57 protein-coding genes and 1 pseudogene (1 of these 58 running past the window's edge) are annotated in these 55,979 nt (G+C 67.5%); 24 read left to right on the top strand and 34 right to left on the bottom strand.

All coding sequences use genetic code 11. The features are described from left to right. Positions 1–595 carry the 3' portion of an acyl-CoA dehydrogenase family protein gene (locus BST28_RS09050; RefSeq protein ID WP_019736388.1) on the top strand. 218 nt of this gene lie to the left of the window's left edge, so the window shows 595 of its 813 coding nt (coding positions 219–813); its start codon lies off the left edge, out of view; it ends in the stop codon at positions 593–595. A 3-nt stretch (positions 596–598) separates the two neighbouring features. On the opposite strand, the gene BST28_RS09045 is transcribed toward BST28_RS09050, so the two are convergent. Beyond that, on the bottom strand, positions 599–1,771 hold the full coding sequence (locus BST28_RS09045; RefSeq protein ID WP_029249071.1) for an acyl-CoA dehydrogenase family protein: 1,173 nt from the start codon (positions 1,769–1,771) through the stop codon (positions 599–601). Between the two features lie 222 nt (positions 1,772–1,993). Here BST28_RS09045 and BST28_RS09040 point away from each other — a divergent pair, with 222 nt between their 5' ends. The 3 genes from BST28_RS09040 to BST28_RS09030 all read left to right on the top strand — a co-directional run bounded on the left by BST28_RS09040 (position 1,994) and on the right by BST28_RS09030 (position 5,435). Next, positions 1,994–2,647 carry a TetR/AcrR family transcriptional regulator gene (locus BST28_RS09040; protein ID WP_019736390.1) on the top strand — a complete coding sequence of 218 codons (654 nt, stop codon included), beginning with the start codon at positions 1,994–1,996 and terminating at the stop codon, positions 2,645–2,647. Between the two features lie 232 nt (positions 2,648–2,879). Then, positions 2,880–4,337: an aldehyde dehydrogenase family protein gene (locus BST28_RS09035; RefSeq protein ID WP_083080736.1), complete on the top strand. Its 1,458-nt coding sequence runs from the start codon at positions 2,880–2,882 to the stop codon at positions 4,335–4,337. A gap of 27 nt (positions 4,338–4,364) precedes the next feature. Continuing rightward, positions 4,365–5,435 carry an NAD(P)H-dependent amine dehydrogenase family protein gene (locus tag BST28_RS09030; protein WP_083080775.1) on the top strand — a complete coding sequence of 357 codons (1,071 nt, stop codon included), beginning with the start codon at positions 4,365–4,367 and terminating at the stop codon, positions 5,433–5,435. Between the two features lie 4 nt (positions 5,436–5,439). Here BST28_RS09030 and meaB read toward each other — a convergent pair whose 3' ends face one another. The 5 genes and pseudogenes from meaB to BST28_RS09005 all read right to left on the bottom strand — a co-directional run bounded on the left by meaB (position 5,440) and on the right by BST28_RS09005 (position 10,568). Then, positions 5,440–6,318: a methylmalonyl Co-A mutase-associated GTPase MeaB gene (meaB, locus tag BST28_RS09025; protein ID WP_065288551.1), complete on the bottom strand. Its 879-nt coding sequence runs from the start codon at positions 6,316–6,318 to the stop codon at positions 5,440–5,442. A 6-nt stretch (positions 6,319–6,324) separates the two neighbouring features. Continuing rightward, complete coding sequence (locus BST28_RS09020) at positions 6,325–7,092, bottom strand: enoyl-CoA hydratase/isomerase family protein (RefSeq protein WP_019736394.1); 768 nt, start codon at positions 7,090–7,092, stop codon at positions 6,325–6,327. Positions 7,093–7,151: 59 nt separating this feature from the next. After that, positions 7,152–8,249: an acyl-CoA dehydrogenase family protein gene (locus BST28_RS09015; RefSeq protein ID WP_019736395.1), complete on the bottom strand. Its 1,098-nt coding sequence runs from the start codon at positions 8,247–8,249 to the stop codon at positions 7,152–7,154. Then, positions 8,236–9,141, bottom strand: a complete 906-nt coding sequence (locus BST28_RS09010) for an acyl-CoA dehydrogenase family protein (protein ID WP_083080734.1) — start codon at positions 9,139–9,141, stop codon at positions 8,236–8,238. Before BST28_RS09010 ends, BST28_RS09015 begins: the two co-directional genes overlap by 14 nt. After that, positions 9,119–10,568 (bottom strand): annotated as a pseudogene (locus BST28_RS09005) (class I adenylate-forming enzyme family protein). Before BST28_RS09005 ends, BST28_RS09010 begins: the two are co-directional and overlap by 23 nt. A 72-nt stretch (positions 10,569–10,640) precedes the next feature. On the opposite strand from BST28_RS09005, the gene BST28_RS09000 reads away from it, so the two are divergent. After that, the gene (locus BST28_RS09000; protein WP_065288555.1) at positions 10,641–11,651 is read left to right on the top strand and encodes a ferredoxin--NADP reductase; all 1,011 of its coding nucleotides are present in this window, start codon (positions 10,641–10,643) and stop codon (positions 11,649–11,651) included. A gap of 10 nt (positions 11,652–11,661) precedes the next feature. Here the strand turns inward: BST28_RS09000 and BST28_RS08995 are convergent, their stop codons facing one another. Genes BST28_RS08995 through BST28_RS08970 form a run of 6 tightly spaced genes read right to left on the bottom strand, consistent with a single transcriptional unit; the run spans position 11,662 to position 18,991 of the window. Continuing rightward, positions 11,662–13,092, bottom strand: a complete 1,431-nt coding sequence (locus BST28_RS08995) for an aldehyde dehydrogenase family protein (RefSeq protein WP_029249553.1) — start codon at positions 13,090–13,092, stop codon at positions 11,662–11,664. Between the two features lie 17 nt (positions 13,093–13,109). After that, on the bottom strand, positions 13,110–14,024 hold the full coding sequence (locus tag BST28_RS08990; RefSeq protein ID WP_043337938.1) for an SDR family NAD(P)-dependent oxidoreductase: 915 nt from the start codon (positions 14,022–14,024) through the stop codon (positions 13,110–13,112). A 32-nt stretch (positions 14,025–14,056) separates the two neighbouring features. Then, positions 14,057–14,893, bottom strand: coding sequence for a TauD/TfdA dioxygenase family protein (locus BST28_RS08985; protein ID WP_019738775.1), 837 nt, complete (start codon positions 14,891–14,893; stop codon positions 14,057–14,059). Beyond that, the gene (locus tag BST28_RS08980; protein WP_019738776.1) at positions 14,890–16,734 is read right to left on the bottom strand and encodes a flavin-containing monooxygenase; all 1,845 of its coding nucleotides are present in this window, start codon (positions 16,732–16,734) and stop codon (positions 14,890–14,892) included. The genes BST28_RS08985 and BST28_RS08980 overlap by 4 nt, the downstream gene beginning before the upstream one ends. After that, positions 16,731–18,119, bottom strand: coding sequence for an aromatic ring-hydroxylating oxygenase subunit alpha (locus BST28_RS08975; RefSeq protein ID WP_083080731.1), 1,389 nt, complete (start codon positions 18,117–18,119; stop codon positions 16,731–16,733). The genes BST28_RS08980 and BST28_RS08975 overlap by 4 nt, the downstream gene beginning before the upstream one ends. Beyond that, on the bottom strand, positions 18,119–18,991 hold the full coding sequence (locus BST28_RS08970) for an SDR family NAD(P)-dependent oxidoreductase (protein WP_065288560.1): 873 nt from the start codon (positions 18,989–18,991) through the stop codon (positions 18,119–18,121). Before BST28_RS08970 ends, BST28_RS08975 begins: the two co-directional genes overlap by 1 nt. 335 nt (positions 18,992–19,326) lie before the next feature. Here BST28_RS08970 and BST28_RS08965 point away from each other — a divergent pair, with 335 nt between their 5' ends. The 5 genes from BST28_RS08965 to phoU all read left to right on the top strand — a co-directional run bounded on the left by BST28_RS08965 (position 19,327) and on the right by phoU (position 25,277). Further along, positions 19,327–19,917: a TetR/AcrR family transcriptional regulator gene (locus BST28_RS08965; protein WP_065288561.1), complete on the top strand. Its 591-nt coding sequence runs from the start codon at positions 19,327–19,329 to the stop codon at positions 19,915–19,917. 86 nt (positions 19,918–20,003) lie between these two features. Continuing rightward, entirely contained in the window at positions 20,004–21,005 is a 1,002-nt protein-coding gene (locus BST28_RS08960) for an acyl-ACP desaturase (protein ID WP_019738825.1), read from the top strand. Positions 21,006–21,022: 17 nt separating this feature from the next. Further along, complete coding sequence (gene dusB, locus BST28_RS08955; RefSeq protein ID WP_109510931.1) at positions 21,023–22,186, top strand: tRNA dihydrouridine synthase DusB; 1,164 nt, start codon at positions 21,023–21,025, stop codon at positions 22,184–22,186. A 182-nt stretch (positions 22,187–22,368) separates the two neighbouring features. After that, positions 22,369–24,546, top strand: a complete 2,178-nt coding sequence (locus BST28_RS08950; protein WP_020425477.1) for an LCP family protein — start codon at positions 22,369–22,371, stop codon at positions 24,544–24,546. A 62-nt stretch (positions 24,547–24,608) separates the two neighbouring features. Then, positions 24,609–25,277 carry a phosphate signaling complex protein PhoU gene (gene phoU / locus BST28_RS08945; RefSeq protein WP_083080729.1) on the top strand — a complete coding sequence of 223 codons (669 nt, stop codon included), beginning with the start codon at positions 24,609–24,611 and terminating at the stop codon, positions 25,275–25,277. Positions 25,278–25,291: 14 nt separating this feature from the next. On the opposite strand, the gene pstB is transcribed toward phoU, so the two are convergent. The 3 genes from pstB to pstC all read right to left on the bottom strand — a co-directional run bounded on the left by pstB (position 25,292) and on the right by pstC (position 28,003). Beyond that, positions 25,292–26,068 (bottom strand): phosphate ABC transporter ATP-binding protein PstB, encoded by a 777-nt coding sequence (pstB, locus tag BST28_RS08940; protein WP_019736536.1) that lies wholly within the window; start codon positions 26,066–26,068, stop codon positions 25,292–25,294. A gap of 67 nt (positions 26,069–26,135) precedes the next feature. After that, positions 26,136–27,050, bottom strand: a complete 915-nt coding sequence (pstA, locus tag BST28_RS08935) for a phosphate ABC transporter permease PstA (RefSeq protein WP_019736535.1) — start codon at positions 27,048–27,050, stop codon at positions 26,136–26,138. After that, positions 27,050–28,003: a phosphate ABC transporter permease subunit PstC gene (pstC, locus tag BST28_RS08930; protein WP_211662823.1), complete on the bottom strand. Its 954-nt coding sequence runs from the start codon at positions 28,001–28,003 to the stop codon at positions 27,050–27,052. The genes pstA and pstC overlap by 1 nt, the downstream gene beginning before the upstream one ends. On the opposite strand from pstC, the gene BST28_RS24695 reads away from it, so the two are divergent. After that, positions 27,963–28,106 (top strand): hypothetical protein, encoded by a 144-nt coding sequence (locus tag BST28_RS24695; RefSeq protein ID WP_019736533.1) that lies wholly within the window; start codon positions 27,963–27,965, stop codon positions 28,104–28,106. The two genes, pstC and BST28_RS24695, sit on opposite strands and share 41 nt — an antisense overlap. Here the strand turns inward: BST28_RS24695 and pstS are convergent. From pstS to BST28_RS08915, 3 genes are all read right to left on the bottom strand, one after another. Continuing rightward, positions 28,100–29,212, bottom strand: coding sequence for a phosphate ABC transporter substrate-binding protein PstS (pstS, locus tag BST28_RS08925; RefSeq protein ID WP_019736532.1), 1,113 nt, complete (start codon positions 29,210–29,212; stop codon positions 28,100–28,102). The genes BST28_RS24695 and pstS overlap by 7 nt on opposite strands. Before the next feature lie 112 nt (positions 29,213–29,324). After that, the gene (gene mshD / locus BST28_RS08920) at positions 29,325–30,233 is read right to left on the bottom strand and encodes a mycothiol synthase (RefSeq protein ID WP_019736531.1); all 909 of its coding nucleotides are present in this window, start codon (positions 30,231–30,233) and stop codon (positions 29,325–29,327) included. Next, a complete protein-coding gene (locus BST28_RS08915; protein WP_019736530.1) occupies positions 30,230–31,003 on the bottom strand; it encodes a winged helix-turn-helix transcriptional regulator in 774 nt (257 codons plus the stop codon). The genes mshD and BST28_RS08915 overlap by 4 nt, the downstream gene beginning before the upstream one ends. Before the next feature lie 60 nt (positions 31,004–31,063). Between BST28_RS08915 and lmeA the strand changes: the two genes are divergently transcribed. From lmeA to BST28_RS08885, 7 genes are all read left to right on the top strand, one after another. Beyond that, complete coding sequence (gene lmeA, locus BST28_RS08910) at positions 31,064–31,855, top strand: mannan chain length control protein LmeA (protein ID WP_083080726.1); 792 nt, start codon at positions 31,064–31,066, stop codon at positions 31,853–31,855. Further along, positions 31,852–32,277: a thioredoxin family protein gene (locus BST28_RS08905; protein WP_083080724.1), complete on the top strand. Its 426-nt coding sequence runs from the start codon at positions 31,852–31,854 to the stop codon at positions 32,275–32,277. Before lmeA ends, BST28_RS08905 begins: the two co-directional genes overlap by 4 nt. 29 nt (positions 32,278–32,306) lie before the next feature. After that, positions 32,307–32,396: a putative leader peptide gene (locus tag BST28_RS25235; RefSeq protein WP_369127102.1), complete on the top strand. Its 90-nt coding sequence runs from the start codon at positions 32,307–32,309 to the stop codon at positions 32,394–32,396. A 94-nt stretch (positions 32,397–32,490) separates the two neighbouring features. Beyond that, positions 32,491–32,952 carry a DUF4395 domain-containing protein gene (locus BST28_RS08900; protein WP_083080721.1) on the top strand — a complete coding sequence of 154 codons (462 nt, stop codon included), beginning with the start codon at positions 32,491–32,493 and terminating at the stop codon, positions 32,950–32,952. A 40-nt stretch (positions 32,953–32,992) separates the two neighbouring features. Further along, complete coding sequence (locus tag BST28_RS08895) at positions 32,993–33,826, top strand: sulfurtransferase (protein ID WP_019737910.1); 834 nt, start codon at positions 32,993–32,995, stop codon at positions 33,824–33,826. A 1-nt stretch (position 33,827) separates the two neighbouring features. Beyond that, positions 33,828–34,130: a DUF1416 domain-containing protein gene (locus BST28_RS08890; RefSeq protein WP_029249360.1), complete on the top strand. Its 303-nt coding sequence runs from the start codon at positions 33,828–33,830 to the stop codon at positions 34,128–34,130. 165 nt (positions 34,131–34,295) lie between these two features. Further along, positions 34,296–34,943 carry a heme-binding beta-barrel domain-containing protein gene (locus BST28_RS08885; protein WP_029249361.1) on the top strand — a complete coding sequence of 216 codons (648 nt, stop codon included), beginning with the start codon at positions 34,296–34,298 and terminating at the stop codon, positions 34,941–34,943. Between the two features lie 10 nt (positions 34,944–34,953). On the opposite strand, the gene BST28_RS08880 is transcribed toward BST28_RS08885, so the two are convergent. After that, complete coding sequence (locus tag BST28_RS08880) at positions 34,954–35,802, bottom strand: aminodeoxychorismate lyase (protein WP_083080719.1); 849 nt, start codon at positions 35,800–35,802, stop codon at positions 34,954–34,956. 35 nt (positions 35,803–35,837) lie between these two features. On the opposite strand from BST28_RS08880, the gene ygfZ reads away from it, so the two are divergent. Together ygfZ and BST28_RS08870 are read left to right on the top strand one after the other, a co-directional pair. Continuing rightward, the gene (gene ygfZ / locus BST28_RS08875; RefSeq protein ID WP_083080717.1) at positions 35,838–36,917 is read left to right on the top strand and encodes a CAF17-like 4Fe-4S cluster assembly/insertion protein YgfZ; all 1,080 of its coding nucleotides are present in this window, start codon (positions 35,838–35,840) and stop codon (positions 36,915–36,917) included. Between the two features lie 148 nt (positions 36,918–37,065). Next, positions 37,066–37,233 carry a DUF3073 domain-containing protein gene (locus BST28_RS08870; RefSeq protein ID WP_019737916.1) on the top strand — a complete coding sequence of 56 codons (168 nt, stop codon included), beginning with the start codon at positions 37,066–37,068 and terminating at the stop codon, positions 37,231–37,233. Positions 37,234–37,402: 169 nt separating this feature from the next. Here the strand turns inward: BST28_RS08870 and purM are convergent, their stop codons facing one another. The 9 genes from purM to BST28_RS08825 all read right to left on the bottom strand — a co-directional run bounded on the left by purM (position 37,403) and on the right by BST28_RS08825 (position 45,362). Continuing rightward, positions 37,403–38,503: a phosphoribosylformylglycinamidine cyclo-ligase gene (purM, locus tag BST28_RS08865; protein WP_019737090.1), complete on the bottom strand. Its 1,101-nt coding sequence runs from the start codon at positions 38,501–38,503 to the stop codon at positions 37,403–37,405. Between the two features lie 35 nt (positions 38,504–38,538). Next, on the bottom strand, positions 38,539–39,783 hold the full coding sequence (locus BST28_RS08860; RefSeq protein WP_019737089.1) for an acyl-CoA dehydrogenase family protein: 1,245 nt from the start codon (positions 39,781–39,783) through the stop codon (positions 38,539–38,541). Next, the gene (locus BST28_RS08855) at positions 39,780–40,922 is read right to left on the bottom strand and encodes an acyl-CoA dehydrogenase family protein (RefSeq protein WP_019737088.1); all 1,143 of its coding nucleotides are present in this window, start codon (positions 40,920–40,922) and stop codon (positions 39,780–39,782) included. The genes BST28_RS08860 and BST28_RS08855 overlap by 4 nt, the downstream gene beginning before the upstream one ends. Next, complete coding sequence (locus BST28_RS08850; protein WP_019737087.1) at positions 40,919–41,449, bottom strand: carboxymuconolactone decarboxylase family protein; 531 nt, start codon at positions 41,447–41,449, stop codon at positions 40,919–40,921. The genes BST28_RS08855 and BST28_RS08850 overlap by 4 nt, the downstream gene beginning before the upstream one ends. After that, positions 41,446–42,291 carry a TauD/TfdA dioxygenase family protein gene (locus BST28_RS08845; protein WP_019737086.1) on the bottom strand — a complete coding sequence of 282 codons (846 nt, stop codon included), beginning with the start codon at positions 42,289–42,291 and terminating at the stop codon, positions 41,446–41,448. The genes BST28_RS08850 and BST28_RS08845 overlap by 4 nt, the downstream gene beginning before the upstream one ends. 34 nt (positions 42,292–42,325) lie before the next feature. Beyond that, the gene (locus BST28_RS08840; RefSeq protein WP_019737085.1) at positions 42,326–42,661 is read right to left on the bottom strand and encodes a hypothetical protein; all 336 of its coding nucleotides are present in this window, start codon (positions 42,659–42,661) and stop codon (positions 42,326–42,328) included. Continuing rightward, entirely contained in the window at positions 42,658–43,890 is a 1,233-nt protein-coding gene (locus BST28_RS08835; protein ID WP_420093433.1) for an aromatic ring-hydroxylating dioxygenase subunit alpha, read from the bottom strand. The genes BST28_RS08840 and BST28_RS08835 overlap by 4 nt, the downstream gene beginning before the upstream one ends. Continuing rightward, the gene (locus tag BST28_RS08830; protein WP_019737083.1) at positions 43,887–44,645 is read right to left on the bottom strand and encodes an SDR family NAD(P)-dependent oxidoreductase; all 759 of its coding nucleotides are present in this window, start codon (positions 44,643–44,645) and stop codon (positions 43,887–43,889) included. Before BST28_RS08830 ends, BST28_RS08835 begins: the two co-directional genes overlap by 4 nt. 114 nt (positions 44,646–44,759) lie before the next feature. Then, positions 44,760–45,362 carry a TetR/AcrR family transcriptional regulator gene (locus BST28_RS08825; RefSeq protein WP_019737082.1) on the bottom strand — a complete coding sequence of 201 codons (603 nt, stop codon included), beginning with the start codon at positions 45,360–45,362 and terminating at the stop codon, positions 44,760–44,762. Positions 45,363–45,463: 101 nt separating this feature from the next. On the opposite strand from BST28_RS08825, the gene BST28_RS08820 reads away from it, so the two are divergent. From BST28_RS08820 to BST28_RS08810, 3 genes are read left to right on the top strand one after another with little or no spacing between them, the layout of a single operon-like run. Further along, entirely contained in the window at positions 45,464–46,612 is a 1,149-nt protein-coding gene (locus tag BST28_RS08820) for a spirocyclase AveC family protein (RefSeq protein ID WP_019737081.1), read from the top strand. A gap of 5 nt (positions 46,613–46,617) precedes the next feature. Continuing rightward, complete coding sequence (locus BST28_RS08815; protein WP_043336574.1) at positions 46,618–47,436, top strand: CbbQ/NirQ/NorQ/GpvN family protein; 819 nt, start codon at positions 46,618–46,620, stop codon at positions 47,434–47,436. Beyond that, on the top strand, positions 47,433–49,106 hold the full coding sequence (locus BST28_RS08810; RefSeq protein ID WP_083080715.1) for a nitric oxide reductase activation protein NorD: 1,674 nt from the start codon (positions 47,433–47,435) through the stop codon (positions 49,104–49,106). The genes BST28_RS08815 and BST28_RS08810 overlap by 4 nt, the downstream gene beginning before the upstream one ends. A gap of 9 nt (positions 49,107–49,115) precedes the next feature. Here BST28_RS08810 and BST28_RS08805 read toward each other — a convergent pair whose 3' ends face one another. The 6 genes from BST28_RS08805 to BST28_RS08780 form a co-directional block, all read right to left on the bottom strand. After that, the gene (locus tag BST28_RS08805; RefSeq protein ID WP_019737078.1) at positions 49,116–49,568 is read right to left on the bottom strand and encodes a MarR family winged helix-turn-helix transcriptional regulator; all 453 of its coding nucleotides are present in this window, start codon (positions 49,566–49,568) and stop codon (positions 49,116–49,118) included. A gap of 13 nt (positions 49,569–49,581) precedes the next feature. Further along, entirely contained in the window at positions 49,582–50,835 is a 1,254-nt protein-coding gene (locus tag BST28_RS08800) for a metal-dependent hydrolase family protein (RefSeq protein ID WP_083080712.1), read from the bottom strand. Further along, positions 50,832–51,161, bottom strand: a complete 330-nt coding sequence (locus BST28_RS08795) for a hypothetical protein (RefSeq protein ID WP_019737076.1) — start codon at positions 51,159–51,161, stop codon at positions 50,832–50,834. Before BST28_RS08795 ends, BST28_RS08800 begins: the two co-directional genes overlap by 4 nt. A 7-nt stretch (positions 51,162–51,168) precedes the next feature. Continuing rightward, complete coding sequence (locus tag BST28_RS08790; RefSeq protein WP_083080709.1) at positions 51,169–52,434, bottom strand: aromatic ring-hydroxylating oxygenase subunit alpha; 1,266 nt, start codon at positions 52,432–52,434, stop codon at positions 51,169–51,171. A gap of 135 nt (positions 52,435–52,569) precedes the next feature. Then, the gene (gene purF, locus BST28_RS08785; RefSeq protein WP_065289636.1) at positions 52,570–54,087 is read right to left on the bottom strand and encodes an amidophosphoribosyltransferase; all 1,518 of its coding nucleotides are present in this window, start codon (positions 54,085–54,087) and stop codon (positions 52,570–52,572) included. Positions 54,088–54,138: 51 nt separating this feature from the next. Next, entirely contained in the window at positions 54,139–54,534 is a 396-nt protein-coding gene (locus BST28_RS08780) for a sterol carrier family protein (protein ID WP_083080707.1), read from the bottom strand. Positions 54,535–55,446: 912 nt separating this feature from the next. Here BST28_RS08780 and BST28_RS08775 point away from each other — a divergent pair. Next, entirely contained in the window at positions 55,447–55,911 is a 465-nt protein-coding gene (locus BST28_RS08775; protein ID WP_207570067.1) for a PE-PPE domain-containing protein, read from the top strand. The last annotated feature ends 68 nt before the right edge of the window (positions 55,912–55,979 follow it).

Raw genomic sequence — 55,979 nt, 5'->3', positions numbered from 1 at the left:
ACTGGAGACCATCGGCGGCCTGCCTGGCGGCACTCCCCCGATGCCCTTCGCCGGCGGTAGCTGGGTGATCTGGGAACGGGGCGAGGGCAATCGCGACAATCCCGTTCTCGGCGGGCTTCCGCTGCGAACGGTGCCCGGCGGGGAGCTGATGCGCGTGGGTGAGGCCCGCCGCGCGTTGGGGTGGTGGCTGGTCGGCTCGGCGCGAGCCATGCTGGCCCTGGCCCGCGAGCATGCGCTGGACCGCGTGCAGTTCGGCAAGCCGATCGCTTCTTTCCAGGCTGTTCGGCACCGGCTCGCCGAAACCCTGGTCGCCATCGAGGGCGCCGAGGCCACCCTGTCGGTGCCCGTCGTGGAAAGCCCGGACCTGACTTCAATGCTGGCCAAAGCCGCCGCGGGAAAGGCCGCGCTCACCGCGGCCGCGCATTGCCAGCAGGTGCTCGGCGGCATCGGCTTCACCGCCGAACACGATCTGCACCACCACGTCGAGCGGGTGCTGGTCCTGGACGGATTGCTCGGCAGTACGCGGGAATTGACCCGCCGGGTCGGCGGGGGTCTGCGGGCTCGGCGCTCGGCGCCACGGTTAGTGCAGCTCTAGCGACTAGCGCGGCAGGCCCAACACCCGTTGGGCGATGATGTTGCGCTGGATCTCCGAGGTGCCACCGGCGATGGTGCCGGAGAAACTGCGCAGGTAGCGATCGAACCAACTCGCGGTCGCGTAGTCCTCGTTCATCGGTGTGTAGCTTCCCGAGCTGGCCGGGTGGGTCAGGCCACTGCTGCCGGCCGCGTCGAGCGCGTGCTCGGCGGCGCTCTGCACCGCCTCGGATCCCAACAGCTTGAGCACCGAGAGCGCCGGCACGTCCTGCTCGCCGCGGGCCGCCTGGGCCAGGGCCACCGAGCCGAGCAGCCGCAGCGCCTGGTTGTCCATCAACAAGGTGGCGAAGCGGTCGCGGTCCAGCTCCCCGACCGGCCGGAAGTCATGGATCAGGTCGCGCAGCCGATCGGCGAAGCTCAGCCACAACAGGGTGCGTTCATGGCCGAGCGAGCCGTTGGCGACCCCCCAGCCGCCGTTGAGCGGGCCGACCAGGTTCTCGGCCGGCACCTTGACATCGGTGAAGAAGACCTCGTTGAAATCGACGTCGTCGTGGCCGCATGCGGACGCGAACGGGCGCCGCACCACGCCTTCGGCGTCGGTGGGTATCAGCAGGACGCTGATGCCCTTGTGCTTCGGCGCGTCCGGGTCGGTGCGGACGAAGGTCAACAACACGTCGGCATGGTGGGCACCCGACGTCCACACCTTCTGGCCGTTGACCACGAAGTGGTCTCCGGTAAGCACCGCGCGGGTCTGCAGCCCGGCCAGGTCCGAGCCCGCTCCGGGTTCGCTCATACCCAGCGAGGCGGTGATCTCGGCACGCAGGATCGGGACCGCCCAGCGGTGCTTCTGCTCCTCGGTCCCGAACGAGAGCAGGGAAGCCGCGATGATGCCGACCCCCTGCGGGTTGAAGCTGGGGTAGATCCGCCGGCGGGACAGCTCCTCGGAGTGCACGTACTGCTGCAGGATGTTCGCGTTGCGGCCACCGAATTCGGGCGGATTGCCCGGTAGCAGCCAGCCGTTGTCGAACAGCAGGCGCTGCCAGCGCCGCGCCCACTCCGGGACGTGCGAGCACGACTGTGACCGCTCGAGCGCCTCGGCCTCGGTGGGCAGATGCTCGTCGAGGAACGCCGAGAACTCCGCTCGGAAACTCTCGACGTCGGTATCAAAGGCGAGTTGCACCGACACTCCTCGGTTCGGGCGTCCCGGGGTCTCCCGATTGCGGACCGGCTCGGATCTTGCGAGTCCGCTTCCATAGACGCAGGGATGAGAATATCATTCTCGAATGGAGAAGTTGCGATCTCTGAATCGTCATCCGACTGCCGGTGCCGCGGGCGGGCTGCCGGTCACCGTCCCGTACAGTTGCGCTGTGCCTTTCCTACCGCACACCAGCCCGGAGTCCCGGTGACCAGCCCGAGCGAAGAACCCGCCTGGAAGCAGCGCGCGGTCGAACGCTCCATCAAAACCGCGAAGATTCGTGCGGCGCAACGCGTTCAGCGTTTTCTGGATGCGGCGCAGTCGATCATCATCGAAAAGGGCAGCACCGACTTCACCGTCCAGGAAGTCGTCGACCGCTCCCGGCAGTCGCTGCGCAGCTTCTACCTGCAATTCGACGGAAAACACGAACTGTTGCTGGCGCTCTTCGAGGACGCCCTGAGCCGCGCGGCCGAACAGATCCGCGCCGCGACGGCCAACTACCCCGATCCGTTGGAACGCCTCAAAGTCGCCGTCGAGTTACTCTTCGAGTCCTCACGCCCCGACCCGGCCGCCAAACGGCCGCTGTTCACCGATTTCGCCCCGAGCCTGCTGTTGACCCACCCCGCCGAGGTGAAGGTCGCCCACACCCCGCTGCTGACGTTGCTCACCGAACTGACCGAACAGGCGGCGGCCGCTGGACAGTTGCGCGCCGGACCCAACCCCAGGCGGGTGGCGGCGATGATCATGCAGACGGTCATGTTCAACGCTCAATCCAGCCCGGCCTCAACCGATCCGGCGGTCAACCCGCTGACCGCTGACGAGGTCTGGGACTTCTGCGCACACGGCTTCGCGCGCAACTGACCGGCCGCGCCGCGCACACTCGCCGCCGCCGCGGCTGATGCCGCCCGCGCCGCGGACACGAACCCTTACCGCCGGCGCAGAGTCGGGCTCTAGGCACGTCCGCCGCTGCGCTGAGCGCCGCCGGCCGCCGAGCCTGCAACCGCGCCGCGGGTGAGCCCTGGACTTCCCATGAGGAAGCGCATAGCCTCAAGCTGCGGAACGCAATTATCGAAATGTGAGAAGGGGATTATCGATGTCGGTGCAGGCGGTGTTGGACGACATTCGGAAAGTCCCCGGCACCGGCGACGTGATTCCGATCATCGACCCGGCCACCGAAGAGCAGCTCACCGAGTTCACCGACTGTGGGCCCGAAGCCGTCGACGACGCCGTCGCCCGGGCCAAGGCCACCGCCGAATCCGGGGTGTGGTCGGGCATGGCCGACTACGACCGGGCCCGGGTGCTGTGGAAGATCGCCGACCTCATCGACGAGAACGCCGAGGTCCTGGCCGAGCTCGAGTCGCTCAACGCGGGCATCCCCGCATCCCAGGCCGCAATCATCACCAAGGTCGGCTCGGAATGGTTCCGCTACTACGCCGGCTGGTGCACCAAGATCGACGGCATCGCCCGCGACGTCAACACCGGCGGGCTGACCGGCATCGAGTCGCATCAGCACGTCTACACGCTGCGTGAGCCCTACGGCGTGGTGGGGCTGATCTTCCCGTGGAACGGTCCGGTCTTCAACTTCTGCGCCAAGCTGGCCCCATCGCTGGCCGCGGGCTGCAGCAGTGTGGTCAAGCCGGCCGAGGAAACGCCGCTGTCGGCACTGGTCCTCGACCGCATCCTGTCCGAGGCCGGAGTGCCCGATGGCGTGGTCAACATGGTGCTCGGCTACGGCCACACCGCCGGCGCGGCGATCACCGCACATCCGGACGTCGAGAAGGTCGCGTTCACCGGATCGACCGAAGTCGGCCGGGAGATCGTGCGTTCCTCGGCGGCAAGCAATCTCAACAAGGTGACCCTGGAGCTCGGCGGCAAGTCGCCGGTGCTGATCTACGACGACGCCGACCTGGACACGGCCATCACCATGGCCGCGTTCGGCACCTTCGTGCACTCCGGGCAGGCCTGCGTCTGCGGATCGCGCATCTTCGCCCAGCGCGGCGTCTACGAGCGGGTGGTGGAAGGCATCGCCAACATGGCCAACATGATGCAGCTTGGCGGCCCCAAGGAGGAGGGCGTCATGGTCGGTCCGCTGATCAGCCAGAAGCAGCTCACCCGGGTACTGGGCTACCTGGACCAGGGCAAGGCCGACGGCAACGAGCTTGTCACCGGCGGCCACCGGCTGGACCGCAAGGGCTACTTCGTGCACCCCACCGTGGTCACCGGCGTCGACCCCGATTCCAGTCGGCTGTTCCAGGAGGAGATCTTCGGGCCGGTGGTCACGATCCTGCCGTTCGACGACGACGACGAGGCGGTCGCCCTGGCCAACAACAGCACCTATGGTTTGGCCGCCACCGCATGGACGAGCAATCTCGGCCGGGCACACCGGCTGGCCAAGCGGCTCAAGGCCGGAACGGTGGGGCTGAACTGCCAGATGCAGTTCGACCACTCGATGCCGTTCGGCGGCTACAAGCAGTCCGGCTGGGGCTACGAGTCCGGCAAGGCCGGCATCGAAACCTACCTCCAGACGAAGATCGTCTGGGCGCAGATGTAATCGGGCCGAGAACACGAGGTGAAATCCATGCCGAACGCCCCGTACCGGATCGTTCAGTGGACGACGGGCAACGTCGGGAAGAGCTCCGTCCGGGCGATCACCGCCAATCCGGACTACGAACTCGTCGGGCTTTTCGCGTGGTCCGACGACAAGGTCGGTCGCGACGTCGGGGAGCTGGTCGGCATCGGCCCGCTCGGCGTCTCGGCCACCAACGACGTCGCGGCGCTGCTGGCGCTGAAACCGGACTGTGTCGTCTACAACCCGATGTGGATCAACGTCGACGAGTTGGTGGAGATCCTGTCAGCGGGCGTCAACGTCGTGACCTCGGCATCGTTCATCACCGGCCGCAACCTCGGTGACGATCGGGCCCGGCTCGAGGAGGCGTGCCGCAAGGGCGGCGCCACGCTGTTCGGTTCCGGGGTCAGCCCGGGCTTCGCCGAGTTACTGGCGATCGTTGCGGCCACGGCGTGCGACCGGATCGACAAGATCACCATCACCGAATCGGCCGACACCACGCTGTATGACTCCCCCGACACCGAGCGCCCGGTCGGCTTCGGCGTCGCGATCGACGATCCGGACCTGGCGCCGATGGCCGCCAAGGGGACCGCGATATTCGCCGAGGCGGTGCAACTGGTCGCCGACGCGATCGGCGTCGAACTCGACGAGATCACCTGTGTCTCCGAATACGCCCAGACCACCGCGGATCTGGCGATGGCATCGTGGACCATCCCGGCGGGCCACGTGGCCGGTGTGTTCGCCAGCTGGCGGGGCATCGCGGGCGGCGAGACCGTGATCGACATCAACGTGAGGTGGCGCAAAGGTCAGACGCTGGAACCGGATTGGCAGCTGGACGGCGACGGCTGGAAGATCACCATCGACGGCCGCCCGACGGTGAACATGCAGGTCGGCTTCACCCCGCCGCCGGACATGATCGCTTCGGCGACATCCATCGACGATTTCTTCGAGCTCGGCCACATCATGACCGCGATGCCGCCGATCAACGCGATTCCGGCCGTGGTGGCCGCCGAACCCGGCATCGCCACCTACAACGATCTGCCGCTGAACCTGCCCCGCTGGTCGGCTCAGAAAAGGCCCTAGAACGTCACGGCTCCTCCGGCGACAGCAGCCGCTCCGCCGCCGAGTAGGGGTCATCGCTCCCGTCGAGGACCGACTCGGCGAGTCGATTCAGCGCCGGGTGGGTCCGCAGCCGGGTCTGCGCCAGCGACAGGATCTGTGCGCGCGCCCGCGCCAGCCGACGCTCCCGGCTGTCGGTGCGGTGGTGCGCCTCAATGGTGTCCATCAGCTCACCGAGGCCCTCGCCTTGCGCGGCGATCATGCTGAGAATCGGTGCGCCGGTGTGCTTCAGCTCAACCCGCAAATCGCGTACGGTCTGCTGCGCGCCCTCGCGGTCGGCTTTGTTGACCACCACGATGTCGGCCACTTCCAGCAGCCCGGCCTTGGCGGCCTGCACCGCGTCGCCGGCACCGGGATTGAGCACCACGATCGTCGGATCGGCGATCGCGGCGATCTCGATCTCGGATTGGCCGACGCCGACCGTCTCCAGCAGCAGGACGTCATAGCCGAGTCCGGCCATCAGCTGGATGGCCGCGGGGACGGCTTCGGCAAGTCCGCCGAGGTGGCCGCGGGACGCCAGCGACCGGATCAGCACCGCCGGATCGTTGATGTGGGCGGCCATTCGGATGCGGTCGCCGAGCAGGGCGCCGCCGCTGAACGGTGAAGAGGGGTCGACGGCCAGGACCGCCACCCGCATATCGCGTTCCCGGTACGCCCCCACCAGGGCCGCGATCGTGGTGGACTTGCCCGCGCCCGGCGGCCCGGTCACCCCGATGACCCGGGTCGAAGCCGGGCCGACGGCGGCGAGCACCTCGACCCGTCGGCCGCTTTCGACCAAGCTGAGCAGCCGCCCCGTCGCGCGGACCGATCCGTCACGCGCGGCGGCAAGCAACTCGGCGATCGTCATTGCAGATCAGTTCTTGTTCGCGGTGAGCCGATCGATGATGTTGGCGAAGTCCTCGGTCTTGAACGACTGATCTTCGGCGGCGTTCGCAAAATCCAGGGCCGCCAGCACGGCTCGCTCCAGGTGGATGTTGAGCAGCCGCTTGGTGCTCTCGACCGCCTGGCGGGGCAGTTCGGCGATGCGCTTGGCGCACGAGATCGCCTCGGCCAGTGGGTCTTCCACGACGTGGTTGGCCAGGCCGAGCTCCACCGCCCGCGCGGCCGGGATCCGTGTTCCGGTCAGCGCGTACTCCTTGGCCAGCAGCAGGCTCATCTGCAGCGGCCAGGTCAGCGGGCCGCCGTCGGCGGCGACCAGGCCCACCTGCACGTGCGGATCGGCGAGATAAGCGGATTCGGCCATGTAGACGATGTCGCTGAGCGCCACCAGGCTGCAGCCCAGCCCGACCGCGGGCCCGTTGACCGCGGCGATGACCGGTGTGCGGCAGCGCGCCATACCAAGCACGATCTCACGGCCGTGCAAGATCGTCTTGGCCCGCAGCTTCTCATCGCGGCGCAGCTCGTCGAGGTAGGCGAAGTCGCCACCGGCCGAGAATGCCCGCCCGCTTCCGGTCAGCACCGCCGCCCGGGCATCGCCATCTTCCTCCAGCTGCGACCACAGTTTCGCCAGGCCGGTGTGCAGCGCGTCGTTGACCGCATTGAGCGCGTCGGGTCGATTGAGCGTGATGATCCGCAGCGGGCCATCGGCGCGCACGTCGATCTCGGCAGGTACGTCGTACATGTCAAACTCCTTACGTTGGTCGCTTCACCCGGGCTCCGCCCGCGTTGGCGACCACTCGGTCACTTCAATCCCAGGATTCGGTCGGCGATGATGTTCTTCTGAATCTGCGAGGTCCCGCCCATCACACTCTGGGCGCGGCTGTACAGGTAGGCACTGAGCAGATCGGGATCGTCGACACCGCCGACGGCCAGCGCGGCGTGGCCTACCGACTGCTCCACCCAGGTCATCAGCAGCTTGTCCAGCGAACCCTCCGGGCCGTGCGACAGCCCGTCGAGCTGTTCGGAGAGCCGACGACGCACATGCAGCCGCAGCATCTCGGTTTCGACTGCTGCCCAGGCTAATTCCTCCGGAACATCGGCACCGGCACCCTCGACGCGCGCCGCCATCTGCCGGACCAGCTTGCCGTAGCGTGCGGAATACCCCAGCGTCGACGGCTCTCGCTCATGGCCGACGACCGTCATCGCCAGTGCCCAGCCCTCCCCCGGCGCACCGACCATCTGACTGGCCGGAACCGTCGCACCGTCGAAGAGCACCTGCCCGAATTCGGTGGTGACACCGTTGATCATCTGCAGCGGCCGCTGCTCGATGCCGGGCTGGTGCATGGAGATGATGAACGCCGAGATACCGCGGTGCCGAGGGGCATCCTTGTCGGTGCGGGCCAGCAGCAGGCACCAGTCTGCGACGTCGGAGTAGCTGGTCCAGATCTTGTGCCCGTAGATGACGTAGTCGTCGCCGTCGCGGGTCGCCGTGGTGGTCAGCGACGCCAGGTCCGACCCGGCCCCGGGCTCGGAGAAGCCTTGGCACCAACGCTGCGTGCCGTCGATCATCCCGGGCAGGAACCGTTGCTGCAGTTCTTTACTGGCGTGCCGGCCCAGCCCCACGACCAGATATCCCAGGCTCGGCCGCGGCGGGGCGCCGGCGGCCGCCAGCTCCTCGTCGACGATCACGTCGTAAACCGGCGGCAGCTCCTGGCCGCCGTACTCGCGCGGCCAGGACACCCCGAAGAATCCGGCGCCGTAGAGGGCTTGATGCCATTCGCCCTGCCGCGCCCAGTACTCGTCGTCGCCCGCGGCGGGGAAGGTGCCGGCCCGCTCGGTCAGCCAGGCCCGAAGCCGGCCGCGGAAGTCGGCTTCGGCGGGCGAATCACGAAAGTCCATCAGCGATCTCCCTAATCGTCACGGGCCACAGGCCGGTCGAGGTCAGTGCCCGCCGCAGGTAGACGTGCGCCAGGCATTCCCAGGTGTTGCCGATACCGCCGTGCACCTGGATCGCGGTCTCGCAGACCGTCCGGGCGGTACGGGCGCAATAGATCTTGGCGATGCGCGCGGCGCGCACCGCATCGGCCGCATCGGCTTCGTCGACGGCCCAGGCGGCGTGCCGCAGCACACTCACCGAGCCCTCGATCAGCGCCAGCCCTTCGGCGAGCAGGTGGGCGATGGCCTGATAGCCGCCGATGGGTTTGCCGTACTGCTCCCGGATCTTGGCGTAGTCGCACGCCAGCGCGTGTGCGCCGCGCGCGGTGCCGACCAGGTCGGCGGCGGTCGCCGCCAACGCCAATGCCTGCCAGCGCGACGCGCTCTCGGCGCCGAGCTGACCGGCCTGCTGCAGCGCGCCGGCCAGCTCAGCTCCGGTTCGGGTCAGGTCGGCTCCGCTGCGCAGCGCACCGACCGGGGCGGTCAGCACCGCGTGCTCGCGCACCGCCGCGGCCCGGGCGGCGCCGCGCGCGTCGATGGCTCTCTCGTTGAAGGCGATCGTGGTTGGTTCCGCGCCCAGAGGCACGTGCCGGCCCAGGTCATCGGCGAGCACCGGCCCCAGGAACGGCACGTCGACCAGGCCGCGTCCGAACTCCTCGGCGACGATCGCCACCTCCACTCCGGACGCCCCGTCCGAGCGCAGCGATCGCCAACCGGTTTGGGCGACAGCGCGTTCCAGGCGGACCACCCGGTTGGCATCGTCGAGTTCGGCGACCGACGCCGGCCCCAGGTCGTCGGCGAGCTTCGCTGCGGCATCCCGCAGTTGCCGCTGCTCAGCGTTCAGCCGGACATCCATAGGCGCTCCTTGAGTAGTCGACGCAACAGTTTTCCGGACGGCAGCCGGGGGATCTCGGGAACGACCACCACTCGGCTGAGTCGTTTGTAGGACGCGAGGCGCTCAGCCACCAGCGCCGTGAGCTCCGCCTCGTCGATCGGTTCGCGCAGTGCGACCGCCGCGACGACGGCCTCGCCGTCACCCGGGTCGGGCACCCCGAACACTCCGCAGTCGGCGACCGCGGGATGCTCGTGCAGCACGGCCTCGATCTCGGCGGGGGCGACCTGGAAGCCGCGCACCTTGATCATCTCCTTGCAGCGGTCGGTGATCCGCAAGCGGCCGTCGGCATCGAGGATGCCGACGTCGCCGGTGTGAAACCACCCTTCGCGCACCACTTCTGACGTCGCCTCGTCCGGCAGGTAGCCGGCCATCAGTGATTCGGAGCGGGCGCGTATCTCCCCGGGCACGCCGTGCGGCAGCGGCTCGCCGGTCTCGGCGTCCACCACCTGCAGCTCGACCCCGGGCACCGGATGCCCGACGGTGTGCAGATCCGAGTCGTCCGGGCCGGCTCCGTTGATCGCACTGCAGGACAGCACGGGCAGCTCGCTGGTGCCGTAGGCCGGCACCCATCGGACCCCGGTGCGCCGGGTGACCTCCTCGGCGACTGCGGCGGCGACCGGGGTGGCGCCCCACATGATGAAGCGCAGCGAGGACAGGTCGAACGACTCCAGGTCCGGATGCCCGGCGATGGCCAGCGCGATCGGCGCCACCGCCATCTCCACGGTGATCCGATCCTCGGCGATCGTTGTCAGCATCGCGTCGACGTCGAACCGGCGGTGCAGGCGTACCCGCGCCCCGACGCTCAATGCGGTCAGGATGTTGAGCAGGCCGAGGATGTGGGACGGCGGTGTCACCACCTGGATCCGGTCGGCGGCGGTCAATCCCAGCGCATCCCGCCAGTGCCGCACCCCGGCGGCCATCGAGGCGTGCGTGTGCCGGACCGCCTTGGGCAGGCCGGTGGTGCCGGAGCTGAACACCAGTACGGCGTCGACGCCGGCGGCTGCTGGGACCGCCGGCGGGGCACCGGCCGGCGGACCGGGGGGTACCGGTTCGTCCAGGTGGCGCATCGGCATCAGCTCGGCCAGCACCGGATGGTCGCCGAGCGCGTAGCGGGGTTCGGTCAGCGTCAGGGCGTGCCCCACCTCGTCGCGTTTCCAGGCGGGGCTGATCAAGACGACGACGGCCCCGAGCCGCCAGATGGCGTACACGGCGACGACGAATTCCGGCCGGTTCGACGCCATCAGCGCCACCCGGTCACCGGCGGCCACACCGTCGGCGGCCAGCGCGGCGGCCAGCGCGGCGGCGCGTTCGTCGAGCTCGGGCAGCGGCAACCGGCGGTCCTCGAACGCGAGCACCGCGGTGGACGACCCGGCCAACCCAGACACCATGTTGAGAACATCCTATCGGTTTGAGAGAATAGTATTCTCTGTAACGAAGAACGCAAACCGGAAGGGGTGGTCATGGCGGTCACTCATGTATTCCAGCGGGCTACCGTGACCCGCATCGTCAAGGAGACCGCCGACGCGTACACGTTCGTCCTGGCTCCGCACGAGACTCCGTTTGCCTACCGGGCCGGCCAGTACTCGACATTCCAGGTGAAGGTCGACGGCGAGGAGCTCTACCGCTCTTACTCCATGTCGAGTTCTCCGGACACCGACACCGAGCTGATGACCACGATCAAGCGTGTTCCCGGCGGCAAGGTGTCGAATTGGTTGCTGGACAACGTCGCCGAAGGCGATGAGTTGACGATGACCCGCGCGGCGGGGACCTTCTGCCTGGATTCCTCGGACGCTCCGCTGCTGGGGTTCTCCGGCGGCAGCGGGATCACACCGATCCTCTCGCTGGCCAAGAGCGCACTGGCCAGCACCGACCGCACCGTGCGACTGCTCTGCGCCGACCGCGACTCCGCGGCGGCGATCTTCGACGATGCACTGGCCCACCTCGCCGCCCGCTACCCGGGCCGGCTGTCGGTGCAGCGGCATCGCGACGACACCGACGGCCTCCTCGACGCGGCCGCCGTCACCGCGTTCGTCGGCGCCGACACCGGCGCCGACTGCTACCTGTGCGGCCCGGAGGGCTTCATGGCCGTGGTGCGCGAGGCCTGGCCCGGCCCGGGCCGGCTTTTCGTCGAGGACTTCGATGTCGCGTCCGGGGCGGCACCGGCCACACCGGCCGACGCCGGCGCCGCGGCCGAGGTGAGCGGGACCGTCACCATTCACATCGGGCGCAAGAAGGCGTCGGTGCCTCGGGTCGCCGGGGAGACCCTGCTGGACAGCGCCCGTCGGGCCGGTTTGGCGCCGCCGTTCTCCTGCGAGGCCGGCAACTGCGGAACCTGCATCGCCCACATCAGTGAGGGGTCCGCGACGATGATCGTCAACAAGGCGCTCGAAGATGACGAGGTCGCCGACGGGTACATCCTGACCTGCCAGGGCGTACCCGAAGGCGGCTCGATCACCGTGCACTACGAGTGAGTTTGCGGCCTCAGCCCGCCGCGGTGCTGTAGCCCAGCGTGCTCTTGGTCTCCAGATACTCGTGGAACCCGGCGTCGCTCCATTCCCGGCCGTTACCGCTGCGCTTGTAACCGCCGAACGGCGCGTTCATGTCGAAGGCGTGGTTAATGGTCACCCAACCCGCCCGGATCCGGCGGGCCACCGCACGCGCCGCGTCGGCGTCGGCGGCCGAGACGTAGCCGGCCAGACCGTAATCGGTGTCGTTGGCGATCTCGACGGCCTCGTCGAGGTCGTCGTAGCCCAGGATGCACAGCACCGGCCCGAAGATCTCTTCCCGCGCGATCGTCATCTGGTTGTTCACGTGCGCGAAGACCGTCGGCTTGACGTAGTAGCCGGTGTCCAGCCCGTCCGGGCGGCCCGCGCCGCCGGCAGCGACCGTCGCACCTTCGGCGATGCCCTTCTCGATCAGGCCCTGCACCTTCTCGAACTGCATCTTCGATGCCACCGGACCGATGGCTTTCGCGTCACCGGGATCGCCCACCTTCACCTGGCCGGCTACCGCGTTCGCGATCGCGATCGCCTCCTCCATCCGCGAGTTGGGCACCAGCATGCGCGACGGCGCGTTGCAGCTCTGCCCGGAGTTGACCATCATGTTCGCCACGCCGGCGGTGACGCTGTCGACGAACGCGTCGTCGTCGAGCACGATGTTGGGACTCTTACCGCCGAGTTCCTGAGTCACCCGCTTCACCGTGGGCGCGGCGTTCTCGGCCACCGAGACACCGGCACGCGTCGAGCCGGTGAAGGACACCATGTCGATGTCGGGGTGCTGCGCCAGGGCCACCCCCACTCCGGGGCCGTCGCCGTTGACCATGTTGTAGACACCGGCCGGAACGCCCGCGGCGGCCATGATCTCGGTGAAGATGTATGCGGAGAACGGGGCCACCTCCGAGGGTTTCAGCACCATCGTGCAGCCGGTCGCCAAGGCCGGATAGACCTTCACCGCGATCTGGTTCAGCGGCCAGTTCCAGGGCGTGATCAGGCCACACACGCCGATCGGTTCCCGCGTGACCAGGGTCTCGCCACGTTGTTCTTCGAACGAGAAGTTCTTCAGAGCGTCGATCGCGGTGACCATGTGCCCGATGCCCAGCTGCACCTGCGCTCCGGCGGCCAGTGCTGGCGGGGCACCCATCTCCTCATGCACCGCATCGGCCAGATCGGCGCTGCGGCGCTGATATTCGGCGAGAATCGACTGCAACAGATCCAGCCGTTCGGCGCGGCTGCTCTGTGACCAGCCGGCGAAGGCCCGCCGGGCTGCCGCGACCGCGCGGTCGACGTCGGCTGACGAGCCCAGGGCGATCTTGCCGCAGACCTGTTCGGTGGCGGGGTTCTCGACATCGAGAGTTTTCGGTTCGGCCGGGTCCACCCACTGCCCGTCGATGTAGAACTTGACGTATTCGCGCATCACAACACTCCTTTGTGCTACTGGGTTTCCTCGGGGTCGTGCCGAAGTCGGCCGGTCCGTGCCAGGTCGAAGCTGTACCGGATGTGGTCGGCGTGGCCATCCGGTACCGGCGGGAAGATCACCGGTGTACCGATATCCCGGATCTCCTCGATCCGTTCACCGACCTGGTCAACGGTCCATGACGGCTGGTACACGCCGGGGCTTTCGGCCACCACCGCCCGGGCCACCCGGCCCGCCAGCGCGATCAGCACCTCGCCGGTGACCGAACAGGACTCGTGCGCAAGCCAACCCACCACGGGCGCAACCAGTTCCGGTTGCATCGGCGGGTAGCCGGAGGTGTCGATGCCCTCGGCCATCCGCGTCACCGCCGCCGGCACCACGACATTGCACTTCACACCGGCGGTTGCGCCTTCCAGTGCCGCGACGTTGCTCAGCCCGATCACGCCCGCCTTGGCGGCCGCATAGTTGGCCACCTCGCAGTTGCCGTACAGGCCGCCGATCGACGACGTCAACACGATGCGACCGTAGCCCGCGTCACACATCAGCGGAAACGCGGGGCGCACGACATGGAAAGCGCCCCGCAGGTGCACGTCGAGGACGGCGTCGAAATCTTCCGAGCTCATCTGCCGCAGTGAGCCGCGTCGGACGTTTCCGGCGTTGTGGACCACGACGTCGAGCCGGCCGTAGTTCTCGAGCGCGGAGCCGATGATGTCCTGCCCGCCCCGCGGTGTCGCTACCGACGCCGTACAGGCGATCGCGTCGCCGCCGGCCTCCCGGATCTCCGCAGCCACCTGCTCAGCCGGGTCGACGCGCCCGCCGTCGCCGGTGAGATCGGCCCCGGTGTCGTTGACGATCACCCGGGCCCCCCGTGCCGCGAGCAGGTGCGCGTAGGAGCGCCCCAGCCCCCGCCCGGCACCGGTCACGACGGCCACACGGCCGTCGAACCTGAGCTCACCAGGACTGCTCAAGCGAAGGGTTCCTCACCGGCGAGCTTGGTCCGGTGCAGCATCCGGCCCGAGGAAGGATCGTAGGGGCGGGCCCGGTGCATCGTGCCGGTGTTGTCCCACATGACCAGGTCCCCGACGGACCATCGGTGCCGGTAGACGAACTGCGGCTGGGTGGCCCAGTCACGCAGTCGCACCAGGGTTTTGGTGCTCTCGGAGTACTCCATCCCGATGATGTGGCTGGCGGTGCAGCCGAGGATCAACGACTTGCGTCCGGAACGGTGCGTCCAGACAAGCGGCAGCTCGCACTGGCCGATCGCCATCATCTGTTGCAGCGTAGCGGCTTCCGGTTCCGGGTCGTAGTACAACAGTGAGTTCCACGCCGAGTGCATCGCCCGCAGCGAACCCAGCTGCTGCTTGTCCTGTTCGGGCAGCTGGTCGTAGGCGGCATAGGTGTTGCAGAACTCGGTGTCACCGCCGCCGCCGGCCGGCAGCACCTTGCTGGACAGCAGCGACGCGAGGATGGGCACCTGGTTCATCGTGCCGTCCAGGTGCCAGTAGAAGGAGCCTTTGAGGTAATCGGCCTGCTTGTTGACGCTGGTGTCCAGGGTGACGTCGTAGACGGCCGCACCGTCGCGCTCGGGCGCCAGCGTGCCCAGCGTTTCGGTGAAGGCGACCTGTTCGGATTCGGTGAAGCCGATCTGCGGGAACACCAGCACACCGCGCTGTTCGAGAAGCTCGCGGATCGCCCCGGCATGCGCGCCGCTCAGTAGCGCCGCCTTGTCAGCGAGAACCTCGGTCCCGATGCGCTCGGTGAGGTCGCGAGTCGGCAACGTGGTCGTCGTCTGCGATGTCACTGCAGCTCCATACCTTTCAGGTCGCCGGCCTCACGCCACTGCTTCAATAGATCATCGAAGGCGTAGAAGCCGGGTGAGTACACCTCGCCCAGGAACGAGCGGCTGGCATCCCCGAATCCACGGCCCTCGTTGTTGTAATAGCCGGGTGTGCAAGACAAGTCGAATGCCGAGTTGTCGAATGCCAATTCCCGGACGGTGTTCACCCAGGCGTCCTGACCCTCCTGACTGGGCTCGACCACCGTCGCTCCCCGCTTGAGCGCCTCAGCGATGATGTAGGCGATGTGCTCGGCTTGCTGCTCGAACATCGCGGTGGTGTTGGCCGACACGCCGCCCTGAATGAAACCGGTGTGGAACTGATTGGGGAACCCGCGGCTGGTCATACCGTGCAGGGTCGCGAACCCGTCGCGCCAGTGGTCGAACAGCGACACCCCGCCGCGGCCCTCGATGACGTCGATAGCGTACCGACGGCTGATCTCCGTGGAGATCTCGAAACCACTGGCGAAGATCACACACTCGACCTCATACTCGACGCCACCCGCGACAACGCCCTTCGCGGTGAGCTTTTCGACACCCTTGGATTCGGCCACATCGACCAGCGTGACGTTGGCCCGATTGAAAGTGGGCAGGTAGGTGTCGCTGGAGGTCGGGCGCTTGCACATGAACCGGTAGTACGGCTTGAGCGCCTCAGCGGTCTGCGGATCCTCGACGATGTCGTCGATGCGGCGGCGCAGCCGCTCCATGATCTTGTAGTCTTCCTCCTCCCGCATCGCCATGATCTCCTCGACGCCCAGCGCCGTCGGGTCGGGACTGGAACCGATTCGAGCGGTCAGATTGCGGCCCAACTCGGTCCAGAAGTCGCACACCATGTCGGGGGCGTCGAAGACCACGCCTTCGAACGGCGACCAGCGATGAAAGTTGCGCTTGCGTTCGGCCTGCCACCCCGGCTGCAGCGACGCGGCCCACTGCGGGTCGGTGGGCTCATTGCCGCGGAAGTCCACCGATGACGGGGTGCGCTGGAAAACGTAGAGGTGCTTGGCATCTCGCCCCAGATGCGGAACCAGCTGGACACCTGTCGCGCCGGTACCGACCAGCGCCACGCGTTTGTCGGCCAGCTTGTCCAGGCCACCGTTCGCGTCGCCGCCGGTGTAGTCGTAATCCCAGCGGGCCGAGTGGAAGACGTGGCCGCCCGCGTTCATGAAGTCTTTGATGCCCGCGATGCCGGGCAACTTGGGCCGGTTGTAGGAGCCTTGCGCCATCACCACGAAACGCGCCCGCAGGTCGTCGCCGCGGTTGGTCGTGAGCCGCCAGCGCTTGATCTCCTCGTCCCAGCGGACGGTGCGTACCTGGGTCGAGAAGATCGCCCCGTCGTAGAGGCCGAAGTGCTTTCCGATGTTCTGACAGTGCTGGAATATCTCGGCGCCGTCGGCGAACTTCTTGGACGGGATGAAGTCGAGCTCTTCGAGCATCGGGATGTAGCAGTAGGCGTCGTTGTCGCACTGGATTCCGGGGAAGCGGTTCCAGTACCAGACGCCGCCGAAGTCGCCGCCCATCTCGATGACCCGCACTTCGTGCACGCCGGCTTTCTTCAGGTAGGCGCCGGCCAGCAGTCCGGCGATGCCACCGCCCAGGACCACGACTTCGATGTCGGCGTCGATGGGTTCACGCGGGGTCACCGTGGTGTACGGATCGACCTCGGCGAAGTCCACGAAATCATCCTTGAGTTCGAGGTACTGCCCGGCGCCGTCGGAGCGAACGCGTTTGGCCCGCTCGGCGGCGTACTTCGCCCGCAACGCGTCGATGTCGAAATCGTCCGGCGTCTGGGTCGGTGCGCACTCCGTCATCGATGGTTTCCTTTCAGGAGCTCCTGCGGTTCGCCGGAGCCCATGTACTTCGCCAGCTGGTGGTGCAGGTTGACGATGGCGCGTTCCCGGTAGGGGTTGGGTTTGGCTCCCTGGTAGCCAAGGGATTTCATGCCCTGCTGGACCGCGGCCATGTTGGAGAAGTCCTGCGGCAGCACCGAGCGCCAATTCGGGTCGCCGACCGGTGTGTACTCCCACTGGGTCTGCGGTTCTTCACCTTCGGGAAACAGCTCGAACACCGAGACCTCGAAGATGCATTTGTCGGGGTTGTAGCTGGGATGCGGCCTGGCGCTGTAGCACAGCGCACTGGTCAGGCCCTGGCCGATCTGGAAGTTCGGGAAGATCTGCCATGCGGTGCCGGCCTGGCCGAGCACGTCGGCCGGGATCGTCGGCCAGATGACGCCGCGGGCCTCGTCGTCGCGACGAGCCGACGCCAGCCAGTGTTCGAGGACTTTGTCGGCCGGGGTGCCCTCGGGAAGCTCGTCGACCAGCCGCTTGGCGGCGTTCACCAGCGTCGTGGTGGTGGTGGCGTTGGTCTCCTCCATGGTGTAGATCTGCATTTCCGCGGTCGACACCCGGGGATCGGCGCCGGTGCCCAACCGGATCTTGGACTTCGTGGTCTCCAGATCGTTCGGGGCGTCGTAGCCGATATTGCTGTGCTTGCCCTGCACTTTGGCCCAGCCCTTGAATTCACCGAACTTGTTGAACTCCGGGTGGGTCGTATAGACGTGGTAGGTCTCGTTGAAGGCCTCCATGGCGACCTTCCAGTTGCAGTCGAACTCCAGCCATTTGCGCCACTTGTAGCGCATGTTCTCCAGCCCGAAGGGGTCGAGGATCTTGGCTGCGGGAAACAGGTAGTCGGCCAGAGATTCGCACTCCGGGTCCATGTTGATCCAGACCCAGCCGCCCCAGGTGTCGACGCGCACCGGCCGCAGGTGGGTGTTCTCCGGCGTCAGCGTGCCCTGCCAGTCGTCTTGTTCGCGAATGTGGGTGCACGCCCCGTCCAGGCCGTAGGTCCAGCCGTGGAAGCCGCAGACGAAGGACTTGCGGGTGCGCGCGCAGGCGTTCTTGGCCCCGGCCGGGGTGTCGACCAGTCGGCGGCCGCGGTGCATGCAGACGTTGTGGTGGGCGGCAAAGGTTTCCGGCCCGGTCCGGACCACGATGATCGAGTCGTCGAGGATGTCGTAGGTGAGGTAGCTGCCCACCTCCGGCAGGTCCTCGACCCGGCCGGCCTGTTGCCACACCTTGCGCCACAGCTTGTCGCGTTCGGCGCGGGCGTAGTCAGCGCAGGTGTAGGCCTCGACACCGATGGTCATCGGTTGCGACAGTTCTTCGGCCGTATCCGCGTTCTGGACCGGATCGGTCATCACATCCTCCTCATTGCGGCGCGGAAGGTTTCGTCCTTGAGGAACAGTGAGGTGTTGTCCGCGGCCAGGTGGCTCCACTTGAGGTCGAGCCCACCGTCGACCAACAGCGTCTGGCCGGTGATGTAGCTGGACAGATCGGACAGCAGGAACAGGATCGGGCCGGCCTGCTCCTCGGGCCGTCCCCGGCGTCCCATCGCGATCGCTCGCCGGTCCCGATCGGGGTCCGCCTCGACGTAGGTGCCCGACGCGGCCGTCTCGGTGACCCCGGGGGCCACCGCGTTGACCCGGATTCCGGCCTCCGCCAGCTCGAGCGCCATGGTCCGGGTCATCGCGACGACCGCAGCCTTGGCGGTGCCGTAGGCGATGTGGAACGGCGCGGTGTTCATGCCGCTGATCGAGGAGATCGACACGATCGAGCCCGGGCGCTGCTGGGACACCAGCTCGGCGGCGACCGCACGGCTCATGAAGAACGCGGTCTCGAGGTTGTGCGTGAAGATCTCTCGCCAATCGGAGCGGGCCACCCGGGTGGCGGGCATCCAGGTCGACGGCTCAGCGCCCCCGGCGACGTTGACCAGCCCGTAGAGCTGCCCGTCGGCGTGGCGCGCCGCATCGAGCACCGCGGCGATGCCCTCGTCGGTGGCGGCGTCGGCGACCACCGGCAGCACCGACAGACCCTCGGCCGCCAGCGGGGCGACGTGCGTCTCGAGGTTCTCCGCCGAGCGGCTCGCCGCAATCACCGTGGCTCCGGCGCGCGCCGCCATCGCGGTGACCGTCGTGCCGATGCCGCCGCCGCCGGCCCCCGACACCACCACGACGCGGCCTTCAAGGCCCAAGAGGTCCAAGCGACTCAGGAGGCTGGAGTGATCCGCCATGACCCGCCTTCTTCTGGCACAGACAGCAGATCCGCACACCCCCCGAAAGCCCTTAGGCACCGGATATGCGGATTTGTCCGGACAACATACGTCATTCTTCGTTCTGAAGAACACTATTCCGCAGCACCGTGCGCCCAGTCAAGGGAACGACCAGCCGCTCGGGCGGTTTTATTGTCTGGACTAACGCGGTGAGCGCCGTGCGGCCTCGGGCCTCGAGGCCGCATCCGGTGGGCTCGGCGGGGGCATGCAGTGCGGCCCCACAGGTCGTCGGGCCCGCACGCCGGGGTAGGCACCGGCGTTACGATCGATGGCAAATTGGACCTTAGGAGATTGAAGTGCCGTCCGGTCAACGCCGGGGCCGTTGGTCCGGGGTCCCACTACAAGATCGTCAGGCCCTGCGCCGAGACGAATTCATCGCCGCCGGCGTCCAACTGCTCGGCGACGAGAACGGGCCCACACTGACCATCCGGTCGGTCTGCCGTGCGGCGGCGCTGACGGAACGCTATTTCTACGAAAGCTTCACCGACCGTGATGAATTCGTGCGCGCCGTCTACGACGACGTGTGCACGCGCGCCATGGCGGCACTGCTGTCGGCCCGTACGCCGCGCGAAGCCGTGGAAGGATTCGTCGCCTTGATGGTCGACGACCCGGTGCGCGGTCGGGTGCTGCTGCTGGCCCCGGAGACCGAGCCGGTCCTGACCCACTCCGGTGCGCAGTGGATGCCCACCTTCATCGGGATGCTTCAGCGCAAACTGACCCGGATCGGCGATCCGGCGGTCCAGAACATGGTGGCGACCGGGTTGATCGGGGCGCTCACCGCCCTGTTCACCGCCTATCTCAACGGGCGGCTCGCGGCCAGCCGGACGCAGTTCATCGACTTCTGCGTCGACATGCTGCTCAATACCGGCCGGACCGAAGATCAATAGCACAACACGCCCTTGCGAACTTGCTGCTACCGGCATACACAGATATATTGCCTGCAACTAGCGGACACAGGTACTCAGGAGCTGTTATGACGCGTGAATGGACTGAACTCGAGTTGTTGCACGAACTCGAGCCGGTCGTCGAGAACGCGGTCAACCGCCACTTCTCCATGACCAAAGACTGGAATCCGCACGACTACGTCCCGTGGTCGGAGGGCAAGAACTACTACGCGCTCGGCGGGCAGGACTGGGACCCCGAGCAGTCGAAGCTGTCCGAGGTCGCCCGCACCGCGATGGTGCAGAACCTGCTCACCGAGGACAACCTGCCGTCGTATCACCGCGAGATCGCGATGAACTTCACCATGGACGCGCCGTGGGGCACCTGGGTCAACCGGTGGACCGCCGAGGAGAATCGGCACGGCATCGCGCTGCGCGACTACCTCGTCGTCACCCGCAACTGCGACCCGATCGAGTTGGAGACGCTGCGGATGGAGACCGTCAACCGCGGCTTCAGCCCCGGCCAGAACCACCAGGTCCAAGACGACCTGTTCGCCGAGAGCCTGTTCGACTCGGTCATCTATGTGACCTTTCAGGAGCTGGCCACCCGGATCTCGCACCGCAACACCGGCCGGGCCTGCAACGACCCGGTCGCCGACCAGCTGCTGGCCCGGATCTCGGCCGACGAGAACCTGCACATGATCTTCTACCGCGACATCAGCGCGGTCGGTTTCGACATCGCGCCGGACCGGGCGATGTACTCGCTGCACCGGGTGCTGGCCAACTTCCAGATGCCCGGATTCGTGGTGCCGGAGTTCCGGCGCAAGGCGGTGATCATCGCGGTCGGCGGTGTCTATGACCCGATCATCCACCGCGACGACGTGGTGATGCCGGTGCTGAAGAAGTGGCGCATCCTCGAACGGGACTTCAGCGGCGAGGCGGCCCGCTACCAGGACCAGATCGGCAAGATCGTCGCCGAGCTGGACGAGACGTGCGAGAAGTTCGAGGTGGCCAAGCAGCGCCGGCTCGAGCGGGAGGCCAAGATGGCCGAGAAGCGCGCCGCCAAGAAGGTGCTGGAGCCATCGGCGCCGTAGGCCATGGCGGCGGGCTGATGGCCGCCGGCACCGTAGTTCAGCGCGTACTGCGCATCGGTTCGCTTCCGCTCGCCAGCCCCGTGGTGCTGGCCCCGATGGCCGGTGTGACCAACGTCGCATTCCGAACTCTCTGCCGCGAGCTGGAGCAGTCCCGGACCGGTACGGTCAGCGGGCTGTACGTGTGCGAGATGGTGACGGCCCGCGCGCTCGTCGAGCGCCACCCGGCCACCCTGCACATGACGACGTTCGCGCCGGAGGAGTCCCCGCGCTCGCTGCAGCTTTACACCGTCGACCCCGAGACCACCTACGCCGCGGCCAGGATGATCGCCGACGAAGGTCTGGCCGATCACATCGACATGAACTTCGGCTGCCCGGTGCCCAAGGTGACCCGGCTCGGCGGCGGGTCGGCGCTGCCCTACAAGCGCCGGCTGTTCGGCAACATCGTCGCCGCGGCAGTTCGCGGCACGGCCGGCACCGACATCCCGGTGACCGTCAAATTCCGGATCGGGATCGACGACGCCACCCACACCCACCTCGACGCCGGGCGGATCGCGGAGTCCGAGGGCGCCGCTGCGGTGGCCCTGCACGCCCGAACCGCGGCGCAACGCTACTCCGGCACCGCCGACTGGGAGCAGATCGCGGCCCTCAAAGCGCAGGTCCGCTCGATTCCGGTGCTCGGCAACGGGGACATCTTCGAAGCCGGTGACGCGCTCGCCATGATGGCCGCCACCGGCTGTGACGGCGTCGTCATCGGGCGGGGCTGTCTGGGGCGCCCCTGGCTGTTCGCCGAGCTGTCCGCGGCCTTCGCCGGACGGCCGGCACCCACCCCGCCCACGCTGGGTGAAGTCGCCGACATCATCCGCCGCCACGGTGAGCTGCTGGCGTCGCATTTCGGCGAGGACAAGGGCATGCGGGAGATCCGCAAGCACGTCGCCTGGTACCTGCACGGGTTCCCGGCCGGGTCTCAGCTGCGGCGCGACCTGGCGATGGTCACGACACTGGCCGAACTCGACGCCCTGCTCGCCCAGCTCGACGGGTCGATCCCGTTCCCGGCGGCCGCCACCGGGCCCCGGGGCCGGCAGGGCTCACCGGCCAAGGTCGCTCTTCCCGACGGTTGGCTGGCCGATCCGGACGATTGCGCGGTACCGGTCGGGGCCGACATTATGCACTCGGGTGGCTGAAATGAGACGTTCTCGACATCGCGTGTCTGGAAACTTCTCAGTAGACTAAGTAACTTATTGCCCCAGGTGGGTAGTCCCTGCGGGGGCGCAACAGGGTACGGAGCATCAACGGTGATCATCCGTGCCACGCTGGCCGGCGATCGACGCCCGTCAGTCCCGAAGACTCGGAGGCCCGTAAGGACATGAGTGACGGCGACAACGCCACTCCTGGCCACTGGCCTGGAAACGGCCGGGATGACGGTGACCATCAGCTGATGACGATGACGCCGCCCGGACCCGCGCCGTGGGAGCGTTGGCAGACTCCCGCCCCGGCCCACCGCCATTCGGCTCCGGCCCGCCGACGCAACGGCGGTGACGGTTCGGTGACGGTCGCCGACCTGATCGCCAAGGTCAACGGCGGCGTTCCCCCGTCCGGCGGCCGCAGCCGGCGCCGCGCCGCCCCGGAACCCGTCGAAGCCGTCGAGGCCGTCGAGGCCGTCGAGCTGGACCCCGTACCCGCGCCGGAGCCGGAAGCCGAATTCTGGCCGGGCCTGGGCCTCGAGGAGGCACCGGCCTTCGCGGCCTTGGCGGCCACCGACGCGGCGAGGTTCACCGCCGACGTAGCGGAGGTGGCCTATCCGTCGGAGTTGCCCGACCTGGACCGGATTCACGGCACCCAGCTCGCCGCCGCCAATGACTGGGCCGACTGGGACGGGTTCGAGCCCACCACCGAACTTCCGGACGTGGCACGCGAGATACCGCCGGTCCGCCCCGACGACGACGCCGACGAGCCGCGCCCGCACCGGACCCACCACCGGGCGATGGTGGCCGGTCGGATGGTGGCGGCGCTGATGGCCGTACTCGCCCTGGTGCTGACCGGTTCGGCGTGGCAGTGGAGCACGTCGAAGAACCGCAGCCTCAACCACGTCAGCGCGCTGGACCCCGACTCGCACGACATCCTCGACGCGGCCGGCCAGTACGGCGACGAGAACTTCCTGATCGTGGGCGCCGATACCCGCGCCGGGGCCAACAGCCAGATCGGGGCCGGCAGCACCGAGGACGCCGAGGGCGCTCGATCCGACACGATCATGCTGGTCAACATCCCGGCCAACCGCAAACGCGTGGTGGTGGTGTCCTTCCCGCGCGACCTGGCGATCACACCGATCCAGTGTGAGGTCTGGAACGCCGAGACCGGCGCCTACGGCCCGATCTACGATCCCGATAGCGGCACCTACGGCGCCGAGACCGTCTACACCGAGACGAAGCTGAACTCGACGTATGCCTTCGGCGGGCCGAAGTGTCTGGTCAAGGAGATCCAGAAGCTCTCCGGGCTGGCGGTCAACCGGTTCATGGCCGTCGACTTCGTCGGCTTCGGCAAGATGGTCGACGCGCTGGGCGGCGTCGAGGTGTGCACCACCAGTCCGCTCTACGACCTCGAGCTGGGCAGCGTCCTGGAGAACAGCGGGCGGCAGCGGGTCAACGGTGCGACCGCGCTGAACTACGTGCGGGCCCGCAACGTCACCACCGAGGACAACGGCGACTACGGCCGGATCAAGCGCCAGCAGCTGTTCCTGTCGTCGCTGTTGCGCTCGCTGATCTCGACGAACACCTTCTTCTCGCCGACCAAGCTCAACAACGTGGTCAACATGTTCATCGGCGACAGCTACGTGGACAACGTCAAGACGAAGGACCTGGTGAACCTCGGGCAGTCGCTGCAGAAGGTGGCGGCCGGGCACATCACCTTCGTGACCGTGCCGACCAGCGAGACCGACGAGAACGGCGACGAGGTCCCGCGTATGGACGACATGCGGGCGCTGTTCGACGCCATCATCAACGATGATCCGCTGCCCGGCGAGAACGACCACAACGCCACATCGGTATCGACCACCGCGGCCAGCCCCACCACCCAGTCCGCGCAGGCCTCGGCGACCCCGGTCGAGCCGGCGCCCAAGCCGACCGTCGAGCAGGTGCGGGCGGTCACGACCTCCCCCGGTGATGTCACCGTGCGCGTCTCCAACGCTACCGAGGTGTCCGGCCTGGCCGCCTCCACCTCCGCGGAGCTGCAGCAGTGGGGCTTCGACGTCGACAGCGCCGACGACTACCCGGGCACGGTCAAGGGCACCAAAGTGCTGTTCTCCCCCGGCAACGAGCAGGCCGCCGCCACCGTGGCCTCGGCGCTGTCCGGCGCGCCGATCGAGCGGGTCACCGGCTTGGGCAGCATCGTGCGCGTGGTGCTCGGCTCGGATTTCCGTAGTGTCACCAAGCCGGCCGCCAGCGGCTCCCAGGTCAACGTCCAGCTCAACCGCGGCGCCAACGCCGAGCCGACCGAGCTGCCCGCCGACCTGACGGTCACCAACGCAGCCGACACCACCTGCGAGTAGCCGCCGGGGCGGCGACTGCCGCTGCACGGCCCACGATCGGCCCCCAGGTTAGTCTTGAGGGCATGCGAACCGCCTATCACGAGCAACTCTCGGACTTGGCCGAACAGCTCGGCACGATGTGCGGCCTGGCCGGGATCGCCATGGAACGTGCCACTCAAGCCCTGCTGCAGGCCGATCTGGTAGTAGCCGAGCAGGTGATCTCCGGTCACGAGAAGATCGCCTCGATGAGCGCTCGCGCCGAAGAGAGCGCCTTCGTGCTGCTGGCGTTGCAGGCGCCGGTCGCCGGGGACCTGCGGGCCATCGTCAGCTCCATCCAGATGGTCGCCGACATCGACCGGATGGGCGCGCTGGCGCTGCACGTCGCCAAGATCGCCCGCCGCCGGCACCCGCAACACGCACTGCCCGAAGAGGTCAACGGATACTTCGCCGAAATGGGCCGAGTCGCAGTTGATTTGGGCAACAGCGCCCGGGAGGTGCTGCTGTCCCGCGACCCGGAGAAGGCCGCCCGGATCCGCGAGGAAGACGACGCGATGGACGACCTGCACCGGCATCTGTTCTCGGTGATGATGGACAAGGAGTGGCGGCACGGTGTCGCCGCGGCTGTCGACGTGACATTGCTCGGCCGGTTCTACGAGCGGTTCGCCGACCACGCGGTGGAGGTGGCCCGCCGGGTGATCTTCCAGGCCACCGGCAAGTTCCCGGACGAGAACACGCTGCCTTCGCCGGAGTAGCTACGGCTTCGCCGCTAGCCGAAGCGGCCGGAGATGTAGTCCTCGGTCTCCTTGCGGCTCGGGTTGGAGAAGATCTTCTCGGTGCCGTCGATCTCGATCAGCCGGCCCGGTTTGCCGACATCGGCCAGGTTGAAAAACGCCGTCTGATCGCTCACCCGCGCCGCCTGCTGCATGTTGTGGGTGACGATGACGATGGTGTACTCCTGCTTGAGCTGGGATATCAGCTCTTCGATGGCCATCGTCGAGATCGGGTCCAGCGCCGAGCACGGCTCGTCCATCAACAACACATCGGGTTGCACCGCGATGGCACGGGCGATGCACAGTCGCTGCTGCTGCCCGCCGGAGAGGCCGCCGCCGGGCTTGTCCAACCGGTCTTTGACCTCGTTCCACAGGTTGGCGCCGCGGAGCGAGAACTCGGCGGTCTCATCGAGCGTCCGCCGGTTGCGGATACCCTGCAGTTTCAGCCCGGCCACCACGTTGTCGCGAATCGACATGGTGGGGAAGGGATTCGGACGCTGAAACACCATACCGACGGCCTTGCGCACGCCCACCGGGTCGATTCCGGGCCGGTAGATGTCTTCACCGTCGAGCAGCACCGAGCCCTCGATGCGAGCGCCCGGGGTGATCTCATGCATCCGATTGAGGGTGCGCAACACGGTCGACTTGCCGCACCCGGACGGACCGATGAATGCGGTGACACTGCGCGGCGCGACCGAGAGCGTCACGTCGGCGACGGCGTGGAACGACCCGTAATAGATGTTGAGGTCGGCCAGGTCCAACCTTTTTGCCACCGTGCAGCTCTCCTAAACCTCATCGAAACCTCACGCCCGACGCTCCGCACGCCGGTGTGCCGACAGACTAGAACTTCTTGGGCGCGAAGAGGCGCGCTCCGAACCTGGCCGCGATGTTGAGTACCGCGATCAGGATGATGAGCGTCAACGCGGCACCCCAGAGCCGGTCGGTGGGGACGGCGCTGGTGCCCGCACCCGCCGAGGTCTGGTCGTACATCATCCCCGGCAAGGAGCCCATGAAGCCCTGGAACATGTCGAAGTTGATCGCCTGCGAATACCCGACCAGGATCAGCAGCGGCGCCGTCTCGCCCATCACCCGCGCCAGCGCCAGCAGAATCCCGGTGATGATCCCGGACAGCGCGGTCGGGATCACGATGCTGGTGATGGTCTTCCACTTCGGCGCGCCCAGCGCGTAGCTGGCCTCCCGAAGATCCATCGGGATGATCCGCAGCATCTCCTCGGTCGCCCGCACGATCACCGGCACCATCAACAGGACCAACGACAGCGACACCGCGAACCCGGAGCGGTGGAATCCGAGGGTGGCCACCCACAGCGCGTAGACGAACAACGCCGCCACGATCGACGGCACCCCGGTCAAGATGTCGACCATGAAGGTCGCGAGCTTGCCCAGGCGAGTCCCGGCGCCGTATTCGACGAGGTAGATCGCCACGAAGATCCCGAGTGGGATCGAGAGCGCCGCGCACACCAGTCCCTGCAGCAGCGTGCCGACGATCGCGTGATAGGCCCCGCCCCCGGCGGCGAACGCCGTCATGCCGGCCTGCGAGTGCGTCCACCAGACGCTGGAGGTGACCGCGGCGAACCCGTGTTCGATCACCGAGTACATCACCCACACCAGCGGGACGAGCGCGACTCCCATCGCGAGGGTGACCAGCACCGTGGCGATGGCGTTGGCCACCCGCCGGCGCAGGCTGACCGCCGCGAAGGTGCGCTCCTTGACCGGCCGATCCAGCAGAGCGGTCATCAGTGCACCTTCTTCGTAATGGCCGCGCGCGCCAACGCGTTGACCACCAGCGTCAGCACGAACAGCACCAACCCGGCCGCGATGTAGGCGCCGGCCTTGTACTGATCGTTGAATTCCGATGCGGTGGCGGCGATCTTGGTGGCGAACGTGGAGCCGCCGTCGAACAGCGACCAGTTGAACGCCTTCTGGGTGGCCCGGAGGATGATCAGGAGCGCCACCGTCTCACCGAGTGCACGCCCCAGGCCCAGCATTGCGGCGCTGATGTATCCGGACCGCCCGAACGGCACCACCACCGTCTTGACCACTTCCCAACGGGTCGCGCCCAGCGCCAGCGCCGCCTCGATCTGGCCGCGGGGTGTCTGCGCCAGCACCTCACGGGTGACCGCGGTGATGATCGGCAGGATCATCACCGCCAGCACGATCCCGCCGGTGAAAATGGTGCCGCCACCGGCCACCGACGCATTGCCGGTCGCGAACAGGAAGAACCCGCCGAGATTCTCGTTGAGCCATTGGGCGCCGCCCCGCAGCTGCGGGGCCAGCACGTACAGCCCCCACGCCCCGTAGATGATCGACGGCACGGCGGCAAGGAGTTCGACCATGTACGCGAGCGGTCCGACGAGCCGGCGGGGGGCGTATTCGGCGAGGTAGATGGCAACCCCCAGGGCCACCGGCATGGCCAGCACCAGGGCGAACACCGAGACGAACACCGTCACCCGCAGCATCTCGGCGATGCCGAAATGCATGGCGGAGGTGTCGGTGGTGACCCAACTGCCGGCATAGGTGAAGAAGTTCTCCCGGTTACGCTGCAGCGCCGGTATCGCCCGCAGCAGCAAAAAGCCGCCGACGGCGGTGATCAAGATGATGATCAACACACCGGAACTCTGAGCCACCAGCCGAAACACCAGGTCGGGGATGCGGCTTCCGGTGGAACGCGTCGCCGCGGGGATCGTCAGTGGTCCGGACGAGCCGGACGGCTTCGACGACTCCGAGGACGTGGGGCGAGACGATTCGGCGACGTTAGACACCTCCCATCGCGTGCGGCACGGCGGCTACTGAATCGCGTCGATCGCAGCGCTCAGACGCCGCTGGAACTGATCGGGCAGCCGAACGTATCCCGCACCGGACAAGCCGTCCTGGCCGCTGGTCGACGCCGTCTTCAGGAAGGACTTCACCGCCGCCGCCGTATCCGGGTCGTAGCCTTTGGAGCAGACGATCTCATAGGTCACCAAGACTAGCGGGTAAGCGGCCGGCTGCCGGGTGCCATACAGCGACTTCAGATCCAGGCGCATGTCGTTGCTGTCCTCCGAGACGAGCCCGGCCGATTGGATGGCGACCCCGGCCGCCTCATCGGTCGCGGCGACCACTCCGGCACCCGAATCGATCATCGCGGACCGAAGCTTCGCCTGGTCGGCGAAGCCCTTCTCGACATACCCGATCGCGCCGGGTGTGCTCTGTACCGCCTGCACCACCCCGGCGGACTTCTGCGCGCCTTCCCCGACGCCGCCCTGGAATTCGCTGCCCTCGCCCTTGGTCCAGCTCTGCGGCGCGGCGGCGCTGAGGTATTTCTGGAAGTTGTCGGTGGTACCCGAGGAGTCCGATCGGTAAATCGGCGTGATGGCGGTGGCCGGCAGGTCCACTCCCGGGTTGAGGGCGACCAGGGCGGGGTCGTTCCAGCTGGTGATCGTTCCACTGAAGATCCGCGCCAGCACATCGCCGTTGAGCACCAGGTGCTCGACCCCGTCGAGGTGGTAGGCCATGCTGACCGGGCCGAAGACCAGCGGCAGATGCCACGCCGGGTTGCCCCCGCCGCACCGCTCGGCCGCCTGGGCGACCTGGGCCTCGCTCAGCGGCGAATCGGATCCGGCGAGATCAACGTGCCCGGCGATGAACTGTTCGCGGCCCGCACCGGACCCGGTCGGGTTGTAGGACAGGTTCTTGCCCGGGCACTCCTGGCCCCACACCTGGTTGAACACCGCGATCGCGTTCTGCTGCGCGGTGGACCCCTCGGCGGTCAGGGTGTTCTTCCCGGCGCACCCGGCGGCCGCCGAGACCCCCGCGGCGCCACCGGCCGAACCGCCGGTGTTGTCGTCAGTGCCGCACCCGCTCAGCGCCAGACCCACAGTCGCCGCCAACAGTGCCAGACCCGCCGTTCTGGGCTTCATCGTTTCTCGCCTTCCCACTCACGTTCGGTTCGAATCCCCCCGGAACGTATGCGGCACTTATGGATGGCAACCGCATGGCAGGTGAACGCGTGGTGAATAGATCAACCCCCGGTCAGCCACGATCAACCAGGGCGTAGGCGGTGTCGACGCTGTGCACCGTGAAACCCAGCCGCTCATAGGTCCGCAACGCCGCGGCGTTGTCCGCTTCGACGTAGAGCAGCACGGTCGGCGATTCGGCATCGGCGAGCCGGTCAGCCAGGTAGGCCAGGCCCACCTCGGTCAGTGCCCGCCCCAGGCCACGTCCCTGGGCGGCTGGATCGACTCCCACGACATATACCTCCCCGGCCCGTTCGGCGCCCGGTTTGCCGGCGTGGATCTTGGTCCAGTGAAACCCCAGTAGCACGGTTCCTTCGAAGGCCAGAAACAGTCCCGCCGGATCGAACCACTCCTCGGCACGGCGCTGGGCCAGATCGTCCGCCGTCCAGCCGCCCTGCTCCGGATGCCAGGCGAAGGCCGCGTTGTTGACACGCAACAACTCGGCATCGTCGGACTCCCCCGCGTAGCTGCGGATCGAGACCCCGGCCAGCACCGACGGCGTCGGCACCCCGTGCAGAGACCGCCGCATCTGCAGCAGCTCACGCACCGGGACCAAACCCAGCGCCGCTGCGGTGGCTTGGGCCGCCGGCAAGGTGCCGTGTGCCCAGAACCGGTTGCGCCCATCGGTTTTCGTCAACGCGGCACGGGCCATCGCAGACCCGATGCCGCGGCGCCGGGCCGGCGGCGCCACCACCAGCTCTGCCATCGGCGCGGTGTCGTCCGGCGGTGCACTCAGATTCAGATAGCCCAGCACCGCGCCGCCGTCCTCGGCGACCAGATGCGCGGTACGGTCACCGGCGAGTTCGCGCAGTACCTGTTCACCGACCGGGGCGACGCCGTCGTGGTCCCCGGCGGCGGCGATCAGCTCCCGGATTTGCCGCTGCTCGTCCTCGGTGAGCGCGGCGCGCCATTGCGGGACGATCACTGACTGGCCAGCGACTCGGACGCACCACCGCCGGCTCCGTCGAGGTCCTCGACCCCCTCGTCCTCGTCGTCTGCCTCGTCGGACGCGCCCGGGGGTTTGCCCCGCACCGGACGAACCGCCTTGTAGCCGACGTTGCGGACCGTGCCGATCAGCGACTCGTATTCCGGGCCCAGCTTGGCCCGGAGCCGCCGGACGTGCACGTCGACGGTGCGCGTGCCGCCGAAGAAGTCATATCCCCACACCTCCTGCAGCAACTGCGCGCGGGTGAAGACCCGGCCGACGTGCTGGGTGAGATATTTGAGCAGCTCGAATTCCTTGTAGGTCAGATCCAGCGGCCGACCGCGCAGCCGGGCCGTGTAGGTGCCTTCGTCGATCACCAACTCACCGAGTTTGGTCTGGCCGGAAGCCGGTTCGGCGGCCGGCGCACCCCGGCGGCCGGTCAACAACCGCAACCGGGCGTCCGTCTCGGCCGGCCCGGTGCCCGGTAGCAGGATTTCGTCGACTCCCCACTCGGCGTTGACCGCGACCAAACCGCCCTCGGTCACCACCGCCACCACCGGCACCGATCCCGCGGTTGTGCTCAGCAGCCGACACAGCCCACGGGCCCCGGCGAGATCGGTGCGGGCGTCGACGATCACCACCTCTGCCGAACCGGCCTCAAGCAGCGCGGAAACCTCCGGCGGTGCTGTCCGCACAGTGTGCGCCAGCAGCGACAGCGACGGCAGCACCGCTTCCGGGTGCAGGTCAGCGGTCAACAGCAGTAGCTCCAACGAGGTCCTCCAGCGTCCCAGGTGATCTAACGATAGCGTGCGACCTGCCAGAATGGCCGGGTGCGCAGGGTGCTTATCGGGATATCGGCCGTGATCGCGGCTCTGGCCGTCACCGTCGCCGGGGTGGACTTCGGGACGAGCGTCTACGCCGAATATCAACTGTCCCGGGCGGTTCGCCAGGCCACCGACCTCGGATCGGACCCGTTCGTGGCGATCCTGGGCTTCCCGTTCATTCCGCAGGCTCGGCGGGATCACTATGACGAAGTGGAGATCAAGGCCCCTGCCGTCGAGCAGCCGATGATCGGCAAGGCGATGCTGGAGGCCACCATGCATTCGGTCGACCTGCGAGAGGCGTCCTGGCGGTTTCGCCCGGGCGCCAAGATCCCGGTCGCCAAGCTGGAGAGCCGGATCATTATCGGATCGGTGTATCTGGGCCGCTACCTGGGAATTCGCGACCTGATGGTGGAGGCGCCGCCGAGCGAGACGAACGACGCCACCGGCGGAACCACCGAGTCGGGTATCTCCAGCAGTCACGGGCTGGTATTCACCGGGACGCCGGCCGGCTACGGCAAGCGGGTCAGCGTAGCGGTGGACCTGTCGATCGCCGGCACCGACCACAGCACTCTGGTGATCACCCCGACCGGGGTGCTCACCGGTCCCGACACCGCCAACCAGCACGTTCCCGAAGAGCAGCGGGCCGCGGTGTTGGCGGCCTTCAGCGGCAGCCTGCCACAGCAACGGCTGCCGTTCGGGCTGGTTCCCACCAGCCAGGGCGCCCGCGGCTCCGATGTCATCATCGAGGGCATCGCCGCGGACCGGACCATCACGCTGCCGGAGTTCCGTCAGTCATGAGCGTGGTCGCGGTCCTCGCCGCCCTGACGCTCGCGGGCGTGATCGGCTGGTTGGTGAACCGCCGGGCCGGAGTGCTCCGGGCTGTCGAGGTCACCGACGCCGGGTCCGGCGCCGCCGACGACACCGCGGCCGCGTTTCTCGGGCTGCAGCCTGGCGGCCCGACGGTGGTGCATTTCTCTGCGCCGTGGTGTGGACCGTGCGCCGGGGTGCGCCGGGTGGTCGACAAGGTCTGCGCCGATCTGGGGGGCGTCGCCCACCGCGAGATCGACATCGACGCAGATCCCGCTGCGGCCCGCAGGTTTTCGGTGCTGTCGCTGCCAACCACGCTGATCTTCGACGCCGACGGCCAGCAGCGCTACCGGGCTGCCGGCGTCCCGACGGCCGTGGCATTGCGGTCGGCGCTGGAGCCTCTGTTGGCTTGAATGCCCCCGCATTGGGTACGCTGTACGGCGTGTTCGCCCGCCTTGAGCTTGTGCTCACCAAGCGCCGCACAGTCGACCTGTGCCGCACCGCGGGCTGCTGCTGTTGTCGCTGTCGCTGAGTCGCCGCGTTTTCGCGTCGTTCTCGGAGCAGCCCGGAATTTCCGCGGCATGTCTCCACCAGCCATTCGCTACGACAGCCAGGGAGCACCAACCATGCCGAGCACCGAACCCGATGCCCATACCGCGCAGGTAGACGTCCGCGGTCCCCGGTTCACCGCGTGGGTCACCACCGCGGTGCTGGTGGCCGTGCTGCTGACCGTCGAGGTCAGCCCGGCCGCCGCCGCCGTCCTGTTGGGCGCCCAGGCCGTCGTGTTCGCCCTCGGCGCCGTCTGGGGCCCCCGCCGCCACCCCTACGGTGTGCTCTACGCGCGACTGGTGGCCCCGCGGCTGGGTCCGGTTACCGAGCGCGAGCCGGTGGCACCGCTGCGCTTCGCCCAGCTCGTCGGACTGGTGTTCGCGGTGATCGGAATCGTCGGTTTCACCGTCGCCCCGGTGGTGGGGCTGACCGCTACGGCCTTCGCGCTGACGGCGGCCTTCCTCAACGCGGCCTTCGGCATCTGCCTGGGTTGTCAGCTCTACCCGCTCGTCGCGCGCCTGCGCCCGACACCGGTGTGACCAAAGCGTTTCCCCCGAAGTAACCGAAAGGATCTCCGCCATGGCCCGCTCCGACGTCCTGGTCTCCACCGACTGGGCCCAGAGCATTCTCGACGCACCCGACACGGTGTTCGTCGAAGTCGATGAAGACACCAGCGTCTATGACACCAACCACATTCCGGGGGCGGTCCGGTTGGACTGGCGCAAGGATCTGCAGGACCCGGTCCGGCGCGACGTCATCGACGCCGCCACCTTCTCCAAGCTGCTCTCCGAGCGCGGTATCGCCAACGACGACACGGTGATCCTCTACGGCGGCAACAACAACTGGTTCGCCGCGTTCGCCTACTGGTACTTCAAGCTCTACGGTCACGACAACGTCAAGCTGCTCGACGGGGGCCGCAAGAAGTGGGAACTCGACGGGCGCCCGCTGTCCAGCGAGAAGGTCACCCGGCCGGCGACCTCCTACACGGCCAAGCCGCTGGACGAGTCGCTCCGGGCACGGCGCGACGAGGTGATCGCCGCGATCAACACCAAGAACCTCATCGACGTGCGCTCCCCCGAGGAGTTCTCCGGCAAGATCCTGGCGCCGGCCCACCTGCCCCAGGAGCAGAGCCAACAGCGCGGCCACATCCCCAGCGCGATCAACGTCCCGTGGAGCCGCGCCGCCAACGAAGACGGCACCTTCAAGTCCGACGAGGAACTGGCCAAGCTGTACGCCGACGCCGGCCTGGACGGCGAGAAGGAGACCATCGCGTACTGCCGAATCGGTGAGCGTTCCTCGCACACCTGGTTCGTGTTGCGCGAGCTGCTGGGACACCGCAACGTCAAGAACTACGACGGCAGTTGGATGGAATACGGCTCCCTGGTGGGTGCCCCGATCGAATTGGGAAGCTGATATGTGCTCTGGACCGAAACAAGGACTCGCCTTGCCGGCCAACGTCGACCTGGAGAAGGAGACGGTGATCACCGGTCGCGTGGTGGACAGCTCCGGCCAGACCGTCGGCGGCGCGTTCGTGCGGCTGCTGGACTCCTCCGACGAGTTCACCGCGGAGGTCGTCGCGTCGGCCACCGGTGACTTCCGGTTCTTCGCCGCGCCGGGCTCGTGGACGGTGCGTGCGCTGTCCTCGGCCGGCAACGGTGACGCCGCGGTGAGCCCGTCGGGGGCGGGCATCCACGAGGTCGACATCAAAGTCGCCTGACAGCTCGCGATAGACTGACCCCGTGGTGCTGTTCTTCGAGTTGATGCTGGTGGCGGCTACGGGCCTGATCACCTGGTTCGCGCTGTACACGCTGTATCGGCTGATAACCGACGAGATGTGAGTGCTTCCGACGGTGGCGAGCAGGACGGCGACGTCCGTCCGGTCATCCCGGGCTCCGGCGACCGTGCGGTAGCCGCCGCTGCGGAACGCGCCAGGCAGACGGCGGCGCGCAACATCCCGGTGTTCCCGGTCTCTGCGGACCTGCCGGTACGTGACACGGCCAACCTGCGCGAGGGGCCGAATCTGCATGACGCCCTGTTGGCGCTGCTGCCTCTGGTCGGGGTGTGGCGCGGTGAAGGCGTGGGCCATCGCGCACACGGCGACTACCGGTTCGGCCAGCAGATCGTGGTCTCCCACGACGGCGGCGACTACCTGATCTGGGAAGCCCGCTCTTGGCCGCTCGAGCAGACCGAATCCAGCAGTCCCGCCCTGCGAGAAACCGGTTTCTGGCGCTTCATCTCTGAGCCTGGTGAACCCGGACAACCCCCGGACGAATCGCAGGCCATCGAGTTGCTGCTGGCGCACTCAGGTGGCTATGTGGAGCTGTTCTACGGCCGCCCACACGGTCCGGCGTCCTGGGAGCTGGTCACTGATGCGTTGGCGCGCAGCAAATCCGGGGCGCTGATCGGCGGCGCCAAGCGGCTCTACGGGATCGTCGAGGGCGGCGATCTGGCCTACGTGGAGGAGCGAGTGGACGCCGACGGTGAACTGGTGCCGCACCTTTCGGCCCGGTTGGCTCGCTTCGTCGGCTGATCCGGTCTCGTCAACCGATGGCCGCGTCCACCAGGGCGGTGACCTCGCCGTCAGGCACCCGCGGGGTCAGCGCCCGGCGGTCCAGGGTGTGCACCCGAGCGGCCAGGGTGATACTGGAGACCAACCAGATATCGTGCGCGGCAACAAGGTCGGTGTCCCGTAGCGGCGCGTACTCGCACCGGTAGCCGGCGCCGCGAGCCACCTCGAACAGCGCCTCGGCGGTGGTACCGCGCAGGATCGGCTGCGAGGACGGCGGGGTGACCATGCGCCCCGGTTCCACCAGGACCACGGTGGAGCGCGGACCTTCCAGGACATAGCCGTCGGAGCTGATGAAGATCACGTCGTCGGCGCCCTGCTTGGCGGCGTGGCGAAGGGCCGCCATGTTGACCGCATACGACAGGGTCTTGGCGCCGGCCAACAGCCACGGCATCGCCGGGCCCTGCGCCGGCACACCGCGATTCAGGCTCACCGCCGCCACGCCCTTGCGGCGGGCCTCGGCGATGCGAGCCGGCAGCGGGGTGATCATCACGTAGGCCGTGGGCCCGGAACCGCTTTCCCGGCCACGGCTGTAGATCATCCGCAGCGCGCCTTCACCGGCCCCCGGCCACAGGCGCACCGCGGTATCCACGGCGCGTCGCCACGCCTCTGGATCGGGGGCCGGCAGATCCATCAGCTCGGCCGAGCGGGCCAGCCTCAGCAGGTGGGCGTCGAGCAGACACGCCGCACCGCCGCGCACCAGCAAGGTTTCGAAGACGCCGTCGCCGCGCAACACCGCCAGGTCATCGGCGTGCAGCAACGGGGCATCGCCGACCGGCCCACCGCCCAGGGTGACGATCGTCACGGGGTGATCGGCGGACATGGACCCTGAGCGTAGCGGCTCCGTAGAGTCGACATGTGTCCGCTGTACCCGCCCCCGATCCGGGCCCCGACGCCGGCGCCGTCTGGCACTACGGCGATCCGTTCGGTGAACAGCGAAGCGCGCAAACCGACGCCGTGCTGGTAGACCGATCCCATCGGGCGGTGCTCGCCGTGGGCGGTGCCGAGCGTAAGACGTGGCTGCACTCGCTGTGCACCCAGCACGTGGCCGAGCTGCCTGCCGGCGCCAGCACCGAGAATCTGATCCTGGACGCCCAGGGCCACATCACCGATCACTGGGTTCAGACCGAACTACGCGACACCACCTATCTCGACACCGAGCCGTGGCGGGGCGAACCGCTGGCCGGGCACCTGCGCAAGATGGTGTTCTGGGCCGAAGTGACGATCCAGCCGGCCGATCTCGCGGTGCTCTCACTGCTGGGTCCCGGCCTCGCCGATCCGGCGGTATGCGAGGCGCTGGGTCTGGCCGCGCTGCCCGGCACCGACGCGGTGGCCGTCGGCGACTCGGGCGCGTTCGTGCGCCGGGGACCCGGCGAGCACGCGCTGGAGCTGCTGGTGCCGCGCGCCGAGAAGGGCGACTGGCAGCGCCGGCTGGCCCGGGCCGGGGTGAAGCCGGCCGGAGTGTGGACCTACGAGGCCGAGCGGGTGGCGGCACGACGGCCGCGGCTGGGCCTGGACACCGACGAACGCAGCATCCCCCACGAGATGAACTGGATCGGCGGGCCGGGCGTGGGTGCGGTGCACCTGGACAAGGGGTGTTACAGCGGGCAGGAGACCGTGGCCCGGGTGCACAACCTGGGCAAGCCGCCCCGGATGCTGGTGTTGCTGCACCTGGACGGTTCGGTGGACCGGCCCTCGACCGGCGATCCGATCACCTCCGGCGGGCGTCCGGTGGGCCGGCTGGGCACCGTGGTCGACCACTTCGAGCTGGGCCCGATCGCCCTGGCACTGCTCAAGCGGGGGCTGCCGGCCGACACGCCGCTGTCGACCGGCCCGGGCGCGGAGGTCAGCGCCGTGATCGACGCCGAATCGATGCCGCCGCCGGATGTGCGGGGGGCGGGGCGGCTCGCCGTCGACCGGCTGCGAGGCCGGGCGTGATCGCGGGTTTGATCACGGTCACACCGGCGTAGCCCAGCTCGGCAGCCGCGCGGGCGGCACGGTAAGCTGTCGGCAGGACAATACACACACTCAGATCGGAGCCGCCTGCTCGTGGGGCCGCTCCGTTATTGCGCGAGGGGGTCCCCCCATGGGCCGCGGCCGGGCTAAGGCGAAGCAGACCAAGGTTGCTCGAGAGCTCAAATACAGCTCACCGTCGACCGATTTCACTCAGCTCCAACGTGAGCTGGCTGGTGCTGAAGTCAACGACTCCGACGGTGACGACTCGTGGAACGGTGACGACGATTGGCACCGCTGAGCGCTGAGACCTGACGCGGGGCTTGATTCGGCGGTCCCAGCTTCGCCTCTCCTCCGTCGAGCCTCGCTGAACCGCCGGGCTTGATTCGGCGGTCCCAGCTTCGCCTCTCCTCCGTCGAGCCTCGCTGAACCGCCGGGCTTGATTCAGCGGTCCCAGCTTCGCCTCGGGCTCAGAACCTCGGATGCTGCCCGACGAGTTTGGCGCTCGAGCCTGCAGCGCCGCCCTTGGCGTCCTTTCCGGCCTTGGCCACCGTGCCGAGCGGCCAGCAGTCGACGTGGCGGGCGGTCAAGATCGCCAGCGCCCGGTCGGTGTCCTCCGGAGCCACGACCGCGACCATACCGACACCCAGGTTGAACGTCTTCTCCATCTCGGCCCGACTCACCCGGCCACGCTGCGCGATCATCGCGAACACGGGTGCCGGAGTCCAGGTGCCGCGGTCCACCTCGGCGATCAGCCCGTCCGGGATGACCCGGGCCAGGTTGCCGGCCAGGCCCCCGCCGGTGACGTGGCAGAAGGTCCGCACCTGGGTCTCGGCGGCCAACGCCAGACAGTCCTTGGCGTAGATGCGGGTCGGCTCCAGCAGCTCCTCGCCCAGCGTGCGGCCGAACTCCTCGACATGCCCGGCCAGGTTCATCCGGTCGATGTCGAGCAGCACCGCCCGGGCCAGCGAGTAGCCGTTGGAGTGCAGTCCCGAGGACCCCATCGCGATCAGCACGTCGCCGGGGCGAACACGGTCCGGCCCCAGCAGGTCGTCGGCTTCCACCACGCCGACGCCGGTCGCCGAGATGTCGTAGTGGTCCGGTTCCATCAGGCCCGGGTGCTCGGCGGTCTCCCCGCCGAGCAGTGCACAGCCGGCCTGCACGCAGCCTTCGGCAATGCCGGAGACGATCGCGCTGACCCGTTCGGGCACCGTGCGGCCGACGGCGATGTAGTCCTGCAGGAACAGCGGCTCGGCACCGCACACCACCAGGTCGTCGACCACCATCGCGACCAGGTCGATGCCCACGGTGTCGTGCTTGTCCATCGCCTGGGCGATCGCCAGCTTGGTGCCCACCCCGTCGGTGGAGGACGCCAGCAACGGCTCGCGATAGTCGTTGCGCAGGGCGAACAGCCCGGCGAATCCGCCGAGGCCGCCCCGCACCTCCGGCCGGGTGGCCCTGGCGGCCAGCGGCTTGAACAGTTCGACGGCCCGGTCGCCGGCGTCGATGTCCACACCTGCCGAAGCGTAGGTGACGCCTGGGGCGCTCGAGTGTGCTACGGGATCCGTCATCGCGGTAAAGGCTACCGTGCTGCGGGCCGGCGCGGTCAGGCCCTGTTGTGTCGGACCTGGTTGAACGGGACTCCCCGGTCCGCAGCGTATTCGCGGGGCAGACCGAGAACGCGCTCGGCGATGACATTGCGGGCCATCTCGTCGCTGCCGCCCCCCAGTGCCACCGTCTGGCGGGACAGATACCGTTTGCCGACTCTGAGCAGCTGCGCCTCGTCGTCGACGACGCCGAGCGGCCCGGCGACCTCGGCGGCGGTGTCGACCTCCAGGAAGGTCACGTCGGAGTGGAACAACCGGATCAGCGAGCCGGCGGCCGGCGGCAGCTCCCCCGTGCGCATGGCGCGCCCGACGTGGTCGACCAGACAGTCCCGCACCATCCGGCGGGCGAGCACCCGGCCGATCTTGTCCTGGGTCAGCGGATCCTCGGCGGTGCCGGCATCGACCGCCAGAGTGAGGAAGTCGCCGGCGGCCATCTCGGTGCGTTCGGGCCCGCGCCCGCTGGCGAACTCCGAGCCCTGCCCGACGGCGCGCCGCTCGTGGAACAACAGCCGGGAGGCGACGTCCCAGCCCTTGTTCACCTCGCCGACGACCGCGTCGTCGCCGAGGCGCAGGCCGTCGAAGAACTCTTCGCAGAACTCGTTGGAGCCGTCGACCTGTTCGATACGCCGCAGCGTGACCCCGGGCGCGCCGATCGGCATCAAGAACATCGTCAGGCCGTCGTGCTTGGGCACGGTCGAGTCGGTGCGGGCCAGCAGCAGCCCGTAGTCGGCGGCGAAGGCACTGGTACTCCAGGTCTTGGCCCCGCTGATCACCCAGCTGTCCCCATCCCGATCGGCGCGGGTGATCAGCCCCGCCAGGTCGGATCCCCCGCTGGGCTCCGAGAGCAGCTGCACCAGCACCTCCTCACCGCGCAGCGCGGCGTGGATGTGCCGGCGCTTCTGCTCCTCACTTCCGGTGTCGAGCAGGGTCGCGCAGCAGATGGTGAAGGTCGGGACGTTGAGGATCAAAGGCATCTCGTAGCCGTCGGATTCGACGTCGAAGGCCTTCTGATAGCGGATGTCCAAGCCGAGACCGCCGTATTCGCGCGGGAAGCAGATCCCGGCGAACCCGCCGTCGTAGAGGCGCCGCTGCAATTCACGGGCACGCTGCCAGGCGCCTTCGTCGTCGCGGCCGTTGCGGGGCGGGTGCTGCGGATCGAGTCGAGGCATGTTGGCGGCCAGCCAGTCGCGCGCCCGGGCGGCGAACTCCTCGACGGTGAACTCGGTGGCGATGGTCTGGCTCATGCGGCCGGCTCCGTTGTCCTCGCGGCCCGGACGATGGCCTGATGATGTTCGGCGGACGTGCCGAACAGGCCGGCATACAAGGTGATCCGCCGCAGGTAGACGTGCAGGTCATGCTCCCAGGTGACGCCGATACCGCCATGCAGCTGGACGCATTCCTGGACCAGTGGTCCGGCGTGTTCGGACAGATAGGATTTGGCGGCGCTGACCCACATCGCGGCTTCCGGGATGCGCGCGGCCACCTTGTCGACGGCTCCGGCGGTGACGGCGCGACCGGCATGCAGCCACATGGTCATGTCGGCGAGCCGGTGTTTGAGCGCCTGGTAGGACGCCAGCGGACGGCCGAAGCTGTACCGATTTCGGGTCCACTCGAGCGTCATGGCCAGCACGGCGTCCAGGATTCCCACGGTTTCGGCGCAGGTCAGGGCAATCGCGACCTGGGTCTGGCGGTCGATGAGCTGGGCAGTCTGTGCGGCGCTGCCCACGACCGCCGCCGCATCGACGTCGACATCGTCGAGCTCGATGCGCGCGTACTGCTTCACCAGGTCGATGCAGGCCTGCGGACGCACCGTCACGCCCGGGGCGTCGGTGCGGATCAGGAACTGCCGCAGGGCCCCGTCGCCGGTGCGGGCGCCGGCGAGGATCACGTCTGCCTGCGCACCGGCCTCGACTCGGTCCTTGACGCCGTTGAGCCGGTAGCCGGTACCGGTGGCGGTGGCGGTGACGCTGGGCTGGTGCGGCCGGAAGGCCCGGCCCGGTTCGTCCGCGGCCCAGGTCGCCACCTGCTCACCGGTGACCAGCGCCGCGATGGTCGCGGCGTGATCAGCGCGGTTGTCGGCGTCGACCAGGCCGGCCAGCACGGTGCTCACCGGGTACAGCGGCCCCGGCGCGACCGTGCGGCCGAGCGCTTCGGCGATCGCCGTGAGGTCGTGCAGACCACTGTCGGAGACGTTGCCCCCGCCGAGTTCCTCGGGCACCAGCAAGCCGGCCCAGCCGAGCTCCGCTGCCTGTTGCCACCATCCCGGGTCATAGGACCGGCCCTGGGCATGTAGCTCACGCTGCCCGCTCAGCGTCGCCGTCTTGTCGAGAAACGCACGCGCCGTGGCGACGAACAGCTCGCTCTCGGTGGACAAGTCGCTCATGTGGTCTCCTTCTGGACGCCAAAGGTGTTGACCGCCATGGCCAATAGGCAGTAGCCGCCGATGGTGAACACCAGGTCCATGCGTTGCTCTTCGGTGAAGTGGCGACTCAGCTCGTCCCACACTGCAGCAGAAATGGTCCGACTGTCGACCAGCTCGTCGGCGGCGTGCACCACGGCCGCATCGGATTCCCGGGCAGGCTGCCCGGAGCGGATGGTGGCGATCTCTTCGGCCGTCAGGCCCGCGCGTTCTGCGATCGGAAGGTGATGTGACCACAGGTAATCGCAATCGCTTTTCAGCACCGCCCGCAGCAGCGCGATTTCGCGGTCCCGCGGTGACAGTGTGGAACCGGTGAGCAGATAGGCGTTGAACGGCAGGTAGGCACGGGTCAGCGCAGGGTGGCGGACCAAAGCAGCCAGCACGTTGCCGGCGTCACGCGGGTTGGCCCGTTCCGCCGGCAGCAGCGAGCGCAACGCATCGCGCACCGTTTCGTCCCAGCGATCCGCCGGCAGCGGCTCCAGCCGGGTCACTGGATGGGCTCGTCACCGAGCACCGTGGTGCGCAGCATTTCCCGAGGGGAGTCCGGGTCGTAGGGGGCGGCGCGATGCAGCACCCCGCGGTTGTCCCAGATGACGGTGTCTCCCACTGACCACTTGTGCCGATAGACGTTGTCGGCGACCGTGGCGCGCTCGAGCAGTTCGGCCAGCAGCGCGCGGCCGTCATCGAGATCCATGCCGACGACGTAGTCGGCGGAGGCGCCCAGTACCAGCGACTTTCGGCCGGTGCGGTGCGTCCACACCAGGGGATGTTCGTGGGTGGGTCGAGCCCGCCACCTCGCCAGCTCTTCCGGAGTCGGGTCGGGCGTGACCCGGCGCTGGGAGGCTTCCAGCGAGTGCACGACCCGCAGGGAGCCGAAGCGCTGCTTCTCGTCGTCGGTGAGTGCGTCGTAGGCGGCATAGGCGTTGGCGAATTCGGTCTCGCCGCCTCGCTCGGCCACCTGCACCGCTGAGAGCACGGTGGCCTTCTGCGGGCACTCGTCACCCGTCGGCGTGCAGCCGTCGATATGCCAGTCGAAGGTGGCGCGCAGGTAGCTCGCGGCGGAGTTCTTGGCGGTGTTCAACGTGATCGGATAGATGCCGGCGACCTCGTGGTGGCCGTCCGAGGAGAAGTCGACGCTGCCGAGCCGACCACAGAACGCGACCTGATCCCGGGGCTCGAGCTGCAGATCGCGGAAGACCAGGACCCCGTTGTCCTCCAGCGCCTCGAGCACCGCAGCGCCGAGATGATCGTCGTCGACCAGCCGTTCCGGCTCGACGCCGCGGACCTCGGCGCCGACCGAGGAGGTGAGCTTGTTGACGGTGAGCAGACTCATCGGCTGCGTCCTTTCGGCGATGGGTTTCCGGTGATCACGGGACGGGCCAGCCGGTTCGGATCATGACGGCGTCGGCGGCGTCGACGGGCGCGGGCTGGCCCATGATCTCCACCGCCATCGCCACCATGACCAGCGAATAGATCAGGTGCAGCAGGTTGAGTGCGTCCTCGGGGATCTCGTCCAGGGCGAACTTGTCGCAGTAGTCGATCGCCTCCTCCAACCGCGGGAAGAACGCGTCGTAAAAGGCCCGTAGTTCAGGAATGGTGCTGGCCAGACGCTGGTTGAAGCGTTCGGTTTCGGTTGGCAGACACCAGGTTTCGGCAAATCTTTCCAGTTCGGCGAAGGCGCTCGGCAGGCGCGGGGCGCTCATCGTACTGCTCCCGCTCCGGTGTGCTCACGCCGGTATTCGTCCACCCAGTCGCCGACCACCTTGTGCAGGTGCCGGACCAGGATCTCCTGATCGTTGAGCGGAAAGTCGTCGACGATGCCGTATTCCAGCGCCGCTTGGGTTCCGCCGAGCATTCCGGCGTCTTGCAGTGCGAACTCCTTGAGCACCACGGCCGCAACTTCGTGCTCGACGCGCTCGCGCACGCTACTGGCCGGATGAAAGTAGGTGTGGGCCTCGAAGCGGTGGGTGTTGTGCGAAGTGGGCCAGTACCGGTACAGCAGATACCAACCGCCGTAGATGAGGATCTCGGTGTTGGGGAAGATCTGGAAATTGCTGATCCCCCACGGCTCGATGCCGCCCGGGTTCACCCCGTCCGGAATGTCGCCGATATCGGGGGTCTGCCAGGGGCCGACCAGCCCGCTGCGGGTCGCCCGCTCGATCGGGTACATGTATTCCGGAGGCAGCAGCCACCGGCGCCGGCCGGCGGTCGACACCAACCGGTGCGGCCCGTCGAGCTGGAAGTGACCGCAGGTGAAGCCGGCGTCGGGGACGCGCACCGCAGCGGGCACCTGCTGCGAATGCAGTGCCGGCACATGGTAGTACTCCTGGAACGCGTCGGCGAAGATCTTCCAGTTGCTGTTGTTGTGCGCCACCCAGTCGTAGCGTTCGGTGAGTTTCCCGAACGGGTAGTCGTCGAGAGCGGCGATCATGGGCCCGAGGAATTCGCGCAGGGCTTGGCGCGGTTGGGCATCGAAGTTGATGAAGATGAAGCCGTTCCAGATGTCGCAGTGCACGCCGATCAGGTGCGGGTCCGCACCGTCGAATCCGTGGCTGTGGCGGCAGCGTTTGCAGGTGAACTCCTGACATTGCCCGGCGGTCTCTCGATCCGGAAAGTCGTGCCAGACCAGCTTCGTGCCGCATCGGGGGCAGATGTTGTGAAACGCCCGGATCCCCTGGTCTGCGCAGACCACAATGACCGACGCCCGGGCGACTTCGATCTCCTTGGTGGCGTAGCTCCCGTGGTCGGGCACCTCCTCGACACGGCCGATGTTGAGCCAGGCGCGCTTGAACACCGCCTCGCGCTCGACCTCGTAGAACTCCGGTGACGTGGAATCGGTGAACGAGATCGGGCCGGTGCCCAGATCCGGGTAGTGTTCGGTCCACGAACCCTCCGCGGGCCTGCCCGATCGCGCTGAAATAGGCTCTGTCACAACACCGCTCCTCCATTGACTCCGAGCACCTGACCCGTGATGAAGCCGGCTTCCTCCGAACACAGGAATCCGACCGCCGCGGCGATGTCGGCCCCGGTGCCCAGCCGGCCCAGCGGGATGTTGGCTGCTATCTGTTCGTTGGACGGCAGGTAGCCGGCCGCCTGCGACTGGTGCTGCATGGGCGTCTCGATACCCGAGGGCGGGATGTTGTTGACCGTGATGCCGTGAACGGCGTACTCGCGGGCCAGCGACTTGGTCAGCGTGATCACCCCACCCTTGGATGCCGCATAGTGGGCGGCGAACGGCGATCCACGCTGGGCGCTGGACGAGGAGATCATCACGATTCGGCCCCACCCCGCGGAGACCATGTCCGGCAGTGCGGCCTGGCAGCAGTGGAAGGTGCCGGTCAGGTTGACATCGATGATCCGCGCCCACGCTTCGGGGGTGATGTCAGCGAAGGCGGAATAGCCGAACAAGCCGGCGCTGGTGACCAGGACGGTGGTCGGCCCGAGCTCGCTGCGCACCTTGGCGAACGCCGAGTCGACGGCGGATCGATCGGTGACGTCGGCGGCGATCCCGAGCGCAACCATTCCCTGGCCGCGCAGATCCTCGGCAACCCGCTGCGCGGCTTGGTCATTGACGTCCAGGACGGCGACCTGGTGCCCGCGTCGGCCCAGCTCGTGACAGGTGGCCTCGCCCATTCCCGAGGCCCCGCCGGTGACCACGGCGACCCGCGGCGACACCACTGTGGTCATTGCATCCCCTTCGGCGCCTTTCGGCGCATCACAACCCCGGACTGCATCGTGAGCGATATTATCAAGTACTTGTCATTAATCTCAAGTGCTGAACATCGGCCGAAGTGACGCGGCTCAGGGCAGCTTGATCATCGAGACGTACATCGCGACGACCGGCCGGTAGAGATCGATGTCGTCGAGTTGGCTGGCCAACACGGCCGAGTCGCTGGTGGCGACGAGAACCTGGGCCAGTGTCAGTGCCGGGATCAGCAGGGTCCCGCCGAGGCGTTCGACGCCCTCGACGATGAACTTCGCCAACTGCTCGACGACCTCGGCGCGTTTGGCGGCGACCCGCTCGCGCGCGTCGGGGTTGCGCAGCAGATACAGCGCGAACTCGTGTCCGAGCGCGGCGTGCTCCGCGCCGTGGTCCTGGCTCAGTTGACGCCAACGCTCGGCGATCTCGTCGAGTTCACGCTCCCCGATCTGGCTCGTCTTCGTCATCACCTCGGCGAAGTTGTCGAAATAACGCCGCCAATACCGGTCGTTGACGGCCAGGAAGAGCTCCTCCTTGCCGGCGAAGTGCTTGTAGATGGCCCCCTTCGTGTAGCCGGCGGCCTGGGCAATGTCATCGAGAGTCGCTGTGGTGAAACCTTTTTCGGCGAACACTTCCTCGGCGGCATCCAGCAGCAGTGAACGGGTGTGCGCCAGTCTCCGCTCCCGGGTCCACCGCTCCACCATGGTCGGGATTATTCCACAAGAATCTGCGATACCTCTTGGCAGCTGAGATACCAATGAGTATATTTCGACGCACTGCGCCACCGGGGAAGGGAAACCGCAACATGGCTAGCGGCGTGTCGAGTCAGAAGAACGTGGTCGCCGAGCAGGAATCGTCCGGCCGTCAAGGCGGCGGGGCCATCCGGATCTGGGCGGCCGTCGGCGGGGCCCTGCTGGCGCTACAGCTGTATGTGTGGGCGCGCTGGATCACCGGCCCGTTCTTCGAACGGGTGCCCAGCGGGCCGAACGATCCGCCGATGTACATGAAGGTGCCCCTGATGGCCAACGCCGTCATCCTCTGGGTCGGCCTGCCGGTTGCGATCTGGTGGTTCTTCATCCGGCCCTGGCGGCGCGAGCGCCGAATCACGCTGGACGGCATGCTCTTTTTATCGATGGGCCTGATGTTCTTTCAGGATCCGCTGCTCAACTACTTCAACACCTGGTGCACCTACAACACCTGGCTGTTCAACCGGGGTTCGTGGACGTCGCACATTCCCGGCTGGGCCTCCCCCGAGGAACCCGGCCGCCAGGTCGCCGAGCCGTTGTTGACCAACGCGCCGGGCTACGCGTGGGGCGTGCTGATGATCACGATCGCCGGATGCTGGATCATGCGGAAGATCAAGGCGCGCTGGCCGGGCATCAGCAATCTTCGCCTGATCGCCGTCACCTACGCGATCTCGTTCGTCTTCGACTTCGTGATGGAGGGATTGGTCCTCCTGCCGATCGGGCTGTACACCTATCCCGGCGCCATCCGCTCCGTGTCGATCAACGCCGACACCTACTACCAGTGGCCGGTGTACGAGGGCCTCATGTGGGGAGCGGTGCAGGCGGCACTGTGCTGTCTGCGTTACTTCACCGACGACCGCGGCCGCACCCTCGTCGAGCGCGGACTCGACGGCATACGTGGGGGATTTGCCCGCCAGCAGTTCACCCGGTTCCTGGCGATCTTCGCCGGGGTCAGTGCGTGCTTCTTCGTCTTCTACATGGGTCCGGTGCAATGGATCGCCATGCACGCCGACCCGTGGCCGGAAGACCATCAGAAGCGCTCCTACTTCACCGGCGGCATCTGCGGTGAGGGCACCGACAAGCCATGCCCGCATCCCGCTCTGCCGATGCCGTCCAATCGCTCGGGCTACATCAACGTCGATGGCCAGCTGGTGATGCCCGAAGGTGTTGGCGTACCGCCTATCGTGCCCTTCGAACGCGGGAACTAGAGGTGCTGACCAACAACCATCGCCCAACGGTCGAAAGTCATTCCGGGGAGCCGTTTTACCGCGGTGTCGGTGATGAGGTGGAAGTCTTTCGGGCCGCCGCGGCCCGTGGGCTGCCCGTGTTGTTGAAGGGCCCCACCGGATGCGGGAAGACCCGATTCGTCGAAGCCATGGCCCATCGGCTGGGCCGCGACCTGATCACCGTCGCCGGCCATGAGGACATGACATCGGCGGATCTGGTGGGCCGGTTCCTGCTCAAAGGGTCAGAGACGGTCTGGGTGGACGGGCCGTTGACCCGGGCCGTACGCGAAGGAGCCATCTTCTATCTGGACGAGGTGGTGGAGGCACGCCAGGACACCACCGTGGTCATCCACCCGCTCGCTGATCACCGCCGCGAGCTCCCGATCGATCGCCTCGGCACGACAATCCCCGCGGCACAGGGGTTTCAGCTGGTGATCTCCTATAACCCCGGGTACCAGAGCGTGCTGAAGAACCTCAAGGAGTCGACTCGCCAGCGGTTCGTCGCTATCGAGCTCGGCTTCCCGCCCGCCGAGACCGAGATCGAGATCGTCGCGCACGAAGCCGGTGTCGATGCCGCGACGGCACGTGCGCTGGTCACCCTCGGCAACGCCATCCGGAACCTGGACGGCTCACCGCTGCGGGAAGGCTCCTCCACCCGGATGCTGATCCTGGCCGGCGGACTGGTCGCCGAAGGACTCGGCCTGCGAAGTGCGGTACAGGCGGCCATCGTCGAAATCCTCTCCGACGACGCCGACGTCATCCGCGCACTCGGTGAACTCGTCGACGCTGTTCTCCCCTCGATGTGACCGAAACCCCCGACCGCCTCAGGTTCATCGCCAGCTACGTCGCGGGCCGGGCGCTCGACGTCTCGCAGTCGCCCGCGGGCGAGGCCGCCTATACCAACGGCCGCGCCGTCTTCGTGTCGGCGGAGGCCGGCTTGGCGACGCAGCGCCGCGAGATGCTCGTCCAAAGCGCTCTGCTCGGCGCCGGGAGCCTGGATCCACGGCTGGTGAAGGCATTACGGGCGCGCCCGACGGTGGCCCGGCGTTATCTGGCGCTCGAAGGCGACCGGGTACTGGCCGAACTGGCTACCCGGCTTCCGCTCGCGGCCACGCTTCGCCCGGCGGTGCCGCCGCGTACCGCCTCTGCCGACGAATCTCTTCGGGCGGCCAGGAGCCGGGCCGACGTCGCCGATCCCCCGGATTGGTTCGGTGTCATCAGGCCCGCGCGGCTGTTGGGGGATTCCGTCGCCGCCGGGGGGAAGGCCACCGATGCGGATCTGCGCTTGCAACTCAACGTCACCGAGACGCAGGAGGACCACGACGACGATGACGGAGAAGGGGCGGGCGACAGCAAGATACTCAAGCTCTTCGACAATCCGGTCTTCAATTCGCCGGCCCTCTCTGATTTTCTGCGAAGGCTGCTCGGCGGTTCGCGTTCCGCCGGGGACAGCAACTCCGGCGGAGAGATGCCGGTTCGCACCCTGCGGCGCACGCACACGGTGGGTGCGAATGCCCGGCCCCTGCCCACGCGGATCCGATTCAGCGACGACGGAAGGCCGGCCGCGACGGTAGGGGTCGGCGGCGCCTGGTATCCCGAGTGGGACGTCTTCAACAACCGGTACCGGCCCGACTGGTGCCGAGTCGTCGATTTCCCGCTCACCGCCCCCGCCGACGTGTCCGGTGCCGGCGTGATACCCGACGACGTACTGCGGCAGCGCCTGTCACGCGTCGGGCTGGGGCCCAAGGCGTTACGTGCTCGCGCCGACGGGGACGAGCTCGACCTCGAGGCTCTCATCGATTTGTTCGTCGACTTGCGGTCAGGCTTTTCGCCACCGGAACACGTCTACACCGAACGCCGGAAACTGGCGCGCAATCTCGGCGTCCTGATCTTGCTGGATGCTTCGGGGTCGGCGACCGATACCGATCCGGGCGGCCTCGCGGTACACGACCATCAGCGACGGGCCGCGGCCACCCTTGCCGTCACCCTCGAAGAGCTCGGTGATCGGGTGGCCGTGTACGGGTTTCGGTCCCAGGGCCGTCACTGCGTTGAGCTGCCGGCGATCAAGACGTTCGGACAACGCTTCGGTGCCGTCGGGCGAGGCCGGCTCAACGGGCTGCAGCCGTCGGGCTACACCCGGCTCGGCGCCGGAATCCGCGGCGCGGGCCAGATTCTCAAGACCGAGGCCGGCACACCGAACCGGTTGCTGCTCGTGCTGTCGGATGGCTTCCCCTACGACGTCGGCTACGAAGGCCGTTACGCCGAAGCCGACGTCGGCAAGGCCATCGAAGAACTCCGTGCAGACGGCCTCGCCTGTCTCTGCCTCACTATCGGCGCCGCCGAGCAGCCCGAACGAGTCTTCGGCTCGGCCAGCCATGCCGGCGCCATGACGCTGACCGAGCTGAGCCCACGGATGGACGAGTTGTTCTCGGCGGCCCTGGCCGAGCTCGCCGTGCCCAAACCGGGGCCGCGATGAGGGTCGCGGTCAGGGCTCCACGTGGTCGGCGAACAGGGTGTGGCCGGTGCCCTGCTCGACAACCCGGGTCAGCAGGGCGCGCAGCGTCTCCTGCTCGTCCGGGGTCAGCACACCGAACACCTGGTCGTGCGCGGCGATCGCGTCGGCGACGACCTCCGAGGCGACCGAACGCCCCTCATCGGTGAGATACGCCCTCAGGATGCGCCCGTGCCGCGGATCGGGCTTACGCTCCACCAGGCCGCGGCCCTCCAGGGCACTGAGCGCCAGCTGCACACCCTGCGGGGTGATCAGCAACCGGCGGGCCAGCTCGGCGCCGGACAGGCCGGGCTCGCCGGCGAGCTGGCGTAACAACCCGATCTGCGCGGTGCTCACGCCGTAATCGCTGATCGCCTCGTTCACGGTGGTCAGCGAGTAGTAGAAGGCCTGCTTGAGCAGCCACAGGGTGTTGCGGGTGAGATCCATGTCCTGCTTCCCGTCAGCTGCGCTTGTAGACTCGGCCGTCTTTCATGACAAACCGCACGTCGGCGGTGGTGCCGATGTCCCGGGTCGGGTCATTCGGCACCGCGATGATATCGGCGCAGTAACCCGGTGCCAGTCGGCCCAGTTCGTCCCCGGCGTCGATGAGCTCGGCGCTGGTGGTGGTGGCCGCGCGCAGTGCCTGCAGCGGTGTCATGCCGCGCGCCACCAGGGCGACCAGTTCCTTGGCGTTCTGACCGTGCGGAATGGCCGGTGCGTCGGTGCCGCAGGCGATGCGCACGCCTGCCTCGATCGCCCGGGGCAACATGGCTTTGGCCCGCGGAAACACTTCGGCGGCTTTCTTACGCAGCTCGGGAGCGATCCGGTCGACCGCCATGGCGTCGGTCAAGTAGGTGGTGGAGACCAGGAACGTACCGTGCTCCACCATCATCTCCAACGTGGCGTCGCTGGCCAGGAAGCCATGCTCGATGCAGTCGATGCCGGCCCGGATGCACGCCCGGATCGCACTGTCGCCGATGGCGTGCGCGGCCACCCGCCTCCCGGCGCGGTGCGCCTCGTCGGCGATCGCAGCGAGCTCGGCATCGGAGTACTGCTGGGCTCCCGGGGACGTGCTGTGTGACATCACCCCGCCGGAGGCCGACACCTTGATCAGCTTGGCGCCGTGGCGGATCTGGTAGCGCACGCAGGCGGTTACGTCGGGCACGCCGTTGGCGATGCCCTCGGCGACCGACAGTGGCATGACCCCCGGCGCGAGCCGTTGGAAGACCGTCGGATCCAGGTGGCCGCCGTAGGGGGTGACGGCGTGGCCGGCCGGATAGATCCGGGGACCGGCGTGCCAGCCCTGGTCGATAGCGCGCTGCAGAGCGACATCGAGCAGATAGCCGCCCGTCTTGACCATCAGCCCGAGGTTGCGCACGGTGGTGAACCCGGCTTCCAGGGTGGTCCGCGCATTGACCGCGGCCCGCAGCGTGCGGTAGGCCGGATCATCCTGCACGCCGTGCATCGGCGTGGGTAGGCCGTCCGGGTTGCCCGGCCCGCCGATGAGCAGGTTGAGTTCCATGTCCATCAGGCCCGGCAGCAGCGTGACGTCGCCGAGGTCGATCTCTTCGGCGAAATCCTCAACCGGTGCTTCGGGATTGATCGTCGTGATGCGACCGTCCTCGATCACCACCACCGCCGGCGAACGCACCACCCCGGCATCGATGTCGAGCCATCGGGCAGCCCGCAGGACCGTGACCCCGGTTTCGCTCACGGGAAAGGCTCGGAGACACACTCGATCACCGCGGCGCCGGCGTCGGGAACTCGCGGCTGCTTCCAGGATTCGGCCGGAAACGCCACCGTGATCATGGAATAGAGCAGGTGCATCAGGTTCAGCACATCCTCGGGCAGGTCATCCAGGCTGAACTTGTCGCAATAGGCCAGCGCGTCTTCGGCGCGCGCCGTGATGGCGTCGTAGAACGCCTGCATGTCCGCCATGGAACTGTCCATCCGCTTGGCGTAGCGCTCCGGTTCGGAGCCCAGACACCAGTCGTTGAACGGCTCGAGATCGGCGAATTCCTTGGGCAGCATGGTCGTCATCGCCAACTCACACCTTCGCGCTCGCGTGCTCGTATTCGGCTATCCACGCGGCAGTTTGAGCGTGGAAATGCCGGATCAGCACCTCCTGGTCGTTGAGCAGAAAGCGGTCCACGACACCGGTGCCGAGCATGGTGTGCGTCGCCTCCAGGGTGCTGGCGTCCTGCAATCCGTACTCTTTGAACGAAACCGCCGCGAGCTCCTGGGCGACCCGTTCGCGGGGGGTGCGCGGCTGCGGAAAGTACAGGGTGCCTTCGAAAATGTGCGATTCGTGCGACGTCGGCCAGTAGTGGTAGGTCAAATACCAGCCCTGGCCCCAGAACAGGATCGTGAAGTTGGGGAAGATCTGAAATGAATCCAGGCCCCACGGATCGCATTTCGCCGGGTTGAGGCCCTCGGGGACCGGGCCGATGTCCGGTGGGTCCCAGGGGCCGAACAATCCGCTCTGGCAGATGTTCTCGATGGGCTTGCGCATCTCTTCTGACATCTCCCAGGCCCGGACTCCCGAGGTGCTCACCAACCGGTGCGGTCCTTCGAGACGGTAGTGCGGCGCTTCGAAGCCTGCCTCCTCGGCCGCCACCCGGTAGGCCGTGGGCGTCTGGTTTCCGTGCAGTATCGGCGCATGGTAGAACTCCTGAAACGCGTCCAGGAACAGCTTCCAGTTGGAATTGACGACTGAACGGTACTGCCACCGCGACGTCATCTTGCCGAACGGGTAACCGTCCAGCGCCGTCACCATCGGTCCAAGGAATTCGCGCAGCGATTGTTCGGGCTCCCGTGCGAAGTTGACGAAGATGAAGCCCTCCCAGACTTCACAGTGCACGCCGACCAGGCCGTAGCGGCTCTTGTCCAGGTCGAAGAACTCCTCCTCCTGCTGCACATAGGTCAGGTCGCCGTCGAGGTTGTAGCGCCAGCCGTGGTATTTGCAGGTGAACTGACGGCAGTTCCCGCTGGTCTCCTCCAGCGGCATGGTGTCCCACACCAGCTTGTTGCCGCGATGCCGACAGACGTTGTGAAAGGCCTTGACCTCGTCAGATGTCGTGCGCACCACGATGATCGAGGTGTTGACGACCTTGAGTTCCTTGGTGTAATAGCTTCCTTTGCGCGGAAGCTGTTCCACCCGACCGACATTCAGCCAGGCGCGCTTGAAGATCGCCGCCCGCTCCTTCTCGTAGACCTCCGGGGTGACGGAATCGCGGTACGACACCGGTTCGGTACCGAGTTCGGGATAGTGCTGGGTCCAACTGCCCTCGGGCGGCTTGGGGAAACGCGCCACAACCACTCCTGTCCTAACCGTCTCAGGTCACGAGCCTTGATGGCGCCGACGCTATCGAGTGCCCGATCCAATGTCAAGTAGTTGATACATTGTTGGGGCATCGCCGTTGGGGGGCTTGCGGGAGACCGGGTTTGGTTACGGCTGGATCAGCGCCGGGTCGTTGTCGCTCTCGGCCTGCAATGCGGTGGTGGCCAGCATCTGCTCGACGACATTCTTGCCCAGGGCGCTGTCGCCGGGCAGCTCGATCGGATAGTTGCCGTCGAAGCAGGCGCTGCACAGTCGCGACTTGGGCTGCTCGGTTGCCGCGATCATGTCCTCCAGCCCGACGTAACCCAGGCTGTCCGCTCCGATGGTGCGCCGTACCGCCTCGAGCATCTCGGCCTCGTCCTCGACCACGTTGGCGATCAGTTCGGCGGGCGAGGCGAAGTCGATGCCGTAGAAGCACGGCCACTTCACCGGAGGCGAGGCGATCCGCACGTGCACCTCGATGGCGCCGGCCTCCCGCAGCATCCGCACCAGCGCCCGCTGGGTGTTGCCCCGCACGATCGAGTCGTCGACCACGATCAGCCGCTTGCCGCGGATGATCTCGCGCAGCGGGTTGAGTTTGAGCCGGATGCCCAGCTGGCGGATGGTCTGCGACGGCTGGATGAACGTCCGCCCGACGTAGGCGTTCTTGGTCAGGCCCTGCCCGTAGTCGATGCCGGACTCCTGGGCGTACCCCACCGCGGCGGGGGTCCCGGACTCCGGTACCCCGATCACCAGGTCGGCGTCGACGGGATGCTGGCGCGCCAGCCGCCGGCCGATCTCCACCCGGGTGGCGTGCACCGACCTGCCGCCGATGGTGCTGTCCGGCCGGGCTAGGTAGACGTACTCGAAGACGCAGCCCTTGGGGGTGGGGTTGGCGAACCGGGTGGAGCGCACCCCGTCTGCATCGATGGCCAGCAGCTCACCGGGCTCGATGTCCCGGACGAATGATGCGCCGACGATGTCCAGTGCGGCGGTTTCCGACGCCACCACCCAACCGCGGTCCAGCCGCCCCAGCGACAGCGGCCGCACCCCCCACGGGTCCCGGGCCGCATACAGGGTGTTCTCGTCCATGAACGTCAGACAGAAGGCACCGCGCGCGGTCGGCAGCAGCTCCAGCGCCGCCTGCTCGAGGGTGATGTCGGCGGCCCCGTGCGCCAGCAGCGCGCCCAGAATGTCGGAGTCGGTGGTGGCCACGCCGGGGCGACGGGTGTCGATCAGGCCCAGTTCGCGGGCGCGACCGGCCAGCTCGGTGGTGTTGACCAGGTTGCCGTTGTGACCCAGCGCCACCCCGGTGCCGGCCGCGGTGTTGCGGAACACCGGCTGGGCGTTCTCCCAGGTGGTGTCGCCGGTGGTCGAGTAGCGGCAGTGCCCGATCGCCACGTGCCCGGCCATCGCCGCCAGCGTCTGCTCCTCGAACACCTGGCTGACCAAGCCGAGATCCTTGAACACCAGGACCTGGGAGCCATCGCCGACCGCGATGCCCGCGGCCTCCTGACCGCGGTGCTGCAGCGCATACAGGCCGTAATATGTGAGCTTCGCTACTTCTTCGCCGGGCGCCCAGACACCGAATACACCGCATTCTTCACGGGGCGGATTGTCAGGGTCTTCCACCTGCTGGCCAAGCACGTTGTGTCTGCTCCCTGGGGGCGCGCGTAGATGACAGCGTCCAGTCTACGGTCAATTTGCGCCGAGTTTCACCAACGGCAGCCATTCGGCGATCTCAGCTGCTCGTGCACCCGATAGCCGCAGCTTTCCGGCCGCGGTCGCCGCGCTGGTCTCCAGCAGCCCAGCGGCCAGCAGCAGCCAGCTGCGCGGATCGGTCTCGACCACGTTGGGCGGGGTGCCGCGTGTGTGCCGCGGTCCGGCGATGCACTGCACCGCGACAAACGGCGGGATCCGCACCTCGACGCTGGCACCGGGGGCCAACTCGGCCAGGGTGCGCGCGGTCAGACGGACCGCGGCCGCCAGCTCGGCGCGGTCGGGGGCGGGCACAGTGTCGTCGTGCAGCCACGCCGCGAGCGCCAGCACAGCGGTTCGGGCCTGCACGGGATCGACGCGAGGGCGGGCGGCCATGCCTTAAGCGTCGCAGAACCCTGATAATCGAGCGCGCGCCGTTACCTACGCGGCGACGGCGACGCCCCTCAGGGCTACCCACCGCCGAGGGCAATGGCGCCAACACCACCCTGGACGCCGTCGGCGACCTTGCCGTCGGCACCGCCGTCACCGAACCACAATCCACCGTTGCCCCCGGCAGCCTGCACCAACGCCCCGCCACCGGATCCCCAGCACGGTTGCCGATCGGATCCGACCTAAACACTCTCCGCCCCAATGGATTCAACATGCTGCTGTTCACCGGGAGAACCGAATCGCTGGTGATCCAGTCCTGCCGTACGGCGCCCATCGGCATTTGGCGAAGAACCTCAACGAGTCGTTGGCGTGATCGCTCCGCGGGACTTGAACGATCATTCAGTGAACGACGGCAGGCTCAACGTCGACAAATCCATACCTGCGTCAGTGGCATATCCGGCCTTAATGCCTCACCCTGACAGAAGTTGCCGCCAGGCATCCTCGATCGCCGACGACGAATATGCAAACGCCGTTTTCGTGTGACGACACCGGTACCGCAGGACAACACCGGAAGAATCGGGTACTTTACATTTCCAGCCGAATCGTCGTAACAGCTATATCAACAGAAGCAGATACCCGACATGCATCTAACGTACTGACAAAGATACTAACGTAGATAAAGAAACTTATGTAGTCGGCCAATGCATTATACATTCATCCTGAACTCTCGATCGAGTTCCTAGAACACCTGTAGTAATAGTTATCCACTTCCTTACCGTAGTCGCGGCAGGGAACAGTCAATTTTAAACAAACCTACGGAGGGCAGTAGTGATTACCGGGCGCCCGTTCAGCATGCTAGGGATTCCACTGTTGGCGTGCGCTACCATATCGATATTGGGGCCCGCCCCGGCTCCATCTTTGGCGTTTTCATCCGGGGAGAAAACGCTGGCACATTCCGTGATACCGCAGTCCTATGAGGCGTGGATCATCGGCGGCAGCGGCACCCCGATACCAGACCAGGAATACCTGGATGCCGCATTTGGCAAATACCTCGCCCTGAACGGCTACGGAGGCTACCGCCCGAACGCGCTCTTTACCCCGGAGGGGTTGTATCCGACGACCGCCATCAGAGACTTGCCGTTCGCTACGTCGGTGGCCCGAGGCGTCGCCATCTTGAACGACACCATCACGCAGCAAATGGACAGTGGTAACAACATCGTCGTCTTGGGCTACTCGCAAAGCGCCGCGATAGCCTCGCTGGAAATGCGGAATCTAGCGGCGCTAGATCCTGATGCGCCAAGCGCCGACCAATTGGCATTCGTGCTACTCGCCGACCCAATGAATCCCAACGGCGGCCTGCTAGAGCGCTTTGCTGGCTCTTGAATTTTAAACGGGCAGTTGTGATTTCGCTCTCATAGGGCGTGTCGTTGCATGGGAGGCCCTTGGTCTTC

It is taken from the genome of Mycolicibacter kumamotonensis (genome assembly GCF_002086285.1).
GTDB classification, from domain to species: domain Bacteria; phylum Actinomycetota; class Actinomycetes; order Mycobacteriales; family Mycobacteriaceae; genus Mycobacterium; species Mycobacterium kumamotonense.
The sequence above is the reverse complement of the archived record's forward strand: the minus strand, read 5'-3'. Positions and strand labels throughout refer to the sequence as shown.

Excerpts from the sequence above, each read along its gene's own strand:
- BST28_RS09035 (WP_083080736.1), top strand. The coding sequence starts at position 2,880 with ATGTCGGTGCAGGCGGTGTTGGACGACATTCGGAAAGTCCCCGGCACC.
- BST28_RS09030 (WP_083080775.1), top strand. The coding sequence starts at position 4,365 with ATGCCGAACGCCCCGTACCGGATCGTTCAGTGGACGACGGGCAACGTC.
- meaB (WP_065288551.1), bottom strand. The coding sequence starts at position 6,318 with ATGACGATCGCCGAGTTGCTTGCCGCCGCGCGTGACGGATCGGTCCGC.
- BST28_RS09020 (WP_019736394.1), bottom strand. The coding sequence starts at position 7,092 with ATGTACGACGTACCTGCCGAGATCGACGTGCGCGCCGATGGCCCGCTG.
- BST28_RS09015 (WP_019736395.1), bottom strand. The coding sequence starts at position 8,249 with ATGGACTTTCGTGATTCGCCCGCCGAAGCCGACTTCCGCGGCCGGCTT.
- BST28_RS09010 (WP_083080734.1), bottom strand. The coding sequence starts at position 9,141 with ATGGATGTCCGGCTGAACGCTGAGCAGCGGCAACTGCGGGATGCCGCA.
- BST28_RS09000 (WP_065288555.1), top strand. The coding sequence starts at position 10,641 with ATGGCGGTCACTCATGTATTCCAGCGGGCTACCGTGACCCGCATCGTC.
- BST28_RS08995 (WP_029249553.1), bottom strand. The coding sequence starts at position 13,092 with ATGCGCGAATACGTCAAGTTCTACATCGACGGGCAGTGGGTGGACCCG.
- BST28_RS08980 (WP_019738776.1), bottom strand. The coding sequence starts at position 16,734 with ATGACGGAGTGCGCACCGACCCAGACGCCGGACGATTTCGACATCGAC.
- BST28_RS08975 (WP_083080731.1), bottom strand. The coding sequence starts at position 18,119 with ATGACCGATCCGGTCCAGAACGCGGATACGGCCGAAGAACTGTCGCAA.
- BST28_RS08970 (WP_065288560.1), bottom strand. The coding sequence starts at position 18,991 with ATGGCGGATCACTCCAGCCTCCTGAGTCGCTTGGACCTCTTGGGCCTT.
- BST28_RS08960 (WP_019738825.1), top strand. The coding sequence starts at position 20,004 with ATGACGCGTGAATGGACTGAACTCGAGTTGTTGCACGAACTCGAGCCG.
- dusB (WP_109510931.1), top strand. The coding sequence starts at position 21,023 with ATGGCCGCCGGCACCGTAGTTCAGCGCGTACTGCGCATCGGTTCGCTT.
- BST28_RS08950 (WP_020425477.1), top strand. The coding sequence starts at position 22,369 with ATGAGTGACGGCGACAACGCCACTCCTGGCCACTGGCCTGGAAACGGC.
- phoU (WP_083080729.1), top strand. The coding sequence starts at position 24,609 with ATGCGAACCGCCTATCACGAGCAACTCTCGGACTTGGCCGAACAGCTC.
- pstA (WP_019736535.1), bottom strand. The coding sequence starts at position 27,050 with ATGACCGCTCTGCTGGATCGGCCGGTCAAGGAGCGCACCTTCGCGGCG.
- BST28_RS24695 (WP_019736533.1), top strand. The coding sequence starts at position 27,963 with ATGCGGCTTCCGGTGGAACGCGTCGCCGCGGGGATCGTCAGTGGTCCG.
- pstS (WP_019736532.1), bottom strand. The coding sequence starts at position 29,212 with ATGAAGCCCAGAACGGCGGGTCTGGCACTGTTGGCGGCGACTGTGGGT.
- BST28_RS08905 (WP_083080724.1), top strand. The coding sequence starts at position 31,852 with ATGAGCGTGGTCGCGGTCCTCGCCGCCCTGACGCTCGCGGGCGTGATC.
- BST28_RS08900 (WP_083080721.1), top strand. The coding sequence starts at position 32,491 with ATGCCGAGCACCGAACCCGATGCCCATACCGCGCAGGTAGACGTCCGC.
- BST28_RS08895 (WP_019737910.1), top strand. The coding sequence starts at position 32,993 with ATGGCCCGCTCCGACGTCCTGGTCTCCACCGACTGGGCCCAGAGCATT.
- BST28_RS08890 (WP_029249360.1), top strand. The coding sequence starts at position 33,828 with ATGTGCTCTGGACCGAAACAAGGACTCGCCTTGCCGGCCAACGTCGAC.
- BST28_RS08880 (WP_083080719.1), bottom strand. The coding sequence starts at position 35,802 with ATGTCCGCCGATCACCCCGTGACGATCGTCACCCTGGGCGGTGGGCCG.
- BST28_RS08870 (WP_019737916.1), top strand. The coding sequence starts at position 37,066 with ATGGGCCGCGGCCGGGCTAAGGCGAAGCAGACCAAGGTTGCTCGAGAG.
- purM (WP_019737090.1), bottom strand. The coding sequence starts at position 38,503 with ATGACGGATCCCGTAGCACACTCGAGCGCCCCAGGCGTCACCTACGCT.
- BST28_RS08860 (WP_019737089.1), bottom strand. The coding sequence starts at position 39,783 with ATGAGCCAGACCATCGCCACCGAGTTCACCGTCGAGGAGTTCGCCGCC.
- BST28_RS08855 (WP_019737088.1), bottom strand. The coding sequence starts at position 40,922 with ATGAGCGACTTGTCCACCGAGAGCGAGCTGTTCGTCGCCACGGCGCGT.
- BST28_RS08845 (WP_019737086.1), bottom strand. The coding sequence starts at position 42,291 with ATGAGTCTGCTCACCGTCAACAAGCTCACCTCCTCGGTCGGCGCCGAG.
- BST28_RS08840 (WP_019737085.1), bottom strand. The coding sequence starts at position 42,661 with ATGAGCGCCCCGCGCCTGCCGAGCGCCTTCGCCGAACTGGAAAGATTT.
- BST28_RS08830 (WP_019737083.1), bottom strand. The coding sequence starts at position 44,645 with ATGACCACAGTGGTGTCGCCGCGGGTCGCCGTGGTCACCGGCGGGGCC.
- BST28_RS08825 (WP_019737082.1), bottom strand. The coding sequence starts at position 45,362 with ATGGTGGAGCGGTGGACCCGGGAGCGGAGACTGGCGCACACCCGTTCA.
- BST28_RS08820 (WP_019737081.1), top strand. The coding sequence starts at position 45,464 with ATGGCTAGCGGCGTGTCGAGTCAGAAGAACGTGGTCGCCGAGCAGGAA.
- BST28_RS08805 (WP_019737078.1), bottom strand. The coding sequence starts at position 49,568 with ATGGATCTCACCCGCAACACCCTGTGGCTGCTCAAGCAGGCCTTCTAC.
- BST28_RS08795 (WP_019737076.1), bottom strand. The coding sequence starts at position 51,161 with ATGACGACCATGCTGCCCAAGGAATTCGCCGATCTCGAGCCGTTCAAC.
- BST28_RS08780 (WP_083080707.1), bottom strand. The coding sequence starts at position 54,534 with ATGGCCGCCCGCCCTCGCGTCGATCCCGTGCAGGCCCGAACCGCTGTG.